Origin of the sequence: Streptomyces sp. NPDC096105 (genome assembly GCF_044763335.1) — a bacterium.
In the GTDB taxonomy this organism is placed as follows: Bacteria; Actinomycetota; Actinomycetes; order Streptomycetales; family Streptomycetaceae; genus Streptomyces.
This window is the reverse complement of sequence record NZ_JBIWGC010000004.1, coordinates 54402-109174: the sequence shown is the minus strand read 5'-3', so window position 1 is coordinate 109174 and position 54773 is coordinate 54402. Positions and strand designations below refer to the sequence as shown.

52 protein-coding genes, 1 tRNA gene and 4 pseudogenes (2 of these 57 cut by a window edge) are annotated in these 54773 nt (G+C 72.4%); 24 read left to right on the top strand and 33 right to left on the bottom strand.

Annotated elements, in window-relative coordinates:
• A protein-coding gene (locus ACIQ8B_RS08350; protein ID WP_403546199.1) for an aminoglycoside phosphotransferase family protein crosses the window boundary here: on the top strand, nucleotides 1-712 show its 3' portion. 176 nt of this gene lie to the left of the window's left edge; 712 of the gene's 888 nt are visible here — the last part of the coding sequence; its start codon lies beyond the left edge, outside the window; its stop codon occupies nucleotides 710-712.
• A 56-nt stretch (nucleotides 713-768) separates the two neighbouring features.
• On the opposite strand, the gene ACIQ8B_RS08345 is transcribed toward ACIQ8B_RS08350, so the two are convergent.
• Nucleotides 769-845, bottom strand: a tRNA-Thr gene (locus ACIQ8B_RS08345).
• Nucleotides 846-915: 70 nt separating this feature from the next.
• Nucleotides 916-1332: a DUF3224 domain-containing protein gene (locus ACIQ8B_RS08340; RefSeq protein ID WP_290001593.1), complete on the bottom strand. Its 417-nt coding sequence runs from the start codon at nucleotides 1330-1332 to the stop codon at nucleotides 916-918.
• Nucleotides 1333-1433: 101 nt separating this feature from the next.
• On the opposite strand from ACIQ8B_RS08340, the gene ACIQ8B_RS08335 reads away from it, so the two are divergent.
• The 3 genes from ACIQ8B_RS08335 to ACIQ8B_RS08325 all read left to right on the top strand — a co-directional run bounded on the left by ACIQ8B_RS08335 (nucleotide 1434) and on the right by ACIQ8B_RS08325 (nucleotide 4305).
• Nucleotides 1434-2438, top strand: coding sequence for a helix-turn-helix transcriptional regulator (locus ACIQ8B_RS08335; RefSeq protein WP_403546197.1), 1005 nt, complete (start codon nucleotides 1434-1436; stop codon nucleotides 2436-2438).
• 138 nt (nucleotides 2439-2576) lie between these two features.
• Nucleotides 2577-3665: an ABC transporter ATP-binding protein gene (locus tag ACIQ8B_RS08330; RefSeq protein ID WP_403546195.1), complete on the top strand. Its 1089-nt coding sequence runs from the start codon at nucleotides 2577-2579 to the stop codon at nucleotides 3663-3665.
• 184 nt (nucleotides 3666-3849) lie between these two features.
• On the top strand, nucleotides 3850-4305 hold the full coding sequence (locus ACIQ8B_RS08325; protein ID WP_403546193.1) for a hypothetical protein: 456 nt from the start codon (nucleotides 3850-3852) through the stop codon (nucleotides 4303-4305).
• Between the two features lie 195 nt (nucleotides 4306-4500).
• Here the strand turns inward: ACIQ8B_RS08325 and ACIQ8B_RS08320 are convergent, their stop codons facing one another.
• The gene (locus tag ACIQ8B_RS08320) at nucleotides 4501-4698 is read right to left on the bottom strand and encodes a hypothetical protein (protein ID WP_403546191.1); all 198 of its coding nucleotides are present in this window, start codon (nucleotides 4696-4698) and stop codon (nucleotides 4501-4503) included.
• A 97-nt stretch (nucleotides 4699-4795) separates the two neighbouring features.
• Here ACIQ8B_RS08320 and ACIQ8B_RS08315 point away from each other — a divergent pair, with 97 nt between their 5' ends.
• On the top strand, nucleotides 4796-5527 hold the full coding sequence (locus ACIQ8B_RS08315; protein ID WP_290001607.1) for a nucleotidyltransferase family protein: 732 nt from the start codon (nucleotides 4796-4798) through the stop codon (nucleotides 5525-5527).
• Between the two features lie 75 nt (nucleotides 5528-5602).
• Here the strand turns inward: ACIQ8B_RS08315 and ACIQ8B_RS08310 are convergent, their stop codons facing one another.
• The 6 genes from ACIQ8B_RS08310 to ACIQ8B_RS08285 form a co-directional block, all read right to left on the bottom strand.
• Nucleotides 5603-7270 carry a DoxX family membrane protein gene (locus ACIQ8B_RS08310; RefSeq protein ID WP_403546189.1) on the bottom strand — a complete coding sequence of 556 codons (1668 nt, stop codon included), beginning with the start codon at nucleotides 7268-7270 and terminating at the stop codon, nucleotides 5603-5605.
• Nucleotides 7271-7388: 118 nt separating this feature from the next.
• Nucleotides 7389-8327, bottom strand: coding sequence for a 23S rRNA (guanosine(2251)-2'-O)-methyltransferase RlmB (rlmB, locus tag ACIQ8B_RS08305; protein WP_403546187.1), 939 nt, complete (start codon nucleotides 8325-8327; stop codon nucleotides 7389-7391).
• Nucleotides 8328-8514: 187 nt separating this feature from the next.
• Nucleotides 8515-9915 carry a cysteine--tRNA ligase gene (gene cysS / locus ACIQ8B_RS08300; protein ID WP_290001615.1) on the bottom strand — a complete coding sequence of 467 codons (1401 nt, stop codon included), beginning with the start codon at nucleotides 9913-9915 and terminating at the stop codon, nucleotides 8515-8517.
• Between the two features lie 122 nt (nucleotides 9916-10037).
• The gene (gene ispF, locus ACIQ8B_RS08295; protein WP_106413628.1) at nucleotides 10038-10532 is read right to left on the bottom strand and encodes a 2-C-methyl-D-erythritol 2,4-cyclodiphosphate synthase; all 495 of its coding nucleotides are present in this window, start codon (nucleotides 10530-10532) and stop codon (nucleotides 10038-10040) included.
• Nucleotides 10522-11319 carry a 2-C-methyl-D-erythritol 4-phosphate cytidylyltransferase gene (ispD, locus tag ACIQ8B_RS08290; protein ID WP_403546184.1) on the bottom strand — a complete coding sequence of 266 codons (798 nt, stop codon included), beginning with the start codon at nucleotides 11317-11319 and terminating at the stop codon, nucleotides 10522-10524. The genes ispF and ispD overlap by 11 nt, the downstream gene beginning before the upstream one ends.
• Before the next feature lie 378 nt (nucleotides 11320-11697).
• Nucleotides 11698-12180: a CarD family transcriptional regulator gene (locus tag ACIQ8B_RS08285; RefSeq protein WP_003953493.1), complete on the bottom strand. Its 483-nt coding sequence runs from the start codon at nucleotides 12178-12180 to the stop codon at nucleotides 11698-11700.
• Nucleotides 12181-12878: 698 nt separating this feature from the next.
• Between ACIQ8B_RS08285 and ACIQ8B_RS08280 the strand changes: the two genes are divergently transcribed.
• Nucleotides 12879-13568 carry a DUF461 domain-containing protein gene (locus ACIQ8B_RS08280; RefSeq protein WP_290001623.1) on the top strand — a complete coding sequence of 230 codons (690 nt, stop codon included), beginning with the start codon at nucleotides 12879-12881 and terminating at the stop codon, nucleotides 13566-13568.
• Between the two features lie 76 nt (nucleotides 13569-13644).
• Here the strand turns inward: ACIQ8B_RS08280 and ACIQ8B_RS08275 are convergent, their stop codons facing one another.
• Together ACIQ8B_RS08275 and ACIQ8B_RS08270 are read right to left on the bottom strand one after the other, a co-directional pair.
• Nucleotides 13645-14325, bottom strand: coding sequence for a response regulator transcription factor (locus ACIQ8B_RS08275; protein WP_106413625.1), 681 nt, complete (start codon nucleotides 14323-14325; stop codon nucleotides 13645-13647).
• Nucleotides 14322-15611, bottom strand: coding sequence for a sensor histidine kinase (locus ACIQ8B_RS08270; protein WP_403546182.1), 1290 nt, complete (start codon nucleotides 15609-15611; stop codon nucleotides 14322-14324). Before ACIQ8B_RS08270 ends, ACIQ8B_RS08275 begins: the two co-directional genes overlap by 4 nt.
• Before the next feature lie 237 nt (nucleotides 15612-15848).
• Between ACIQ8B_RS08270 and phoU the strand changes: the two genes are divergently transcribed.
• Both phoU and ACIQ8B_RS08260 read left to right on the top strand, forming a co-directional pair.
• The gene (phoU, locus tag ACIQ8B_RS08265; RefSeq protein WP_290001626.1) at nucleotides 15849-16550 is read left to right on the top strand and encodes a phosphate signaling complex protein PhoU; all 702 of its coding nucleotides are present in this window, start codon (nucleotides 15849-15851) and stop codon (nucleotides 16548-16550) included.
• Between the two features lie 146 nt (nucleotides 16551-16696).
• Entirely contained in the window at nucleotides 16697-16852 is a 156-nt protein-coding gene (locus tag ACIQ8B_RS08260; RefSeq protein WP_198602524.1) for a hypothetical protein, read from the top strand.
• A 97-nt stretch (nucleotides 16853-16949) separates the two neighbouring features.
• Here the strand turns inward: ACIQ8B_RS08260 and ACIQ8B_RS08255 are convergent, their stop codons facing one another.
• Entirely contained in the window at nucleotides 16950-18332 is a 1383-nt protein-coding gene (locus ACIQ8B_RS08255) for an MDR family MFS transporter (RefSeq protein WP_403546179.1), read from the bottom strand.
• A 197-nt stretch (nucleotides 18333-18529) separates the two neighbouring features.
• On the opposite strand from ACIQ8B_RS08255, the gene ACIQ8B_RS08250 reads away from it, so the two are divergent.
• Nucleotides 18530-19291, top strand: a complete 762-nt coding sequence (locus ACIQ8B_RS08250) for a phosphoglyceromutase (RefSeq protein ID WP_290001631.1) — start codon at nucleotides 18530-18532, stop codon at nucleotides 19289-19291.
• A gap of 69 nt (nucleotides 19292-19360) precedes the next feature.
• Here ACIQ8B_RS08250 and ACIQ8B_RS08245 read toward each other — a convergent pair.
• Together ACIQ8B_RS08245 and ACIQ8B_RS08240 are read right to left on the bottom strand one after the other, a co-directional pair.
• A pseudogene (locus ACIQ8B_RS08245) lies at nucleotides 19361-19735 on the bottom strand (site-specific integrase); the annotation flags it as partial.
• Nucleotides 19736-19746: 11 nt separating this feature from the next.
• Nucleotides 19747-20322, bottom strand: coding sequence for a TerD family protein (locus ACIQ8B_RS08240; RefSeq protein ID WP_403546177.1), 576 nt, complete (start codon nucleotides 20320-20322; stop codon nucleotides 19747-19749).
• Between the two features lie 153 nt (nucleotides 20323-20475).
• Here ACIQ8B_RS08240 and ACIQ8B_RS08235 point away from each other — a divergent pair, with 153 nt between their 5' ends.
• Entirely contained in the window at nucleotides 20476-20907 is a 432-nt protein-coding gene (locus ACIQ8B_RS08235; RefSeq protein WP_403546175.1) for a sec-independent translocase, read from the top strand.
• A 66-nt stretch (nucleotides 20908-20973) separates the two neighbouring features.
• Entirely contained in the window at nucleotides 20974-21204 is a 231-nt protein-coding gene (locus ACIQ8B_RS08230) for a hypothetical protein (RefSeq protein ID WP_403546173.1), read from the top strand.
• A gap of 18 nt (nucleotides 21205-21222) precedes the next feature.
• Here ACIQ8B_RS08230 and tatA read toward each other — a convergent pair whose 3' ends face one another.
• Entirely contained in the window at nucleotides 21223-21507 is a 285-nt protein-coding gene (gene tatA, locus ACIQ8B_RS08225) for a Sec-independent protein translocase subunit TatA (protein ID WP_403546171.1), read from the bottom strand.
• A gap of 149 nt (nucleotides 21508-21656) precedes the next feature.
• Between tatA and ACIQ8B_RS08220 the strand changes: the two genes are divergently transcribed.
• Entirely contained in the window at nucleotides 21657-23225 is a 1569-nt protein-coding gene (locus tag ACIQ8B_RS08220; protein ID WP_403546169.1) for an LCP family protein, read from the top strand.
• Nucleotides 23226-23305: 80 nt separating this feature from the next.
• On the opposite strand, the gene mgtA is transcribed toward ACIQ8B_RS08220, so the two are convergent.
• Together mgtA and ACIQ8B_RS08210 are read right to left on the bottom strand one after the other, a co-directional pair.
• Nucleotides 23306-25951 (bottom strand): magnesium-translocating P-type ATPase, encoded by a 2646-nt coding sequence (mgtA, locus tag ACIQ8B_RS08215; RefSeq protein WP_403546389.1) that lies wholly within the window; start codon nucleotides 25949-25951, stop codon nucleotides 23306-23308.
• 31 nt (nucleotides 25952-25982) lie between these two features.
• The gene (locus tag ACIQ8B_RS08210; protein ID WP_403546167.1) at nucleotides 25983-26345 is read right to left on the bottom strand and encodes an ArsR/SmtB family transcription factor; all 363 of its coding nucleotides are present in this window, start codon (nucleotides 26343-26345) and stop codon (nucleotides 25983-25985) included.
• Between the two features lie 133 nt (nucleotides 26346-26478).
• Here ACIQ8B_RS08210 and ACIQ8B_RS08205 point away from each other — a divergent pair, with 133 nt between their 5' ends.
• Both ACIQ8B_RS08205 and ACIQ8B_RS08200 read left to right on the top strand, forming a co-directional pair.
• Nucleotides 26479-26730: a hypothetical protein gene (locus ACIQ8B_RS08205; RefSeq protein ID WP_403546165.1), complete on the top strand. Its 252-nt coding sequence runs from the start codon at nucleotides 26479-26481 to the stop codon at nucleotides 26728-26730.
• Nucleotides 26731-26873: 143 nt separating this feature from the next.
• Nucleotides 26874-27140 carry a GlsB/YeaQ/YmgE family stress response membrane protein gene (locus ACIQ8B_RS08200; protein ID WP_403546163.1) on the top strand — a complete coding sequence of 89 codons (267 nt, stop codon included), beginning with the start codon at nucleotides 26874-26876 and terminating at the stop codon, nucleotides 27138-27140.
• Between the two features lie 73 nt (nucleotides 27141-27213).
• Here ACIQ8B_RS08200 and ACIQ8B_RS08195 read toward each other — a convergent pair.
• Both ACIQ8B_RS08195 and ACIQ8B_RS08190 read right to left on the bottom strand, forming a co-directional pair.
• Nucleotides 27214-27384: pseudogene (locus ACIQ8B_RS08195) on the bottom strand (helix-turn-helix domain-containing protein); the annotation flags it as partial.
• A gap of 94 nt (nucleotides 27385-27478) precedes the next feature.
• Nucleotides 27479-28045: pseudogene (locus tag ACIQ8B_RS08190) on the bottom strand (tyrosine-type recombinase/integrase); the annotation flags it as partial.
• A gap of 116 nt (nucleotides 28046-28161) precedes the next feature.
• On the opposite strand from ACIQ8B_RS08190, the gene ACIQ8B_RS08185 reads away from it, so the two are divergent.
• From ACIQ8B_RS08185 to ACIQ8B_RS08175, 3 genes are all read left to right on the top strand, one after another.
• On the top strand, nucleotides 28162-28518 hold the full coding sequence (locus ACIQ8B_RS08185) for a hypothetical protein (RefSeq protein WP_403546161.1): 357 nt from the start codon (nucleotides 28162-28164) through the stop codon (nucleotides 28516-28518).
• Nucleotides 28519-28531: 13 nt separating this feature from the next.
• Entirely contained in the window at nucleotides 28532-31279 is a 2748-nt protein-coding gene (locus ACIQ8B_RS08180) for a caspase family protein (protein WP_403546159.1), read from the top strand.
• Between the two features lie 883 nt (nucleotides 31280-32162).
• Nucleotides 32163-32498, top strand: coding sequence for a GIY-YIG nuclease family protein (locus ACIQ8B_RS08175; protein WP_403546157.1), 336 nt, complete (start codon nucleotides 32163-32165; stop codon nucleotides 32496-32498).
• Nucleotides 32499-32862: 364 nt separating this feature from the next.
• Here ACIQ8B_RS08175 and ACIQ8B_RS08170 read toward each other — a convergent pair whose 3' ends face one another.
• Nucleotides 32863-33264, bottom strand: a complete 402-nt coding sequence (locus ACIQ8B_RS08170; protein WP_403546155.1) for a DUF6336 family protein — start codon at nucleotides 33262-33264, stop codon at nucleotides 32863-32865.
• A gap of 97 nt (nucleotides 33265-33361) precedes the next feature.
• On the opposite strand from ACIQ8B_RS08170, the pseudogene ACIQ8B_RS08165 reads away from it, so the two are divergent.
• Nucleotides 33362-33607: pseudogene (locus ACIQ8B_RS08165) on the top strand (UTRA domain-containing protein); the annotation flags it as partial.
• Between the two features lie 152 nt (nucleotides 33608-33759).
• Here the strand turns inward: ACIQ8B_RS08165 and ACIQ8B_RS08160 are convergent.
• The 5 genes from ACIQ8B_RS08160 to ACIQ8B_RS08140 form a co-directional block, all read right to left on the bottom strand.
• Entirely contained in the window at nucleotides 33760-35610 is a 1851-nt protein-coding gene (locus tag ACIQ8B_RS08160) for a YncE family protein (RefSeq protein WP_403546153.1), read from the bottom strand.
• A gap of 339 nt (nucleotides 35611-35949) precedes the next feature.
• Nucleotides 35950-36156, bottom strand: coding sequence for a hypothetical protein (locus ACIQ8B_RS08155; protein ID WP_403546151.1), 207 nt, complete (start codon nucleotides 36154-36156; stop codon nucleotides 35950-35952).
• A 295-nt stretch (nucleotides 36157-36451) separates the two neighbouring features.
• A complete protein-coding gene (gene gap, locus ACIQ8B_RS08150) occupies nucleotides 36452-37450 on the bottom strand; it encodes a type I glyceraldehyde-3-phosphate dehydrogenase (protein ID WP_106413616.1) in 999 nt (332 codons plus the stop codon).
• Between the two features lie 113 nt (nucleotides 37451-37563).
• Nucleotides 37564-38520, bottom strand: coding sequence for a GlxA family transcriptional regulator (locus ACIQ8B_RS08145; protein WP_106413615.1), 957 nt, complete (start codon nucleotides 38518-38520; stop codon nucleotides 37564-37566).
• 185 nt (nucleotides 38521-38705) lie between these two features.
• Nucleotides 38706-39128, bottom strand: a complete 423-nt coding sequence (locus ACIQ8B_RS08140) for a DUF2000 family protein (RefSeq protein ID WP_403546148.1) — start codon at nucleotides 39126-39128, stop codon at nucleotides 38706-38708.
• Nucleotides 39129-39177: 49 nt separating this feature from the next.
• On the opposite strand from ACIQ8B_RS08140, the gene ACIQ8B_RS08135 reads away from it, so the two are divergent.
• Nucleotides 39178-40014, top strand: a complete 837-nt coding sequence (locus tag ACIQ8B_RS08135; protein ID WP_403546146.1) for an AraC family transcriptional regulator — start codon at nucleotides 39178-39180, stop codon at nucleotides 40012-40014.
• 101 nt (nucleotides 40015-40115) lie between these two features.
• On the opposite strand, the gene ACIQ8B_RS08130 is transcribed toward ACIQ8B_RS08135, so the two are convergent.
• The 3 genes from ACIQ8B_RS08130 to mshA form a co-directional block, all read right to left on the bottom strand.
• On the bottom strand, nucleotides 40116-40925 hold the full coding sequence (locus tag ACIQ8B_RS08130; protein ID WP_403546144.1) for a hypothetical protein: 810 nt from the start codon (nucleotides 40923-40925) through the stop codon (nucleotides 40116-40118).
• Nucleotides 40926-41092: 167 nt separating this feature from the next.
• On the bottom strand, nucleotides 41093-41605 hold the full coding sequence (locus ACIQ8B_RS08125) for a YbjN domain-containing protein (RefSeq protein WP_403546142.1): 513 nt from the start codon (nucleotides 41603-41605) through the stop codon (nucleotides 41093-41095).
• Entirely contained in the window at nucleotides 41598-42935 is a 1338-nt protein-coding gene (mshA, locus tag ACIQ8B_RS08120) for a D-inositol-3-phosphate glycosyltransferase (RefSeq protein WP_403546140.1), read from the bottom strand. Before mshA ends, ACIQ8B_RS08125 begins: the two co-directional genes overlap by 8 nt.
• 221 nt (nucleotides 42936-43156) lie before the next feature.
• Between mshA and ACIQ8B_RS08115 the strand changes: the two genes are divergently transcribed.
• The 3 genes from ACIQ8B_RS08115 to ACIQ8B_RS08105 all read left to right on the top strand — a co-directional run bounded on the left by ACIQ8B_RS08115 (nucleotide 43157) and on the right by ACIQ8B_RS08105 (nucleotide 46954).
• On the top strand, nucleotides 43157-43978 hold the full coding sequence (locus ACIQ8B_RS08115) for a class I SAM-dependent methyltransferase (RefSeq protein ID WP_403546138.1): 822 nt from the start codon (nucleotides 43157-43159) through the stop codon (nucleotides 43976-43978).
• A gap of 203 nt (nucleotides 43979-44181) precedes the next feature.
• Nucleotides 44182-45273, top strand: a complete 1092-nt coding sequence (locus tag ACIQ8B_RS08110; protein WP_403546136.1) for an NlpC/P60 family protein — start codon at nucleotides 44182-44184, stop codon at nucleotides 45271-45273.
• Between the two features lie 343 nt (nucleotides 45274-45616).
• The gene (locus ACIQ8B_RS08105; protein ID WP_403546134.1) at nucleotides 45617-46954 is read left to right on the top strand and encodes a PP2C family protein-serine/threonine phosphatase; all 1338 of its coding nucleotides are present in this window, start codon (nucleotides 45617-45619) and stop codon (nucleotides 46952-46954) included.
• 45 nt (nucleotides 46955-46999) lie between these two features.
• On the opposite strand, the gene ACIQ8B_RS08100 is transcribed toward ACIQ8B_RS08105, so the two are convergent.
• The 3 genes from ACIQ8B_RS08100 to ACIQ8B_RS08090 form a co-directional block, all read right to left on the bottom strand.
• Entirely contained in the window at nucleotides 47000-47332 is a 333-nt protein-coding gene (locus tag ACIQ8B_RS08100) for a DUF2516 family protein (protein ID WP_290001865.1), read from the bottom strand.
• A 196-nt stretch (nucleotides 47333-47528) separates the two neighbouring features.
• Nucleotides 47529-48152, bottom strand: coding sequence for a hypothetical protein (locus tag ACIQ8B_RS08095; protein WP_403546132.1), 624 nt, complete (start codon nucleotides 48150-48152; stop codon nucleotides 47529-47531).
• A gap of 76 nt (nucleotides 48153-48228) precedes the next feature.
• Complete coding sequence (locus tag ACIQ8B_RS08090; protein ID WP_290001676.1) at nucleotides 48229-48720, bottom strand: helix-turn-helix domain-containing protein; 492 nt, start codon at nucleotides 48718-48720, stop codon at nucleotides 48229-48231.
• Between the two features lie 397 nt (nucleotides 48721-49117).
• Here ACIQ8B_RS08090 and ACIQ8B_RS08085 point away from each other — a divergent pair, with 397 nt between their 5' ends.
• Nucleotides 49118-49984, top strand: a complete 867-nt coding sequence (locus tag ACIQ8B_RS08085; RefSeq protein ID WP_403546129.1) for a GNAT family N-acetyltransferase — start codon at nucleotides 49118-49120, stop codon at nucleotides 49982-49984.
• Nucleotides 49985-50399: 415 nt separating this feature from the next.
• Nucleotides 50400-51023 carry a DinB family protein gene (locus ACIQ8B_RS08080; protein ID WP_403546127.1) on the top strand — a complete coding sequence of 208 codons (624 nt, stop codon included), beginning with the start codon at nucleotides 50400-50402 and terminating at the stop codon, nucleotides 51021-51023.
• Here the strand turns inward: ACIQ8B_RS08080 and ACIQ8B_RS08075 are convergent.
• Together ACIQ8B_RS08075 and ACIQ8B_RS08070 are read right to left on the bottom strand one after the other, a co-directional pair.
• A complete protein-coding gene (locus tag ACIQ8B_RS08075; RefSeq protein WP_290001682.1) occupies nucleotides 50945-52183 on the bottom strand; it encodes an aminotransferase class V-fold PLP-dependent enzyme in 1239 nt (412 codons plus the stop codon). The two genes, ACIQ8B_RS08080 and ACIQ8B_RS08075, sit on opposite strands and share 79 nt — an antisense overlap.
• A 638-nt stretch (nucleotides 52184-52821) precedes the next feature.
• Nucleotides 52822-54773: the 3' portion of a HelD family protein gene (locus ACIQ8B_RS08070; protein WP_403546125.1), read on the bottom strand. 88 nt of this gene lie beyond the right edge of the window; only the last 1952 of its 2040 coding nucleotides appear in the window; its start codon lies beyond the right edge, outside the window — the gene reads right to left on this strand; its stop codon occupies nucleotides 52822-52824.

Here is a 54773-nt window from a genome sequence, read left to right as displayed (position 1 = left end):
CGCCGACGGCACACCGGCGGTGCTCAAGCTCCAGATCCGCGACCACGAGAGCGAGGGCGAGCCGGCCGCCCTGCGCCTGTGGAACGGCGACGGGGCGGTCCGCCTGCTCGACCACGACGAGCCGACCGGCACGATGCTGCTGGAGCGCCTGGACTCCTCCCGGATGCTCGCCCACCGGCCGGACGTCCACGAGGGCGTCCTGGTGATCGCGCGGCTCCTGGCCCACCTCCACACCACCCCGGCCCCCGCGGGCATGCGCCGCCTCGGCGACATCGCCGCGTCCATGCTGGAGCGCACGCCCCGCACGCTGGAGCGTGTCGCCGACCCCGAGGCCCGCCGCCTGGTCGCCGACTGCGCCGCCGCCGTGCGCGAGGTCGCGGACGAGCCGGGCGACCGGCTGCTGCACTGGGACCTGCACGACGAGAACGTCCTCGCCGCCGACCGGGCGCCCTGGCTCGCCATCGACCCCAAGCCGCTGGCCGGCGACCCCGGCTTCGACCTGTGGCCCGCCCTGGCCAACAACTTCGACCCCGGCGACGTCCTGTGGCGCTTCGACGCGATGACCGAGGTACTGGGCCTGGACCGTGCGCGGGCGCGCGCGTGGACGTACGGCCGGGTGCTGCAGAACTGCCTCTGGGAGACCGAGGAAGGCCGCCCGCTGGACGACGCGGACCTGGAGATCGCCCGCCGCCTGCGCGGCCGTACGGCGTGAGGCGGCGTCTGCCATGAGGGACCCGGGCCGGAGAAGGCCCGGCCCGGGAACGTCGGTGGAGCCCCCTGTCGGATTCGAACCGACGACCTGCTGTTTACAAGACAGCTGCTCTGACCGTCTGAGCTAAGGAGGCACCGCGCGCGGCGCGCGCGAAGCGCGGTCCACTGTACACAGTGCCGGTTTCGCCGAGCCACGCACTTGTCTCAGGCGCGCGCCACCTCGTACGCGAAGGTGTACGGCACCTTCGTCTCGCCGTGCCGGTAGGTGAAGGCGCCCGTGCCGCGCAGCCCGGTCAGCCCGCCGGTGCCCGAGCCCTCGACCACCTCGAAGGCGCAGTGCACGGTGCCGTCGCCGTCGAAGCGGCCGCGCTCCTCCAACACGAAGGCGCCGGCGCGGCCGTCGAGCCGGCCGGTGACGAGCTCCAGTCCGGCGAAGGAGCCGGTGGCGGCGGTCCCGTAGGCGATCGTGTAGTCGCAGACGGTGGCCTCGGCCTCGATGCCGCCGAAGAAGGCGTTGACGACGGTGGCGTGCGCGAGCCGGGGGAAGGACCCCTCCGGTGAGACGGGGCTCTCCTTCCAGTCGGCGAAGGTGAAGTGGCCGGTGGTCTCGGTGACGGGCATGGCGGGCCCCTTTCAGGGTCGTCGGACGCTGCGCCCCCACCCTCCCGGCCGTACCTGACACCTCCTGTCAGGTACGGCGCCACGCCCCGACAATGGGCGGCATGCGTGCCGACCGGCTCCTCACCCTGCTCCTGCTGCTGCAGAACCGCGGCCGGATGACCGCGCCCGAACTCGCGGCCGAACTGGAGGTGTCGGTGCGCACCGTCTACCGGGACGTCGAGGCGCTCGGCGCCTCCGGGGTGCCGGTGCGCACCGAACGCGGACCGCACGGCGGCTTCCGGCTGGTGGAGGGGTACCGGACGCGGCTCACCGGGCTGACGGACGCGGAGGCCGGTTCGCTGGTCCTGGCGGGACTGCCGGGTCCGGCCGGGGAGTTGGGGCTCGGGGCCGTCCTGGCGAGCGCCCAGCTCAAGGTGGAGGCCGCCCTGCCGGACGGTCTGGCGGAGCAGGCGCGGCGGGTGCGCGAGCGGTTCCACCTGGACGCGCCGGCCTGGTTCCGGGACGCCGACCCGGTGCCGTACCTGGCGGTGGTCGCGCGGGCGGTGTGGGAGCGGCGGGTGCTGCGGACCCGCTACGCGCGCTGGCGTGGCGAGGTGCGGCGGGAGGTGCGGCCGCTGGGGCTCGTGCTGAAGGGCGGCATCTGGTACCTGATCGCCCTCGCGGACGACGCGGTGCGCACCTACCGCGTCTCGCGGTTCCAGGAGGTGGAGGAGACCGGCGAGGAGTTCGCCCGGCCCGCCGGGTTCGACCTGGCCGCGTACTGGACGGAGACCTCGCGGCGGCTGGAGGCGGCGCTGCGGCGGGGCACGGCACGGCTGCGGCTGTCCCCGCGCGGGCGGAAGCTGCTGCCGATGCAGTTCGGGGCGGCGGGCGCGCGGGCGCTGGCGGAGGCGGGAGCGCCGGACGCGGACGGCTGGGTGGAGGTGGAGCTGGCGGTGGAGTCGGAGGCGGTGGCCACCGGCGATCTGCTCCGCCTCGGCGTGGAGGCGGAGGTGCTCGGCCCTCCGGAACTGCGGCGGGCGGTCGCCGAGGCGGCGGCGGTTCTGGCGGAGCGGTACGCGCGGGATCGAGAGTTCTCGCGAAATTCACCGGCCGGAACCTGCTGACAAGCAGGTGAACGCCGGGTACCGTCCTGAGCCAGTTCACTCGTGTGGACCACACACCACAACGGAACACCCGTCGTGGCATCACCTTCCTACTCGGATCGTCCGGCACGTTCCTGCCGGTAGAAGGGGACCATTCACATGGCCACTGTCACGTTCGACAAGGCGACCCGGATCTACCCGGGTTCGACCAAGCCCGCCGTCGACGCCCTGGACATCGAGATCGCGGACGGCGAGTTCCTCGTTCTGGTCGGCCCGTCCGGTTGCGGCAAGTCCACCTCGCTCCGCATGCTCGCGGGCCTCGAGGACGTCAACGGCGGCGCCATCCGCATCGGCGACCGCGACGTCACGCACCTGCCGCCGAAGGACCGGGACATCGCCATGGTGTTCCAGAACTACGCGCTCTACCCGCACATGACGGTGGCCGACAACATGGGCTTCGCGCTCAAGATCGCCGGCGTCAACAAGGCGGAGATCCGCAAGAAGGTCGAGGAGGCCGCGAAGATCCTCGACCTCACCGAGTACCTGGACCGCAAGCCGAAGGCGCTCTCCGGCGGTCAGCGCCAGCGTGTGGCGATGGGCCGCGCCATCGTGCGTGAGCCGCAGGTGTTCCTCATGGACGAGCCGCTGTCCAACCTGGACGCCAAGCTCCGTGTGTCCACCCGTACGCAGATCGCGTCGCTGCAGCGCCGCCTGGGCATCACCACCGTCTACGTCACCCACGACCAGGTCGAGGCCCTCACCATGGGCGACCGCGTCGCGGTGCTCAAGGACGGTCTGCTCCAGCAGGTCGACACCCCGCGCAACATGTACGACAAGCCCGCGAACCTGTTCGTCGCCGGCTTCATCGGCTCCCCGGCCATGAACCTGATCGAGGTCCCGGTCACCGACGGCGGTGTGAAGTTCGGCAACTCGGTGGTGCCGGTGCAGCGTGACGCGCTCTCCGCGACCAGCGACAAGACCGTCACCGTGGGCGTCCGCCCCGAGCACTTCGACGTCGCCGGCGCCGACTCCGACCTGGGCGTGGCGGTCACCGTCAACGTCGTGGAGGAGCTGGGCTCCGACGCGTTCGTCTACGGCACCGCGCAGCTCGATGGCGAGGCGAAGGACCTCGTGGTCCGCGTCGGCGGCCGTGACGTCCCGGAGAAGGGCAGCACGCTCCACGTCGTGCCGCGCTCCGGTGAGACCCACGTGTTCTCCACCTCGACGGGTGCGCGCCTGTCCGACTGAACGAGTCGACGCCGAGGGGCCCCGCAGCGTGCTGCGGGGCCCCTCGGCGTTGTCGACAAATACCTCGGCAATCCCGGCAAATTGACCCAGCTCGTCAACACACGGCACGGAAGTCGTCGTTCCCCGTCCCCCGTAACGGTGACGGAATGTTTCACCGCGGCTACCGGACGCTACCCTCACACGCGTGACGCACTCCCTTCACCCTCAGACGCGACGCGGCCGGGGCCCCGCCCGCCGGATCGGCCGTTCCCTCGCCCTCGTCCTGCCCGTCGTCCTGGTGTTCTCCGGGACCCTCGCGGTCGCGCGGGTCAACTGGTCGGGGGCCCCGCAGAGTCCGGTGCTCACCGCCGCGGACACGTCCGCCGCCGGCGCCTCGTCGCGGGCCGCGTCCCGCGCGCCCCAGGACGTGCTGCGCGACCAACTGCTCATCGAACTGCAGAAGAAGGACCCGGGCGCCGCCCTGACCCAGCTTCAGCAGGCGGTCGACGACCGCCCCTCCCTGGCCAGGCACTGCGCCTCCATCGCCCGCTCCCTCGGCAAGGCCGCGGTCCGCGTCTACGGTCCCACCAAGGCCCAGTCCTACGCCCGCCCGGTCTGCGACACGTCCTTCGCGACAGGAGTGGTCGCCGCGAACGACTGACGCACCCGGGCAGGACGCGCGGCCCGGCCCGCCCCCGGGTCACCTGCCGCCCCGTCCCGCGACCCCGCCGGGCCGCCGCCCCACCCCGCACCGGCCGCCGACTCCCACCCCGCGGCCGGCCGCACCCCGCCCGCCCGGCCACGCGGGCGCGGCAGCGGCCCGACACGCGCGGAAGTCGCCCACGTCCGGGCGCCGTCACCGCACTCCCCCGCCGGACTGCTCCACCAGCGTCTTCGACGGCCCGGCCGCAGGCACCGAGCCCGCCGCCGCACCGGCGTGGCGGCGGGGCGGCGGGGCGTCCCACCCCAGCACGCACCGCACGTCCACGAGGGCGGGCTCCAGGGGGGCCCGCAGACAGTGCGGCCTTCCGTCCGCCGAGGCGCGGCGGCTCAACGCCCCGCCGGAGCTCCCCGGTACCTGGCCCGACGGCACCGCCCCGGCACCCGGTACCGCCCATGATCCGCGGCCCCCGGCCGCGTACAGTGCGGGCATGACCGATCCGCGTGCCGTGTCCCGCCCCACGCAAGCCGTTGTCCTGGCCGGCGGCCAGGGTTCCCGGCTCCGTCCGTACACCGACGACCGGCCCAAGCCGATGGTCGAGATCCCCGGCACGGGAACCCCGATCATCGGCCACCAGCTGACCTGGCTCGCCGAGGAGGGCGTCACCGACGTCGTCGTGTCCTGCGGCCACCTCGCCGAAGTGCTGCAGAAGTGGCTCGAGACCGCCGACCTGCCCGTCTCCGTCACCACCGTCGTCGAGACGGAACCCCTCGGCCGCGGTGGCGGACTGAAGTACGCCGCCGCCCGTCTGCCGCACCCGGACCGGGCCTGGTTCGCCACCAACGGCGACATCTGGACCCGCTTCTCGCTGCGCGACATGGCCGACTTCCACACCGAGCGGGACGCCGTCGCCACCGTCGCGCTGGCCCGCCCGCGCCTTCCGTGGGGCGCGGTCCGCACCGACGGGTTCGGCCTGATCACCGACTTCATCGAGGCCCCGCCGTCCACCTTCGAGATCAACGCGGGCGTCTACGTCTTCTCCCCCGAGTTCGCCGGTCTGCTCCCGGAGCGCGGGGACCACGAGCGCACCACGTTCCCCCACCTCGCGCGCGAGCGCCGGCTGGCCGGGTTCACGATCCCGCAGGGCTCCTACTGGCGCGCCATCGACACCGCCAAGGACCTCACCGAGGCCGCCAAGGAGCTTTCCTCGCAGAGCCGTTGAGCCGACGCGGCCACGAAGACGGGGTCCCGTACGCCACCGCGTACGGGACCCCGCTGTCGTACCGGCGGGCGTCCGCTACCCCAGCAGGCCGCCCACCAGGCCGGGCCGGTCCGAGGAGCCGCCGTCGTCACCGCCCGGGGCGTCGCCGCCGCTGCCGCCGGAGTTGTCACCGCCGCCCGAGGTCGGGCCCGCGGTGGTGCTCGGCGCCTCGCCCGCCGGCGTGGACTGCTGCGGCGGGGCCTGCCCGGTGGTGCCTTGGGTCTGGGTGGGCGCCCCGGTGGCGGCGCCCGCGCCCTGGGTGGCGCCGGGGGTGCCGCCGGTCCCGGCGGACGGGCTCGCCGAGCCGGAAGTGGCGTCCCGCGTGGGCGAGTCGGAGGCGGACGGCGTCCGCTTCTCCTCCGTGTCCTTCCGCTCACCGGAGTCCTCCGGCAGCGGCGAACCGGGCAGGTTGTTGCGCGGCGCCTCACCGGGGCCGGGCACGACCACCCGGTCCGCGTCCCGGACGGCACCGCCGAGCAGCGCGCCCACGAGCATGCTGGACCCGCACACCACGAACGTGACGAGCGCCCCGCGGCGCAGCACGTAGCGGCGCAGGTCCCAGATGTCCGCGCGCGGCCCGAGCCGCCGCCAGGCCCGGCCCGCGAGGCTGCCGTCGACGGAGTAGACGGGCGCGCCCGCGATGATCAGCGGCGACCAGGCGGCGAGGTAGATGATGTCGGGCGTCTCGTAGACGGGGACGCTCTTCCAGCTCACGGTGACCAGCAGCGCCGCCGACAGCATCGCCCCGATGCCGGCGGCCAGGCGCTGCCAGCAGCCGAGGACGGTGAGGACGCCGACGACGATCTGGGCGAAGGCGATGGCCAGGCCGGTGCCGACGGGGTGGGCGAGCGCGAACTGCCGCACCGGCTCGGCGACCTCCCACGGGTGCAGGCTGTGCAGCCACTTCACCATGGACCCGCGCGGCCCGCCGTCGAAGTACAGCGGGTCGCACAGCTTGCTCATCCCGGCGTAGACGGAGATCCCGCCGAGGAACACGCGCAGCGGCAGCAGCACGACGCCCAGGTTCATCCGGCGCCCGGGGTAGTACGCGTGCCGCGCCGGGTCGTCACCGTGCCGCCGGCCGTGCCGGCCGCCGCCCTCCGGCCGCTCCCCGGGCTCGAAGCCGGCCTCGTACTCCGGTCCGGCCTCGTCGAGGACCGCGTGGTCGTCCTCGTCGTAGGCGCTGCCGACCGTGCGCATCGGAGGCAGCAGCGGCCCGCCGGGGTGGCTGCGCCGGGCGCCGACGAACGGGCTCTCCAGCGGCTGGGTGTCGTCGTCGTGGCCGCCGTACCCGCCCGGCTGCGGGATGAGCCGGGTGTTCCCGGAGTCGGTGAGCGGCTCGTCGGCGTGGCGCAGCCCTCCGTGCCGTACGGCCTGGAGGAGACGGTGGGCGCCGGTGTCGTCGGGGGCGGACCTGCCGCTCCACACGACGGGACGGCGGCGCGGCGCGGCCGGTCCCGCGCCCACGGTGGTGACGACGGGGATCCGCGCGGTGTCCTCGGCGGCGCTCGGGTGCCGTGCGATCCGCGGCGACCGGACGCGCCACGCCGAGCCGCCCAGCTGCACGCGGAAGCTGGCGTGGTTGACGATGACCTGCGCCGGATCGCTCGGCACCTTCACCATGCTCAGCGCGGGAGCGTCGTCGAGTCCCGACGAGCGGGCCCCCGTGGGTGTGCGGGGTGGTGTTCTGGTGTCCACACTCATCTAACCGAGTGACAAGGCGTTAGGACACTGCCTTGACCGGCCAGATGTGTCCGGACCGCGTCAAGCCGGTCCGGACCGTCCGGAACCCTCCAAGCGGGTGACGAAGTCGCACACCCGTTCAGCTGCGGCGGCGTGCCGCCTCGTACAGCACGATGCCCGCCGCCACACCGGCGTTGAGCGACTCGGCGCCGCCCGGCATCGGGATCCGCACCCGCACGTCACAGGTCTCGCCGACCAGCCGGGACAGCCCCTTGCCCTCGCTGCCGACGACGATGACGACCGGCCCGTCCAGCGCCTCCAGGTCGCCCAGCTCGGCCTCCCCGTCGGCGGCCAGACCGACGACGACGACGCCCGCCTTCTTGTACGCCTCCAGCGCCCGCGTCAGGTTGGTGGCGCGGGCGACCGGCGTCCGCGCGGCCGTGCCCGCGGACGTCTTCCAGGCGCCGGCGGTCATCCCGGCCGCCCGCCGCTCGGGCACGACCACGCCGTGGCCGCCGAAGGCGGAGACGGAGCGGACGACCGCACCGAGGTTGCGCGGGTCGGTGACCCCGTCGAGGGCGACGATCAGCGGGTCCTGCCCCTCGTCGTGCGCGGCGGCGACCAGGTCCTCCGGGTGCGCGTACTCGTACGGCGGGACCTGGAGGACCAGGCCCTGGTGGTTGAGGCCGTTGGTCATGCGGTCCAGCTCGGGGCGGGGCGCCTCCATGAGGTTGATGCCGCCGCGCTCGGCCGCGAGCTGCAGCGCCTCACGCACCCGCTCGTCGTTGTCGATGAACTGCTGGACGTACAGCGTGGAGGCGGGGACGCCCTCGCGCAGCGCCTCGACCACCGGGTTGCGGCCGACGACCAGCTCGGAGGCGGAGCGGCCGCCGCGCCGCTGCGTGGTGCGGCCCTGGGCGCGGCGTGTCTTCGCCTGGGCGGCACGCTGCTTGGCGTGCCCCTTGCGCATCTCGGCGGGCGGGGTCGGGCCCTTGCCTTCCAGGCCCCGGCGCCGCTGGCCGCCGCTGCCGACCTGCGCGCCCTTCTTGCCGGACATGCGGCGGTTGTTCGCGGCCATGAGGTATCCGTCTCCGTGAAGTCGTGGGGGTGCGCCCACGTCGGTGGGTGCGCCCGTGTTCGTAGGTGTGCCTGTGCAGTGTGCCGCCCGGCGGCCCGGACGGCACACTCGATCTTGCGCGCGGCCGGAGCCGGGAGGCCCCGGGCCGGGTCCGCGGCCGGTCGGCGGCCGGGTCCGCGGCGGGTCCTCAGCGGGGGCCGAGGCTCCAGCGCGGGCCCTGCGGGCCGTCCTCGATGACCAGCCCGGACTGGTTGAGCTGGTCGCGGATGGCGTCCGCGGTGGGCCAGTCCTTGCGGGCCCGGGCGGCCTCGCGCTGGTCGAGGACCATGCGGACCAGGGTGTCGACGACGCCGTGCAGGTCGTCCCCGCGGTCGCCGTCACCGGCCCAGTGCGGGTCCAGCGGGTCGAGGCCGAGCACGCCGAGCATGGCGCGGACCTCGGCGAGGCGGGCGACCGCCTCCTCCTTGTCGTCGGCGGCCAGCGCGCTGTTGCCCTGCCGGACGGCGGTGTGCACGACGGCGAGCGCCTGCGGGACGCCGAGGTCGTCGTCCATCGCCTCGGCGAACGCGGGCGGCACCTCGGCGGCGGGCTCGACGACATCGCCGGCCTTCTCCACCACGCGCTGCACGAAGCCCTCGATCCGCGCGAACGCGGACTCGGCCTCACGCAGCGCCTCCTCGCTGTACTCGATCATCGACCGGTAGTGCGGGGTGCCCAGGTAGTAGCGGAGCACGATGGGCCGCCAGCGCTTGACCATCTCACTGACCAGCACCGAGTTGCCGAGCGACTTCGACATCTTCTCGCCGCTCATGGTGACCCAGGCGTTGTGCACCCAGTACCGGGCGAACTCGTCGCCGAAGGCCTTGGCCTGCGCGATCTCGTTCTCGTGGTGCGGGAAGACCAGGTCGAGGCCGCCGCCGTGGATGTCGAAGGCGGTGCCGAGGTACTTGTGCGCCATCGCCGAGCACTCCAGGTGCCAGCCCGGGCGCCCGCGGCCCCACGGCGTCTCCCAGCTCGGCTCGCCCGGCTTGGCCGCCTTCCACATCGCGAAGTCGCGCGGGTCCCGCTTGCCGGTCTCGCCCTCGCCCGACGGCTGGAGCAGGTTGTCCAGCTCCTGGTTGGACAGCCGCAGGTAGTCCGGGAACGAGGTGACGGCGAAGTACACGTTGCCGTCGGCCTCGTAGGCGTGCCCGCGCTCGATCAGGCCGCGCATCATCTCGACCATCTCGGTGATGTGGCCGGTGGCGCGCGGCTCGTAGGTCGGGGGCAGGCAGCCCAGCGCGCGGTAGCCGTCGCTGAAGGCGCGCTCGTTGTCGTAGCCGATGGCCCACCAGGGGCGGCCCTGCTCGGCGGACTTGGCGATGATCTTGTCGTCGATGTCCGTGACGTTCCGTACGAACGTCACGTCCAGGCCGCGGTACTCGAACCAGCGGCGCATGATGTCGAAGTTCAGCCCCGAGCGGATGTGCCCGATGTGGGGTGCCGCCTGCACGGTGGCACCGCACAGGTAGATCGAGACACAACCCGGCCGGAGCGGGGTGAAGTCACGGATCTGCCGGGCGCTGGTGTCGTACAGGCGAATAGTCACGGGTCCCAGGGTAGTGGGCGCGAGGGTGTGCGGTGCGCCTCCGGCGGTTTCGACGGCGCATGTCACGTGCGGGCCGGCGGGGGCTCGGCGCGCGGTTCCCCGCGCCCCTCAGGGGCGGACGCTCACCCCTCTCGTACGACCAGCGCCGTCGCCACTGCCATCAGGCCCTCGTCCCGGCCCGGGAAGCCCAGGCCGTCGGTCGTGGCGCCGGAGACCGAGACCGGGGCGCCCGCCGCCTCGGAGAGGATCTTCTGGGCCTCCTCCCGGCGCTTGCCGATCTTCGGGCGGGGGCCGACGACCTGGACGGCGATGTTGCCGATGCGGAAGCCCGCCTCCCGGACGATGCGCGCGGCCTCGGTGAGCAGGGTGACGCCGGAGGCGCCGGACCACTCCGGGCGGCCGGTCCCGAAGTGCCGGCCGAGGTCGCCGAGGCCGGCGGCGGAGAACAGGGCGTTGCAGGCGGCGTGCGCGACGACGTCCGCGTCGGAGTGCCCGGCGAGCCCGGGGCCCTCCCCCTCCCACTTGAGTCCGGCGCACCACAGGTCGCGGCCGTCCTCGAAGGCGTGGATGTCGGTGCCGATGCCGACCTGCGGCAGCGGGTACGCCTCAGAAGCCATCGTTGAGCCTCCTGCGCGCCAGGACCGCCTCGGCGAGGACCAGATCGAGGGGGCGGGTGACCTTGAAGGCCTCCTCGTGCCCGGGGACGGTGACCACGGTCAGGCCCAGCCGCTCGACCATGCTCGCGTCGTCGGTGACGTCGTCGGTCACGGTCTCGTGGGCACGGACCAGGGTGGCCCGGTCGAAGCCCTGCGGGGTCTGCACCGCCCGCAGCACGGACCGGTCGGGGGTGGCGACCACGGGCTCCGGCCCGCCGGGGGCGGCGGCCGGCTCGACCTGCTTGACGGTGTCGGCGAGCGGCAGTGCCGGCACCACGGCGGGGGCGCCGTCGCGTACGGCCTCGACGACCGCGTCGACGGTGTCCACCGGGACCAGCGGGCGGGCCGCGTCGTGCACCAGGACGATGTCGTAGCCCGGGGGCAGCGCGTCCAGGCCGAGCTTCACGGATTCCTGGCGGCTCTCGCCGCCGGGGACGACGAGGACGTCGGTGCTCCCCCGGCTGCCGCTGGGGGGACCCCCGTGCAGCGCGTGGGTGTCGAGCAGCGACCTGACCTCGCCGGCGCCGTCGGGCGGCGCGACGACGACGACCAGGGAGACGGCGCGGGAATCGGCCATGGCGCGCACCGCGTGGACGAGCATGGGCGTGCCGCCGAGCGCGCGGAGCGCCTTGGGGGCGCCGGGGCCGAGCCGCACACCCCGGCCCGCGGCCGGGATGACGGCCGCCGTCCGGACCGTCGGACGGCCGGGAGCGGGGGTCGGCGGGGGCGGGAGCGGATCGTCAGACATCGGTTCCTGTCAGGTTTGTGGGCTCGGCCCACGTGGGTATGGCCTGGGCGTGCCTCCGCTCCTGGAGCGGGGGAAGTGCCGGGCGTTCCGCCTCGACCAGCCCCTTCCGTGACTCTGGTCGAGCCGATCGCCCGGGCCCGGCGCGCCAGGGGCGGGGACGTGAGTGAGGACACATTCTGTGTCTCGGCGTATCGGCGTTTCTGCGTGTCGGCGCACGCGCAGCCTACGCAGGGTGTCCGGGTGCGAACATGCCGCAGCGCCCGGCGACGTCCTGGACGTCATCGGGCACCGCGGCATTTCGATGCGCTGAGCGCTCTGAGTGCTGCTCCGACGGCCGGCGTGGCGGCACGCGACGGGCGGAGCCACGACTCGGGGAACTCAGGAGGCGAGAACCTCGTCGAGCAGGGCCTCGGCCTTGTCCTCGTTGGTGTTCTCGGCGAGGGCGAGCTCGCTGACCAGGATCTGACGTGCCTTCGCGAGCATGCGCTTCTCACCGGCGGAGAGCCCGCGCTCCCGCTCCCGGCGCCACAGGTCACGCACGACTTCCGCGACCTTGATGACATCGCCCGAGGCGAGCTTCTCGAGATTTGCCTTGTACCGGCGGGACCAGTTCGTGGGCTCCTCGGCGTACGGCGCGCGCAGCACCTCGAAGACCCGGTCCAGCCCGTCCTGACCGACCACATCACGCACGCCGACGAACTCCGCATTGTCCGCTGGCACACGTACCGTCAGGTCACCCTGGGCGACCTTCAGCACCAAGTAGGTCTTGTCCACGCCTTTGATCTGGCGAGTTTCGATTGCCTCGATCAGCGCGGCCCCATGATGGGGATAGACCACGGTGTCGCCAACCTTGAACGTCATGTGACAGGTACCCCTTCCGTGGCTATCCAGGGTAACACGGATACGGCGTCTTCTGAATGGCGTTTTCGCAGGTCAGGGCCATTCTCGGGGCTTGACAACAGCAACAGGAACGTGCTTCGGGCGCCCGGCGGAAGCGGGTATTCGCAGGTCGGAGCGGTTCTCCGGGACGGGCGAAACGCGCACGTCACACCCTCCCGAAGCCTCCCACGAGGAGCCGAAGAGCCCCATATGTCCGGTTCCAGAAGTGCGACTTCCGCTACTCCGTTCGGTGAACCGAACCGCTTCCGGCCGAATCCGGAATTGATCACACGGTGTGAGGATCACCGGCCGGTGATCAATTACCGGGATCCCCTCATTCCTTCACCGAAATGCGCGCCCGCGCGAATGAAGGGGCGGTGCGGACAGGAGTGGCGGATGTTTACCAGGGAGTCACGTGTGGTCTCCCGTGGCTGCCGTGACCGGTGAGGTGAGAGGGCGCGCGAGGGGCCGGGCGTCCGGGAGGACCGGCGGGCCGGTCACCGGGTGATCGGGTGACATCCCCGGCACGGGCACGCCCCACGGGCCCGGCCCGGGTAGGCGTGGGGAGGGCCGGGTGCAGCCGTCTGCGGGCGGCTCGGTAATCTGAGGCCGCTGACAGACACTTAGGGCGGCTTTACCCGGTCGCCACCGCACGCTCGAGTCAAGGAGTTGCCGCCGCCGTGAGCAGCAGCCTTCGACGCGGCGCCCTCGCCGCCGCCGCCCTCGCTTTCTCGATCACCACGCTCTCCGCGTGCGGGGCCGGCAACAACGCCCAGTCCCTGCAGATCCAGCCGGACAACGCGTCCACGACGGTCGGCGACATCCAGGTGGAGAACGCCGTCGTCATCACCCAGCCCGACCTGGAGTCGACCGGCCCCGCCTCCATCGCCGCCACCCTCTTCAACTCGGGCGACAAGGACCAGACCCTGGAGTCGATCACCGTCCCCGGCACCGGCAAGACCGCCGAGCTCAGCCCCGCCGAGGGCGGCGACCTCGTCGTCCCGGCCGGCGGCAGCCTGATCCTCGGCGGCGAGGGCAACGCCTCCGCCATCCTGCCCAGCAGCCGCGAGGCCGTCCAGGACGGCAACGCCCAGAAGATCACCTTCACCCTCAGCGAGACCGGCGAGGTGAGCCTGCGGGCCCGCGTCCACCCGGCCGAGAACTTCTTCGAGAGCTGGGGCCCGAGCGGGGCCCCGGCCGCGGGCGCCTCCCCGTCGCCGTCGGCGGACGCCTCCGGCACGCCGGCCGACGAGGCCACGGGCGAGGGCGCGTCGGGCGAGGAGACCTCCGGCAGCGCGTCCGAGTCGGGCGCCCCCTCGGGCACCCCGTCCGACGCGGCCTCCGCGAGCCTGGACGCGGCCGACCACTGACCGGCCGTACACGCACCGCACGCCGAAGGGCGGGACCCCGGTGGGGTCCCGCCCTTCACGTCGATGAGGCCGCGGCCTACGGCTCGAACTTGTAGCCGAGCCCGCGCACGGTCACGAGGTAGCGGGGCGCCCCCGGGTCCGGCTCGATCTTGGCGCGCAGGCGCTTGACGTGGACGTCGAGGGTCTTGGTGTCGCCCACGTAGTCCGCGCCCCACACCCGGTCGATGAGCTGCATCCGGGTCAGCACCCGGCCGGCGTTGCGCAGCAGCATCTCCAGCAGGTCGAACTCCTTCAGCGGCAGGTCGACCTTGGTGCCGCCGACGGTCACCACGTGCCGGTCGACGTCCATCCGCACCGGGCCGGCCTCCAGGGCCGCCGGGACGGTCTCCTCGGGCTCGCCGCGCCGGCGCAGCACCGCGCGGATCCGGGCCACCAGCTCACGCGAGGAGAACGGCTTGGTGACGTAGTCGTCGGCGCCTATCTCCAGGCCGACCACCTTGTCGATCTCGCTGTCCTTGGCGGTCACCATGATCACGGGGACGTTGGAGCGGCCGCGCAGCTGACGGCACACCTCGGTGCCCGGCAGCCCGGGCAGCATCAGGTCGAGGAGGACGAGGTCGGCGCCGTTGCGCTCGAACTCGTCGAGTCCGTCGGGCCCGGTGGTCGCCACGGCGACCTCGAAGCCCTCTTTGCGGAGCATGTACGACAGGGCGTCGGAGAAGGACTCCTCGTCCTCGACGACGAGCACTCGGGTCACGGAAGGACCTCCGGGGAGGGAAGCGTTTCGTACGCGGATGGATCGGACGCGTGGGGGGTGGGGTGGGGCGTCCCTCCGGCCTCGCTGTCGAGGCCTTCGGGGTCGTCCCGCTCGGAGGGCCGGCGGCCGCCGCGGGCCGCTCGGGCCTCGGGCAGCCGCAGGGTGAAGGTGGAGCCCTGGCCCTCGGCGCTCCACACCGTGACCTCCCCGCCGTGCGAGGCGGCCACGTGCTTCACGATCGCGAGGCCCAGCCCCGTGCCGCCGGTGGCACGGGAGCGGGCGGGGTCGACGCGGTAGAAGCGCTCGAAGATGCGCTCCTTGTCCTTGTCGGAGATGCCGATGCCCTGGTCGGTCACGGCGATCTCGATCAGGTCCCCGCCGGGCTGCGCGACCGAACGGACCGCGATGCCCACGCGGGTGCGGGCGGGTGAGTAGTTGACCGCGTTCTCGACGAGGTTGCCGAGTGCGGCGGCGAGCTGTCCCCGGTTGCCCCAGACCCGCAGGTCGGCGGCGCCCGCGGCGGCCATGGTGATGTCCTTGGTGCCCGCCGCGTGCCGGCAGCGGTCGACGGCCTCGGCGACCAGTTCCTCGACCGGGACCGGCTCGGCGTCCTCCAGCGGGTCGTCGTTCTGCACCCGGGACAGGTCGATCAGCTCCTGCACCAGGCTGGTCAGCCGGGTCGCCTCGATCTGCATGCGCCCGGCGAACCGCTGCACGGCCTCGGGGTCGTCGGAGGCGTCCATCACGGCCTCGGACAGCAGGGACAGCGCGCCGACGGGGGTCTTCAGCTCATGGCTGACGTTGGCGACGAAGTCGCGCCGTACGGCCTCGATGCGGCGGGCCTCGGTGAGGTCCTCCACCAGCAGCAGCACCAGCCGGGAGCCGAGCGGCGCCACCCGCGCGGACACGGCGAGGGCATCGCCGCGTCCGGTCCCCCGGCGGGGCAGGTCCAGCTCCACCTGGCGTATCTCCCCGTCCCGCCGGGTGTCGCGGGCCATCTTCAGCATCGGCTCCACGGCGAGCTTGCCGCCGCGGACCAGGCCGAGGGCGTACGCGGCCGAGCTGGCCTTCACCACGCCGTCGTTCTCGTCGAGGACCACGGCGGACGAGCGCAGCACGGACAGCACCGTGTCGACGCCGGGCGGGAGCACCGGATCGGTGTGCAGCGAGGTGCGCGTGGGGCGCCGCTGTTCACGTTCGCTGACGCGGAACGCCAGCATGGCGATGACACCGGTGAGCAGTCCGGCGATCGCTGCCAGTGCGGCGACCGCCGCGTTCACGTCCATGCGTCCAGGTTAGGCATGGGGCGAGCACTGCCCACAGCGGTCGGCGGGCGACCTCGGACACTCGTCGCCCAGAGTTCACCTACAGGCCAAGGCCGGTTCACGCGAGGTGACGGAACCGGACGCGTGGCGGGCGGAACGTGGGAGCGTGAGGGGGACCCGGACCCCGGACCCCGGACGCCGGAGCCCGGGCAGCCCGGACCGGGACAGCCCGGACAGAGACGCACGAGAGGAATTGCGATGCGGGACGCGTACCACGAGGAACTGGATTCGATCGGCGACGGTCTGGTGGAGATGGCCCGGCTGGTCGGATCGGCGATCGGACGCGCCACGACCGCCATCCTCGACGCCGATCTGAAGCTCGCGGAGAGCGTGATCGAGGCCGACCAGAAGGTCGACGAGCTGCAGCACGACCTGGAGGCGCGGGCCATCGCCCTGCTGGCCCGGCAGCAGCCGGTGGCGACCGACCTGCGGATCGTCGTCACCTCGCTGCGGATGTCCGCGGACCTGGAGCGGTCCGGCGACCTGGCCCAGCACGTGGCGAAGCTGGCCCGGCTGCGGTACCCGGAGCGGGGGGTGCCGCGGGACCTGCACGCCACCATCCTGGAGATGGGCCAGCTCGCCCAGCGCCTGATGGCGAAGGCGGCCGAGGTGATCATCACCAAGGACGTCGACCTGGCGCTCCAGCTGGAGCAGGACGACGACGCGATGGACCTGCTGCACCGCACCCTCTTCCAGCACCTGATGGACGACCGCTGGAAGCACGGCATCGAGACGGCGGTCGACGTCACCCTGCTGGGCCGCTACTACGAGCGGTTCGCGGACCACGCGGTGTCGGTCGCCAAGCGGGTGGTGTACCTGGTCACCGGCGAGCACGCGGACGAGATCCAGGCGGAGCTGCAGCCGGGGATAGCACCGGCGCAGGGGGCGGAGGGGAGCTGAGGTCCGCGCGGTCCTCGCGGGCGTGCGGGCGGCGGACGGAGGCGCGGGTGAGCTTCCGCCGCCCCCGATGCGCCGTTGATGCGCCCGGCCGGCCGGGCGTGCAATGGGGAGCAGGTGTGCGCAGGCCCCAGCCCGAGGAGGGACCCATGGCCGAATCCCCCGGCACGACGCCCGACCCCACGCAGGAGCGCGAGACCGAGCAGCCCGCCGAGGTCAGGCGCCTCACCCTGATCGCCGCCTGCGGCTGCGGTTCGGGCTGCGGCTGCGGGTGCCAGTCGGGCAGCCCGTGCCAGTGCGGCTGACGTGACGGACGTACGGAGGCCCCGGCGCCGGTGACGCGGCGGCCGGGGCCTCCGGCGTGAGGGGGGCGGGAGGGGCCAGGGGGCGGTCAGGAGCCGGTCAGGAGGCGCTGCTCCCGGGGACGCGGGTGGTGGTGTCTTCGAGCTGTGACACCGGCTCGGGGGGCTGCTTCAGCAGTCCGGTGGACTGCTTCACTTGCTCGGGGGACTGCTTCACCGGCTCGATGGGCGGCTTCGCCGATCCGGTGGGCTGCTTCACCGGCTCGGTGTCGGTTTCCTCCGGCACCCGCCGCATCAGCAGCCCGTATCCGAGACCGGCCACCGTGCCGATGACGGCGCACGTCCCCCACAGCCAGGCGGCGCCCCACCGGTCGATGACGAAGCCGGACATCAGCGGGGCGACCAGGGCGGCGACCGCCCAGGACGAGGTGTACATGCCCTGGTAGCGCCCGCGCCCGTGCACCGGGGAGAGGCGTACGACGAGACCGGTCTGGGTGGGCGCGTTGACGATCTCGGCGAGCGTCCACACGCAGACGGTGAGGGCGAAGACCCCGACCGACCCGGCGAAGGCGGTGAGCCCGAAGCCGTACCCGGCCAGCAGCGAGGAGACGACGAGCAGCCGGCGCGGGTCGCGGTGCTCGATCAGCCGCGTGACGGGCAGCTGGAGGACGACGATCAGGACGCCGTTGACGGCGATGGCCATGCCGAAGTCCGCGGGCGTGAAGCCGGCCTCGCCCATGGCGACCGGGAGTCCCAGGTAGCCCTGCTGGAAGACGAGGGCGATGAGGAAGGACAGCCCGACGACGCTCATGAACCGGCCGTCGCGCAGCACGGTACCGAGGGAGACGGGCTCCTCCGCCGTCTCCCCCGGACCGGCGGCCTGCCGCTCCGGGCGGGACTCGGGCAGCTTGACGAAGACGAGCACGGCGCAGACGAGCGTCATCCCGGCCTCGATCAGGAAGCCGGCGAGGTAGCTGACCTCGGCGATGAACCCGGCGCCCACGGAGGAGATCGCGAAGCCGAGGTTGATGGCCCAGTAGTTGAGCGAGAAGGCCCGGATGCGGTCCTCCGGCCGCACGATGTCCGCCATCATCGCCTGCACGGCGGGCCGGGAGGCGCTGGACGCCATGCCGACGAGGAAGGCGACGGCCGCGATGGCGACGGGGTCGTGGACGAAGCCGAGCAGGGCGACGGACAGCGCCGTCGCGGTCTGGGCGACGAGGAGGGTGGGCCGCCGCCCGAGCCGGTCGGTCATGACACCGGCGCCGAGGGACGAGATCACCCCGCCGAGCCCGTGGAGCGCGACGACGAGACCGGCGTAGGAGGCGGAGTAGCCGCGGTCGAGGGTGAGGTAGAGCGCCATGAAGGTGGCGACGAAGGCGCCGAGCCGGTTGACCAGGGTGCTGGCCCACAGCCACCAGAAGGCGCGGGGAAGCCCCGAGACGGACTCGCGCAGGGCACGTCTGACTCCGGTGACTGACATGAGTGGCCCCCAAGGCGCCCGGGCCCGGCCCGGGACGACGTGTACGTGGCTGACGCCGACGTGTAAGTGTCTGTTGCGGCGAGCACACATTACGAAGGCGGGGCCCTCGGCGGCCACTCGATTAACAGATCCCGTCAACCGTCCGCCAGACGGGCAGGGCGCGCGGCCCGCGCGGGGCGTCGATTACGCTCGGGCACATGGCCGACGCACCGTACAAGCTGATCCTCCTCCGCCACGGCGAGAGCGAGTGGAACGAGAAGAACCTGTTCACCGGCTGGGTGGACGTCAACCTCACCCCGAAGGGCGAGAAGGAGGCGACGCGCGGCGGCGAGCTGCTCAAGGAAGCCGGCCTGCTGCCCGACGTGCTCCACACCTCCCTCCAGAAGCGCGCGATCCGCACGGCCCAGCTCGCGCTGGAGTCCGCCGACCGCCTGTGGATCCCGGTCAGCCGCAGCTGGCGCCTGAACGAGCGTCACTACGGCGCCCTCCAGGGCAAGGACAAGGCGCAGACGCTCGCGGAGTTCGGCGAGGAGCAGTTCATGCTGTGGCGCCGCTCCTACGACACCCCGCCGCCGCCGCTCGACCGTGACGCCGAGTACTCCCAGTTCTCGGACCCGCGCTACGCGACCCTCCCCCCGGAGCTGCGTCCGCAGACGGAGTGCCTCAAGGACGTCGTCGTCCGGATGCTGCCGTACTGGTTCGACTCGATCGTCCCGGACCTCCTCACCGGCCGCACGGTCCTGATCGCCGCCCACGGCAACAGCCTCCGCGCGCTGGTCAAGCACCTGGACGGCATCTCGGACGCCGACATCGCGGGCCTCAACATCCCGACGGGCATCCCGCTGTACTACGAACTCGACGCCGACTTCAAGCCGGTCACCCCGGGCGGCAAGTACCTCGACCCGGAGGCCGCGGCGGCGGCGATCGAGGCTGTGAAGAACCAGGGCAAGAAGAAGTAAGCGCCCACGAGTAAGCCCCCTGCCTGCGGTTTCTCCGCCGGGAGGGGGCTTTTCGCTACCTCTGGGCTGTCAGGTGCGGGACGGCTCCGGCCGGGCCGTGTCGAAGACGGCGGCGACCGCCTTGCCGGTGCGCTCCTGGCTGGACGGCGTCAGGTGCGCGTACACGCGGAGCGTCAGGCCCGGGTCCGAGTGGCCCAGGTACTCGGCGAGGGCCTTGATGTTCTCCCCCGCGTCCAGGAGCACCGAGGCGTAGAAGTGGTGCAGCGCGTGCATGCCGTTCTCACGGGACTCGGCGTACGGCCGGCCCCGCTCAGGCACGGGGATGACGCCCGCCGCAGCCAGCGCAGGCTTCCACGCCTCCTCGTTGAGAGACGTCCGCCGGACGTGCCCGCCGCGCGGCCCGGTGAAGACGATGGGGTGGCCGGGCAGGCGACGGGGGACTGAGGGCGGTGCGGTCAGACCTGGACGCCGAAGTCCTGAGCGATGCCGCGCAGACCGGAGGCGTACCCCTGACCGACCGCACGGAACTTCCACTCTCCGCCGTGCCGGTACAGCTCTCCGAAGACCATCGCCGTCTCCGACGAAGCGTCCTCGGACAGGTCGTAGCGCGCAATCTCCTGGCCACCCGCCTGGTTCACCACACGGATGAACGCGTTGCGCACCTGCCCGAAGCTCTGGCCACGCACCTCCGCCTCGTGGATGGAGACCGGGAACACGATCTTCGCGACCTCGGCCGGCACGGCGGTCAGGTCCACCTTGATCGACTCGTCGTCGCCCTCGCCTTCGCCGGTGAGGTTGTCGCCGGTGTGCTCCACCGAACCGTCCGGACTCCTCAGGTTGTTGTAGAAGACGAAGTGCTGGTCGGAGATGACCCTCCCGGACGCATCGCAGAGCAGAGCGGAGGCGTCCAGGTCGTAGTCCGCACCGGTGGTGGTGCGCACGTCCCAGCCCAGACCGACCACGACGGCGCTCAGGCCCGGCGCCTCCTTGCTCAGCGACACGTTGCCGCCCTTGACCAGGGTGATTCCCACGACTCGTCCTTTCGATGGTGGGCCTTCTGTACGGTCACTGTGTGACAACGCGGACCCTACCTCCATAGTTCCCACGCTTGCGCAACACATAAAGTATTGACGTGGCAGGCTCCGCACCGGGCGGGCCGGCCCGGTGACGGCGAGGAGTGTCAGATGTTCTCCGATGTGGGCCCGCTGGAGCTCCTCACACTGATGACCCTCGCCGTCCTGCTCTTCGGCCCGGACAAGCTGCCGGAGATCATCCAGAACGTGGCCGGATTCCTGCGCAAGGTGCGGGAGCTCTCCGAGAGCGCCGAGCAGGAGATCCGCTCCGAACTGGGGCCGGAGTTGAAGGATCTCGAGTTCGAGGACCTGCACCCGAAGACGTTCCTGCGCACGCACGCCCTCGACGGCGACAGCCTCGGTCTCGACGAGATCCGCAACGCCCTCGACCTGGGAGCGGAACTGACACAGGTCGCCGACGCCGTACGCGGAGCGGCCGACGGCGCCCCGCAGGACGCGGCCGCACCGGGGCGCGTGTCCCTGACGAAGGACACGGCGGCCGGAGCGCCTGCGCGCCCGGCCTTCGACCCCGATGCCACCTAGATGACCGAAGCGACCGCGACCTGCCTCAGGGTTTACCTTGATTGCGCAACCGATAAACTGTTTGTCGTGGAGACTTCCGATGTGACGGAATGGGAAACCGCGGTGCTCGACGGAGGGCCCGCGGACGGGCTGCGACTGAGGGTCTCCGACCGGCCGCGCGTGATCCAGGTGACGTACCCCTGCCAAGTGGAGGCCGCACCGCGCGGCGTGCACGCCGAGGGGGTGTACGTCTACCGCCGCGACCACGGAGTGGGCAGCCAGCCGTTGCGGTACGGCTTCGACGTCGCCAGCCCTTGACGGGCGCGACCGCGGAACTCAGTGGCCCGGGCGACTCTCGGCGTCCGGGCCGGCCGCGGCGGTCCCGCCGGGAGCGGCCCGGACGACGCGCGCCACGGGCTCGGGAGCGGTCGCACGCTCGGCCGGGGCCGCGGAGTGCTGTGCGGCGCTGTCCTCCTTCATGGCCCTGACCTCGCTCTTGAGGATGCGCATCGACGTGCCCAGCCCGCGGGCGGCCTCGGGCAGCTTCTTCGAGCCGAACAGCACGATGATCACGATCGCCACGATCAGCAGATGCCAGGGTTCCAGTGCGTTGCGGAGCATCCCGCCCACCCCTTCTCTCGTCGGCCAGCAGTGCCCACCGGACGGCGCACACCTTCTGGATTGATTGCTATATTGCGCAACTGTATAACCATGGGGTGGGGTCAGTCAGTCGTCCCCTCCGTATGAGTCGGACGGACGAGGGCACGCGGATGACCACCACCAGCGACCGGGCCATACCCTCCCGCCACCGGCACCGGCACCGGCACCGGGCCGAGCCGCCCCGCCGTGGCGGCACACGTGGCAGGCGCGCGGCGCAGCGCCGCAAACGCAGCCCGCTGCGGACAGTGATGCTCGTCGCGCTGGCGGTGGCGGTGCTCGGCACGGCCGGCCTGGGCCGGGTCTACCTGAAGCTGAACGGCACCATCGACACCTTCGACGGCGACGGCCTGTCCAGGAACCGCCCCGGGACCGGCTCGTCCAAGGGAAAGAACATCCTGGTCATCGGCTCGGACGCGCGCACCGACGGCAACGATGCGCTGGGCGGCGGGAGCAAGAACGACATCGGCCGCTCCGACACGGCGTTCCTGCTGCACGTCTACGCCGACCACAAGCACGCGATCGCGGTGTCCATCCCGCGCGACACCCTGGTCACCATCCCGCCGTGCAAACTGCCCGACGGCAGCTGGACCGAACCCCGGACCAACACCGCGTTCAACTCGGCCTTCTCGGTCGGGCAGACCGAGAAGGGCAACCCGGCCTGCACCCAGAACACGGTGGAGGCGCTCACCGGGCTGCGCGTCGACCACACGATCGTCGTGGACTTCAAGGGCTTCGCGGAGCTGACGGACGTGGTCGGCGGGGTGGAGGTGTGTGTCCCGCAGGACATCCACCAGGGGGACCTCAACCCCAACCGCCCCACCAAGGGCAGGCTGATCTTCAAGAAAGGCGAGCAGGCCGTCTCCGGTCAGAAGGCGCTGGACTACGTCCGTATCCGGCACGGCATCGGCGACGGCTCCGACATAGGGCGGATCAAACGCCAGCAGGCCTTCGTCTCCAGCCTCCTCAAGAAGATCAAGAGCGACGGCCTCACCCCGACCAAACTGCTGCCGCTCGCCACCGCCGCCACCGAGTCCATGACCGTCGACCCGGGGCTGGGTACGGCGAACAAGCTGATCTCCTTCGCCATGTCGCTGAAGGACATCGACCTGCACAACACCAAATTTGTGACCGTTCCCTGGCGCTACGAGGGTTCGCGCATCGCGATCGTCGAGCCGGACGCCTCCGACCTGTGGGCCTCGCTCAAGGCCGACCGCACCCTCGACGGCAAGGACGCCAGCGGGAGAAAGGGCACCCCCGCAGCGTCCGCGTCCGCCTCGCCGAGCCCCGGCGAGAGCATCTCCGGGGACGGTATCGACGTCACCGTGTACAACGGCACCACCATCAGCGGCCTGGCCTCGAAGGCCGCCGCCACGCTCACCGACCACGGCTTCACCGTCACCGGCACCGCCAACGCGCGCAGCCGGCAGCATCCCACCACGGTCATCCAGTACGGCACGGGCTTGCGGAGCCAGGCCGCGACGGTCGCCAGGCTCTTCCCGGGTTCCGAACTCGAGGCCATCGGCGGATCGAGGATCAACGTGGTCGTGGGCGCCGCCTCCGCCACAACCGGCTCCTCCGCGTCGGCGGCACCGACCGCCGCCCCCGGCTCGGTGGCGGACGATGCCCGATCAGCCGACGACGACCTGTGCTCCAACCTGTCGTACGGATCCGGTGGCTGACGGGAGACCCGGCGGCGCGCTCTCCTCCCCCGCGATGCCGGTGGCCGCTTCGCCCCCTTCGCCCCGTGCGAGCCGGCGCCTCACCATGTCGTCCCCCGCTCCGCACGCCGTCGCTCGTAGCGCGCCCTGCCCGCCAGGAGGACGGCGATGTAGAGCACGAGAACGGCCGTGAGCAGCAGGTAGTACACGGCCGGAAGCGCGGTCAGACCGAGCCACGGCCCGAGGGGGGAAGGCGGCAGCAGCAGGCCGATGGCGGCCAGCGCCGCCGCGGCCCAGGTGAGTGGGCCCGGCCTGTGGCCTTCGACCCGGTGGCGGCCGGCACGCAGCAGCAGCATCACCAGGGCCTGGGTGAGCAGGTTCTCGGTGAACCAGCCGGAGTGGAACACCGCCTCGTCGTCCCCGGTCCCCGGACCGTGCAGGGCGAACGCGAGGATGCCGAAGGTGGCGAGGTCGGCGGTGGCGTTGATGACGCCGAAGGCGGTGATGAAGCGCAGCAGGTCGCGCGGGCGCAGGGCGGTCGGCCGCCGCAGCACCGAGGGGTGCGGGCGGTCGTAGGCGAAGGCGAGCTGGGCCGCGTCGAAGCACAGGTTCTGTACCAGGACCTGTGCCGGGAGCATCGGCAGGAACGGCAGGAGCAGACCGGCCGACAGCATCGCGATGACATTGCCGAGGTTCGAGGACAGCGTGATGTGCAGGTAGGTGGCGATGTTGCCGCTGGCGTGCCGGCCTGCGCGGATGGCGTGGGCGATCGCGGTGAGGTCCTTCTCGGCGAGCACCACGTCGGCGCCCTCGCGGGCCACGTCGGCGGCGCCGCGCGGAGCGATGCCGACGTCGGCGGCGCGCAGCGCGGGCAGGTCGTTGACGCCGTCGCCGAGGAAGCCCACGGTGTGCCCGGCCGTCTGCAGCGCCCGGATGATCCGGGCCTTGTGCTCGGGGGTGCAGCGGGCGAACACGGTCGTACGGCGGGCCAGGTCGGCGAGGTCGGCGTCGGTGAGGCCGTCGATGCGGTCGGCGGTGAGCACACCGTCCTCGGCGACGGGGATGCCGAGGTCGCGGCAGGCACGGGCGGCGGTGCCCGGGTGGTCACCGGTGAGGATCTTGACAGTGACGCCCCGCTCGTTGAAAACGTTCAGCGCGTCGACGGCGGTGGGCGCGAGCGCGTCCCGCAGGGTGACCAGGCCGCGGAAGGTGAGGCCGCGTTCGTCGGCCGGGGTGTAGTCACGGGCGCGTGCCGGGCGTTCGGCGGTGGCGACCGCCAGGACGCGCAGTCCGCCGTCGGCCTGGTCGGCGGCGAGGACGCGGAGCCGTTCGCGGTCGTCCTCCGGCAAGGTGCAGCGTTGCAGGACGGCCTCGACGTCCCCTTTGACCACCAGGGTGTGCGTGCCGAGACGCCCGGGCGTGCGGACGACAGCGGTGGCGAGGCGGCGGCGGGGATCGAAGGGGATGGCCGCTGTCCCGTCGTACGCCATGAGCGTGTCCTCGTCGGCCGCGTCCAGGATCGCCTCGTCGAGGGCGTCGGGTGCCGGCAGGTCGGCGAGTTGCAGGTTCCACCAGGCGTTCACGGCGGCCCAGTGCAGGACCCCGGAGTCGTCCTGGCCGCCCGGACCGAGAGCGCGGTCGACGACCGGCCGGTCCTGGGTGAGCGTGCCGGTCTTGTCCAGGCACAGGACGTCGATGGCTCCGACGTCGTGCAGCGCCGGCAGCCGCTTGACGATCACCCTGTGCGTACGGGCCAGGAGCGAGGCCCCACGGGCCAGACAGGTGGTGACGATGACCGGCAGCATCTCCGGCGTCAGCCCTACCGCCACCGCGACCGCGAACGGCAGCGTCTCCAGGCCGCGCCCGCGCAGCGCCGCGTTGGCCATGAGGACCAGCGGCGGAGTGAGCAGCATGAACCGGATCAGGATCCAGGAGATGCCGTGCACGGAACGGTCGAAGGCGCTCGCCTCCGCCCGGCCGGAGACTCGGCCGTGGGCGGCGGCGAACCGGGTGTGCGCGCCGGTCGCGGTGACGACCGCGGTGGCGCTGCCGGAAGCGACGCTGCTGCCCTGGAAACACAGCTGCGGCTGGTCGAACACGCCGCCCCCGGCTCTGCGGGGGGTGTCGTCCGCGCACTTCGCGACGGGGGCCGACTCCCCCGTCAGCGCGGCCTGGTGCACGGTCAGGCCGCTCGCACGCAGCAGACGTACGTCCGCCGGAACCAGGTCGCCCGGCCCGAGCCGGACCACGTCACCGGGAACCAGCTCGGCCACGGGAACCTCGCGGACCGTCGGCGTCGCGGCCGTGCCCTCGTCGTCCACCCGACGCAGCACGGTGGCGGTGGTGGCGACCAGCTCGCGCAGTCCGGCCATGGACCGGTCGGCCCGGTGCTCGCCGGATGCGCGCAGCACGCAGCTCACCACGACCAGGAGGAGGATCACCGAAGCGGTCCCCCAGGCGAAGACGGCGGCCGACACCACCCCGAGGCACAGCAGGACCGCGGTGAAGGGGTCCCGCAGGCTGCGGACGAACAGCCGCGGCCACGAGGCCGCGCGCTGGGCCGGAACCGTGTTCGCGCCCGCCCTGGCCAGACGCTCCTCGGCCTGCGCTTCCGTCAGACCGCGCGGACCACTGTCGAGCCGACGCAGCACTTCCAGCACGGACGGCACCGCGAGTCCCGGACGATGCCCCACAGCGGCGGCACTTTGGCCGCTGCCCGGCGTCGGTACGGCCACGGGCCCGGACATCCCGGCGTGCCGTCCCGAAGCCGTGGCGGTCTCATCCACCGGTCCCACGCAGCCGGCGTACCGGTGCGGAGGCTTGATACGAGCGCGCGGTCAGCTGCCCGACCATCACGCGCACCACCGTCACGATGTCGGGGTCGTCGACGTAATAGACCTGTCGTCTGCCCTCACGGCGCGAGCGCACGAGCCCGGCGAGCTTCAGCTTCGCCAGATGCTGGCTGACCGCGGGCAGCGCACCGCCCACCCGGTCGGCGAGGTGCGTGACATCGCTCTCGCCCTGGGACAGCGCCCACATCAGGTGCAGCCGGGCCGAAGAGGCGAGCAGCCCGAACGCCGCGGCCGCCTCCGCCAGAACATCGGCGGACGGATCCTCGAAGCCACCGGCGTTCTCCAGCACAGTCTTCTCCGTCCCGCCCACATCACAACCGCCGCACACGCGTCCGTCCAGTGTAGGCGCGCGACCTCGGCGTATCTGCGCTGCCAGGAATCCGGCCGTCCTGCCGACGGCCGGCCACGAGGGGATCGGCCGGATGCCGGTCCTCGCGTTGGTTGTCGACGGCCGCTCCCGGCTCGTCGTCATCGAACGCCTCGTCCATCGGCGCACCGCCGACCAGGCCGGCCGCGCCTGCACCGACGAGCGCGCCGGTGCCGAAGCGGCGCCCGCCTCCCTGTTGCTGATGGTGGTCCGCGGACGACTGCCCGCACGCCTGGATCGGCCGGGGCACGCCTCACTGCGGGGACCACTTCCGGTTCCCGGATCGCGCAGTGTCATGAGCAGGTGACGAAACCTCGACGCATCAGGGGCAGCTGCCGACGGCCCACGCCCATGCCTCCAGAACTTTCCCCAGATTTGCGCAATCAGGCAACCTACAGCATCGGCACCAGGCGGGCTCCGCCAGGCCCGACTGGACCGGAGGACACCAACGTGGGCATCATCGGCTGGATCATTCCCGGCCTGCTCGCCGGAGCCATCACCAAGATCCTGCTGCCTGGCCGCGACCCGGGCGGCCTGATCGGCACGACACTCATCGGCATCGTCGGCGCGTTCGTCGGCGGCCGGCTCTCCGCCCGCTTCCTCGACCGTCCGGTGGAGAAACACTTCTTCGACCTTTGCACCTGGGGCGTGGCGATCGACGGCTCGCTGGTCCTGCTCATCGGCTACCGCCTGCTGTTCGGCAACTCGCGCGACTGACCGAGTACCGGCCCCTCGGCCACAGGCCAGCCGCTCTCCTAAAGCAGGTGTCGCAAGTTCGAATCCTGCCGAACGCGCCGCGTCCGTAGCGCCAGCGTTCCCCGGTCCGCCGGTTGATCCCGACGATCCGGCACGCTTCCGTGTTGCTCACGCCCTGCTGCATGAGCCGGAAGTATGCCTCCCGCTCACGAGTGAGCTTCCTGGGTCCCTGCGGCTGCCGGTCCTCACGGATCTCGAAGTCCATGCCACCCCTTGAGCTGGGGTGTTGCAACGACTCCTAGAACCCAAGGTCACGGCCCGGGGCCTTTGACATCCACTTCTGACATCAACGAGGGCGGTCACGCCCGACCGGGGTGCCTCTTCCTGAGCAGCCGGTCCATGTGGCTCATGGCCTCCCGCTGCGTGTCCTGCACGACGTGCGTGTACACGTCCATCGTGATGCTGATCTGGCTGTGCCCCAGAATCTCCATGGTGGCCCGCGGGGCGACGCCGGCCGCCGTCAGCAGCGTGGCGCAGCCGTGCCGCGCGTCGCGCAGCCGGACCACCCTCAGCCCTGCACCGGCCACGATGCGCATGAAGGACCGGTAGACGTTCCGCGGCTGATCGGCCGGCCGTTGTTGCACGTGACGAAGACATAACCGGTCTCCAACCAGGCGTCGCACGTGCGCGCGAACGCCTCGCACTGCCGCAGCCGGTGCCAGCGCAGCGGCACGATACACAACGCAGGCATCGGCACCACGTGGCTATGGCGGCTCCACCAGCGACGCCACGTTTCGCGTAAACAGTTCCTCGCGCACGGTCGCCGTGAGTGCCGTGCGCAGCACCCGGTGCATCTCTTTCGCGGTCGCGCCCGTGTGGGCGTTCTGCACTCGGGTGATGAAGCGGCGCAGGTCCGCCACTCTCAGCCGTACCTCGACTTTGCAGGCGGAGGCGAGTACGCCAAAGCCTCAGCCCATCGGGAACCAGCGCGTCGGCGCCGACGTCTGTGGACCATGAACTCTGAGGCGAAAGAGGATGGATCATGCAGGTTCAGGTCAGTGTTGAAGGCGTGAATGACATTGAGAAGGAAGCCGAGTTGAGGTCGCTGCACAGTTGGCTTCAATCGGACCGGCACACGAGGCGCCTCACGGCCCCGCAGCTAGGGGCGGTAGACCCACCCGTACCAGGAGCGCAGGGGTCGGTGATCGACGTCCTCTCACTTGTGCTCGGTTCAGCTTTCAACGCCGCTTCATTGGCTCTGAGCCTCATCAGCTGGCGCGCCACGCGGCCGCAACAACCCATCCTGACGGTTCGTCGGCCCGACGGAACAACCGTCGAGATCAATACCGGCTCGCCAGAGGAGGCACGCGCCCTCCTCGAACGGCTCGGGCTCGAATAGGCGCGGCCGAGCCGTGGACCACCTCCCCTGCCCGGATCGTTCACAGGTCGTCCTCATCGGTGCCAGCAGATACTTCCACTTAGACGACCTGCCCGCCGTACAAGCCAACGTGCCCGCACTGCGAGCGCTGCTGTGCGGGCCCGACGCACCGTTCAGCACGGAGAGCTGCGTCGCTCTGGTCGACCCGGCCACTACCGTCGAGGTATCGAAGGCGGTGCAGAAGGCCGCGCGCGAGGCGACCGACACGCTGCTCATCTACTACGCGGGACACGGTCTACTCGACGACAAGGGTGACCTGCACCTGGCCGTCCCGCAAAGCGACAATGCTTCCGTCTACGACACGGCCGTCCCCTACGACTGGATCAGGCGCCCCATCGAGTCGACCGGGGCGGCCCGCCGCATCGTCATCCTGGACTGCTGCTACGGCGCACGAGCGTTCGGCGTCCAGTCCGAGTCGGTCATCGACCTCGCGGAGGTGGACGGCACTTATGTCATGGCCGCGGCGAGAGAAACGGCCGTGGCTCTCTCCCCGCCCGGGGAGACCTTCACGGCCTTCACCGCCGAACTCATCGAGACCTTGAGCAAGGGTGTGCCAGGTGCGGGCGAGCTGCTCGACCTCAACGTCATCTTCCGCAATGTACGGGGACGCCTGAAGGCCCGGAGCCGACCCACGCCGCTGGACCTGGACCGCAACGGCCTGGGCGCCACCCCCTTTATCCGCAACAGCGCCTATGTGCCTACCGAGCCTCCGACCGATGCCCAACACGACATGCTGCATGTCTTGGAGTCGACGCCACGCACTGCGACAATCGCCCAGCTAGTGGCGTCGGTGAGCCTCCTGAGCGAGAAACGCGCGGCCACCGCTGGCGACCTCGTCCGTATAGCTCTCCAGGTACGAGCGGTCGCTGAGCTCGCCCCGTTTCTGGCTGCTCTCTTCGAGGCCGGCCTTCGTGCTCCAGTCGAGGCCGCGCTGCCGACCCTGTTCCTGACCCGGCCCGTGGAGGAAACCGCGCATCTAGTGGACCTGCTGCACGCGATATCCGCGGACGAGTGTGTCGTCAGCCTGTTGCAGCTTTCCGTGCGGTTGCAGCCAACACAGCAGGCTGTCCAGTTCGCCGAGGCTCTGTGCCGGGCGGACCTCGCTGAACACGCGCGGGTGCTCCTCACAGGTTTCGCACTGACAAGGGACGTGGCAGAGACTGTCCAGCTGATGCAGGAGCTGGCCCATGGCGAGCTGACCGAGCTGCTCATCGAGGTCACGCGATCCGTCTCCGAGCGCCGCGCAGCCTCCGACGTCACGGCGTTGTTCCTGCCGCTGTACGTGGACAACATGCGGGACACTGCGGCCCTCCTTTCCCAGATCGTCGCGGAGAGTCGCAGCGCCATCGACGCCGCCGAGATGATCTCCGTCCTCGTGCGGGAAGGGTACGAACACGAAGCACGGCAGATATTCGCGGTCGCTATGAGCCAACGCGGCCCCGAATACCTGGCAGAGCTGGTCGCGGCCTTGCAGTCGAACCAGCTGGCTGACGCCGCTGCCACTGCCCGGTTCCTGGCAGTACAGCGCTGGTCCATAGAGGAGGTCTCTCAGTTCATCGCGCATCTGCTGGCGGTCGGCCAGCACCAGCACGCGCTGGAGGCAGCCGTGGAAACAGCGCGGGAGCGGACGGTCGAGGAGTTCGCCTCCATCACCTCGCACCTCACCGAACTGATCGCCGACCAGACAATGGGAGAGCTGCTGGATGAGGCGGCCCGAGCGTGTTCGTCCAGTCAGGCCGCCTATCTGGTGACCAAGCTAGACGCCGCGGGGCAGGACGGACCGGCGGACCGTATCTTCTGGCTAAGTCTCCACCGCCCCGTAGGCCACGCCGCCGGAATGCTCCGCCACCTGGACCACGCGGGATCACGGTTCCTCAGCGACGCCGAGCTATCCGATCTTTTGCAGACCCGCCCGCCCAGTGACCTTGCCCGGCTCGCCGTGGCGTTGGAGCGCTCCCTTCCACACAAGTCGGAACTGCTGCTCAGCATTACCGGACGCCCCGTCCACCAGGTAGTCACAATGGTGGACAGCCTGGAGAAGGCAGAAGCCAACACCCTGTCCAACAGGGTGCTCAGGGCGGTCGTCACCGAGTGGAGCATGACAACGCAGGCACAGCTCATCATCGGGCTGGAGGAGCGTTCACAGATCGGTTGCGCCCGGTACCTGGAGCAAAGGGCTTCCCACCATAAGGACTTCGCCGCCGTTCTGCGCACCGCACGGAAGCAGACCAAGCCCGCAGAGCCCTGGTGGCCGTGGTGGCCACGGCAGCGCTTCACCTACCAGCCCTCAACGCACACGCACGTGATGTATGTCGTCAAACGCGATGAAACCGTCTCTGACATTGCGAAACGCTATGGCGTGCGTCAGGCGGGCATCCTCGACGAGAACGACCTCCGGGCCCCGTACACCATCCGTGAGGGGCAGGCTCTGAGCATCCCCCTCCAATCCGACCGCAGGCACTTCATGGTCCCGCCGTTCCCGCGGCGCCTTGCGCCCGGCCGCGTCCATGCGGACGTCGAAGAGTTGCAGAGACTCTTGAAGCGAGCCGGATACCTCGACCAGCTTGTTGTCGAGAGCAATCACTACGGCCCCAAGACCTGCCAGGCGGTAGCCAGACTAAACCGGGAGCACCTCCTGGGCCGGCCCCCCACCCCCAACGACGATCCACGCATTACGCACAAGGGCTGGGATATCGTGCACCGCCTCGCCAGAGGTGGATGAAAGAAGGAGCCTCCCGTCCTCCCCTGGCTCGGCACTTCGGCTGAGCCTCGGCCTGATGACGATTCCGTCAATCCCGTCGCGGCCTCGGCGATCCCCACGCCAAGACCCGGTCGGCCCCCCCTCCCTGCACCGATTGCACAGGCGGCCGAGGGCCTGTGGATGGCGGGTGCCGCGAGGAACGGATTCAGCACACATGAGGCCGGGAAGCCCTGTGAACACTTGAGAACCAGGGAGAGGAATATTCCCAGGCCAGACGCTGCGTAGTCGACGTTTTCGCAGGTCACAGACCCGCCCGGAGAAAACTCCTCAAGCGGGTGTCGCAGGTTCGAATCTGCCGGGGGCACGGGCTCGAAGGGGTCTCACCCACCAGCTCTGGCGGGTGAGACCCCTTCGGCTACACCGTGCTGGTCTGGTCCTCACCTGTCCCAGGGAACATCAGTCTTGCACCGAAGCTGATCGCTCCCAGGGTTCCCAATGCAGGACCGTGACGTATCCACCGTATGCCGCCTTCCCAGTCCCCGGGGGGACCGAATACCACCCATGACGCAACGGCGATGCCGACCGCCATGGTCACGATGCCGGCTGTACGACTTAACCCAGGGCGCATGCCCTCATGGTCCACGATGTTCATCAGGCCCCTCAAGGACAGCCGTACCGGTAGCGTGGCTGAGGACACCGGGAGCGCAGCGAAACATACGCGCGCCTGATCGGTCGGCGCACCCGCCGTCGTGACTGACTGTCGCCGGCTGAGGTTCGTGCCACAACCGTGCCAGATGCAGGGGTCAATCACGGTCAACACCGGTACCCCGCGGTCGAGTACCCGTCCGCTGCCTCGACCGGCGAAGTCGCAGCTCAGGCGTCAGATCACCCAGCCGCTCTCCTAATGCGGTGCTCCGAGAGCGCCGACGCCTCCATCAGTTACGGCCGCTACGCTCGGACTCGTGAGCGATGCTGCCCGAGTGCTAGCTCACCACCGAGTCCACGTCGTACCTGTTGTGCCGGCTCTGGCCAATCCACCCTGAGCCAGTGGATGGCGGACAACGCGCGAGTCTGCTGGATCGAGCGGAGCGAACCTTGGGACCTGGAGTCGCAGCTCATCTGTCAGCTCGACCTGCCACTGAACCTCGACCAGAACCGTCACAGCGCGTTCCACACCCGCCTGAAGGAGCTACGGGCCCAAGCACGCCAGCGAGCGCGGGAGCTGCCGATCAGCTCGTAGTCCTGGCCGACGGGTCGTTGTCCGGGCCGTCCCTGGACCGTCCGAGGCTGCTCGGCAGCGACCAATGACGACCGACGACGGCCACCAGGCGCACGGACCCGCCGCCCCTGACCAGCAAGAACCCAGCTCGCCAAGATCCCCGGCAAGACCCAGGGACAAGAAGTGAGCGAACGCGAGCAAGCCCCCTGCCTGCGGTTATCCGCGAGCAGGGGGCTTGTTGCCGCCTTCGGGGCGTCTCTGGGCCGTCAGGGTACGGATCCGGTGCCCGGTTGCCGCTGTGCGAGTACTGCGACGGCCCTGGCGGGACGGAGTGGGGCAGCCCCCGACGCGCCTCCTGGGCGGGTTCTGCCGGTGAGGGCAAGTTCTAGCTGTGCAACCAGCTGTCGTAAGGCGCGGCGTCCACGAGGTGGTACAGCCCGAAAGCGGCAGCCCCCAGGGCGAAGAGACACAGCCCGGAGCGCAGGAACACCGGGCCCACGACGGTGACCGAGTCGGCCTGACTCGTGAGGGTGCGCCAGTCCCGCATCCGTCGGATGTCCCCCGCACTGAGCCACCAGAAACCGGCACCGAACACGAGGAAGATCGCACCGAAGAAGCCCAGAACACTGACGCCGGCCAGGAATTCCCGTCGGGCACTGTGGCCACTGGTGCTCAAAGTCGCCATCACGAGCGGCACCACACCCAACAGGCCGAAGGCAACCCCCCGCCGCGCGACGCCGCCCGGCCGCAGTCGCGGCAGCATCACGCCGTCTTGGTCCACAGCCATGGCCAGCACCCTGGTCCGCCCGGCCCGAGCAGCCGCAACGGCCCTCGGGCCACCCGTGGGGGATCGCTTTGCTCACCAGTTCCGGGAGCATCAGCCCAGGCTCGCAGAACTCGGACACGAGCCGGTGCGCTTCCGGGAAGAGGTCCGTCCACGCATGCCGTCGAAGGACGAGGCGGAACAGCTGAGCACGGCCACCGGCACACCGGTCATCCTCATCTGCCGCACCGCCCTCACGCACGAAGGCCGCCCGGTCGAGATCAACGAGATGACACTGGACGCCGCCTCGTACGTCCTGGAGTACGACTTCGACGCGAGCCCGGCGAGCACCCGGGCCGGCGGCTGAGTCACCTCACGCGGTCCTGCCGCCGTCAGGGGCGCTGGCGGGATGCGTCACTTCGACCGGGCGGGTCGACTCGCGGTCTTCGCATGACGACGCCTCCCGTCCCCGCGTACGGCGCGGGGGTGGGAGGCGTCGTCGTCGCCGTGCGGCGCGGGTCACTTCGTGAACGTGAAGTACTTCCAGGCGCCGTGGGTCGTCGAGTTGACGGAGTCGCCCGAGGAGCCGTTGACGTACGACGAGCGGATGCGGGCGCGGATGCCCGACTCGCCCGGGGCCTCCAGGCGTACGACCGACTTGCCCTTGCTGTTCAGGGCGAAGTACTCGGCGGCCGTGTCGTGCCAGGCGCCCGCGTACCGGACCTGGAGCTGGACGCGCTGCGCGCGGCCCTTGTAGTAGCTCATGGTCGTGGTGAACACGGGGTCGGTGTTCTTGCGGAAGTAGTGGTACTTGGTGGAGCCGATCTTGCCCGTCCTGTAGTGCTTGGAGACGGCGGTGGAGACGTTCACCCTGGCGTACCCCGTGGACTTCACGGTCTTCGAGGCGTAGCGGGCGTCGCCGGCGAAGACCGCGCTGACGGTGGTGTCACGGCCCATGGTGACGGTCGCCGACAGGTTGCCCTTGGAGTTGACCTTGCCGGTCCTCAGCAGCTTCCTCGGCTTGTCGGCGCCGAAGGGGTCCGCGTAGATCGAGACGGTGCGGTTCTTGTACGTCGTGCCGAGGTGCGCCGTGAAGGTGACCTTCTTGCCGTACGCGTACACCTTGCCGTTGTTGTTCAGGGTCAGCGAGGCCGCCTTGCGCGAGACCACCACGGCGTCCGAGCCGGAGGCGGGGGCGTGCGTGGCGTCGCCCGCCCAGGTGACCTTGTAGGTGACCTTGCCGCCGGCCGGCGGGGTGTCCGCGAAGGAGAAGCTGCCGTCCGCCTTCGTCCTGACGGACGCCAGTGCCTTGCCCTTCGGCGACTCGACGTCCGTGCGCGTCACCTTCAGGACGGTCCCGGCCGGCGGGAGCGTCTTCGAGGTCAGCTTGCCGGTGACGGTGAGCTTCTTGGCCCGCTCCGACTTCGCCGGGGCCGACACCTTGAGGGCGGGCAGCTCCTTGGTGGGGTCGGTCAGGGCACGCAGGGTGTGGGTGCCGTAGGTGTTCACCGAGACGGCGAAGACCCGGCTCGCGTCCGGCGCCCAGGCCAGCGCCCCGTCCACGAGGGTGTCGGCGCCACTGCTGTTGCCGGTGTTGGGGAAGTCGTACTCCCGCACCGGCACCGGGTCACCGGGGCGGTGGATGTGGACGTCGGGGTCGTACCAGGAGAAGCTGCCGCCCGCGATGCTGCCGTCGGGCGCGATGCGCACGGCGTTCGGGTAGGCCTCGATGGGATAGCCCGGCTGCTCGGTGAGGTCGGCGGTCGAGTAGGCGCCGAGGCTGTAACCGTGGCCCTGGCCCCACGAGGTGAGGACCTGCTCGCCGTCCGGCGTCAGGTCCAGCTGCTTCACGCCGCTGCCCATGTACGCCGTGGCGCGCAGGGCGGCTCCGTCGGCGGAGACGTCGTAGACGGCGACGTAGCTGCCGCCACCGGCCACCAGGGTGCCCGGGACGGCGGGGTCGGACGCCAGGATGGCATGGGCGCCGTAGAAGCCGGCGTCGCCCCGCTGGCCGAGGTGCACGACGGGCTCGGGACCGGAGAGGTCCAGCGAGCCGAAGTCCGCGCCGTGGGCGAACCAGACGCGGCCGTCCACCACCTCCAGGTCGCCGGGGGCCGCGCCCACCGGGTAACTCGCCGTCTGCGTGTAGGTGCTGGTGTCGACCGAGACGATCCGGTCGCCCTTCGTCACGGCGGCGTACACCTGGCCGCCGTCGTCGGAGACGGCCAGGCCGGACACTCCGGACAGGCCCGTGAGCGTCGCCCTCACGGTGCCGTTGTAGTCGGTGACGACGATCTTTCCGCCGGTCGGGTCGGAGACGTAGACCCGCTGGTGGGTCCCGTCGACGACGATGTCGCCGACCGAACTCACCGGAAGGACCTTCGCGGAATCGGCCGCCGCCGGTGTTGCCGCGCCCCCCACCAGAGCCGCGGAACTGAGGACGACCGCGAGTGCCGTCGCGGTCGCGATGCTGCGCCTGCGCACAGTGATGTGCCCCCAAGGAAGAAGTCCGGTACGCGCCGGACGTGAAGAGGAAAGAGGCCGCGCGTCCCCCCTCACCCGAACGGGTGTTGGACGCTGCCAGGAACGCAGCGTATGGCATGCGACTGACAATCGGGGAACGGAATACCCCGTGGATCGCGCACGGGCTCGGGCGTGCCGGCCGGGGGCGGCGGCGCGGCCACGGCGTCCGTTCGCACCGGACGCCGCTCAGGTGCTGTTCCGCCGGGCGCGGAGGTGGCGGGTGCCGAGGGCGGTCAGGGCGGCGAGGGTGACGAGGCCCGTGGTCAGGTTCACCACGAGGGGGGCCTGGGCGACGGACGTGACGACGTTGGCCACACCGCTGACGGCCACGAGGGCCCAGAGGGTCGTGCGGGTGGCGGAGTTGTCGGACGCCTTGGGGTGGGTGGTCGTCATGGCGGCTGCTCCCAGGAGGAGTTGGCGGGTGAAATCCGTACCCCCAACGCTAGGGATCCGGGCCCTTCCCGTCGCGCCGGTGGGCCCCCGAGCCGGCGGTACAGCAGGCTGTACCCCTCGTCCCCGATCAGAGCGGCCCCAGCCGCGCGCGCTCCATGAGGTCGATCACGTAGTGGACCAGTTCGACCGGCACCGTGGTGGCTGCCGCAGGCCGTGGGCCCGGATTTCCGAAGCGGAACAGGCGTGCCTCCTGCTCACGAACACCCGTGAGCAGGAGGCACGTAGCAGGGGAAGCTCAGCCCCGCGCCAGCAGCTCCAGCGTGTCGATCACCCGGTTCGAGAAGCCCCACTCGTTGTCGTACCAGGCGACCACCTTGATGTGGCGGCCGTCGACGCGGGTGAGGGCCGAGTCGAAGACGGACGACGCCGGGTTGCCGGTGATGTCCGAGGAGACCAGCGGGTCCTCCGAGTACTCCAGGACCCCGGCCAGCGGGCCCTCGGCCGCCGTGCGGTACGCGGCCAGCACCTCGTCGCGCGTCACGTCGCGGGAGACCGTCGTGTTGAGCTCGACGATGGAGCCCACCGGGACCGGCACGCGGATCGAGTCGCCCGACAGCTTGCCGTCGAGGTTCGGCAGCACCAGGCCGATCGCCTTCGCGGCGCCCGTCGTGGTCGGCACGATGTTCACGCCGGCGGCACGGGCGCGGCGCGGGTCACGGTGGGGGCCGTCCTGGAGGTTCTGCTCCTGCGTGTAGGCGTGCACGGTCGTCATGAACCCGTGCTCGATGCCGGCCAGGTCGTCGAGGACGGCGGCCAGCGGCGCGAGCGCGTTGGTGGTGCAGGACGCGTTGGAGACGATCGTGTGCAGCTCCGGGTCGTACGCGTCGGTGTTCACGCCGTACGCCAGCGTCACGTCCGCGCCGTCCGAGGGCGCGCTGACCAGGACCTTCCGTGCGCCCGCGTCGAGGTGGGCGCGGGCGGCCCCGGCCGAGGTGAAGCGGCCGGTGGCCTCCAGCACGATGTCGACGCCCAGGTCGGCCCACGGCAGCCGCGCCGGCTCGCGCTCGGCCAGCACCTTGATCCGGCGGCCGTCGACGACGAGGGTGTCGCCGTCGACGCTCACCGGGCGCCCGAGGCGTCCCGCGGTGCTGTCGAAGGCGAGCAGCCGGGCGAGGGCGGCCGGCTCGGTCAGGTCGTTGACGGCGACGACCTCCAGGCCGGTGTCGCGCTCCAGCAGGGCGCGCAGCACATTGCGTCCGATGCGGCCGAATCCGTTGATGGCGATGCGAGTCATGAGTGGTGTCCCTTCCTCTCGTCATCCAGGCTCGCGCGCCCGCCACGCCGCTGACAGTGGCGGGATCGCCATGGTTCACAAGGATCTTGCCAGCGGCCCTCACACCCTGCTGATCACTCGCCGCGCGTGAACGTGCGCCGGTACTCGCTCGGCGTCGTGCCGAGGATCCGCTGGAAGTGCAGCCGCAGATTCGCGCCGGTGCCGAGCCCGGTGTCCGCGGCGATCTGCTCGACGCTGCGCTGCGAGCGTTCCAGCAGCTCACGGGCCAGGTCGACGCGGGCGCGCATCACCCACTGCATCGGCGTGTACCCGGTCTCCTCGACGAACCGCCGGGAGAAGGTGCGGGGCGAGACCCCCGCCTGCCGCGCCAGCACCTCCAGCGTGAGCGGCTCGCCCAGCCGGTGCAGCGCCCACTCCCGCGTCGCGGCGAACCGCTCGCCCAGCGGCTCGGGCACGCTGCGCGGCACGTACTGCGCCTGGCCCCCGCTGCGGTACGGGGCCGCGACCAGCCGCCGGGCCGCGTGGTTGGACGCGGCCACCCCGAGGTCGCCGCGCAGGATGTGCAGGCACAGGTCGATCCCGGAGGCGGCGCCCGCCGAGGTGAGCACGCTGCCCTCGTCGACGAACAGCACGTTCTCGTCGACCCTGACGCGCGGGTACCGGGCCATGAGGGCGCGCGTGTAGTGCCAGTGCGTGGTGGCGCGCCGCCCGTCCAGCAGCCCCGTGGCGGCCAGCGCGAACGCGCCCGTCGAGATCGCGGCGAGCCGCGCGCCCCGCTCGTGCGCGGCGATCAGCGCGTCGACGACGGCCGGCGGCGGGTCCTCACGGTCGGGGAAGCGGTACCCGGGCACGAAGACGATGTCGGCCCACTCCAGCGCGTCGAGCCCGTGCGAGACGGCGTACGCGAGACCGTCGCCGCCGGTCACCAGGCCGGGCGCCGCCCCGCACACCCGCACCTCGTACGGCATGCTCGCGCGGGTCGTGAAGACCTGCGCGGGGATCCCGACGTCGAGCGGCTTCGCGCCCTCGAGCACCAGGACGGCGACGCGATGCGGACGGGGTGCGGGCACGGAGGAAGCGTACGCGGACGCGCCGGGTCCGGTCCCCGCCCGGCCGCCGCCGCCCCGTCCCGCCCACCCGTGCGCAGGGCGGGCGGGACGGGGCGGTGGGCCCGGAGTGCGCGGGCGGCTGCCGGAGCCGGCCGCCGTCGGCCGTCGGTCGTCGTGCGGTGTGCGGTGTGCCTCGCGCCCCGTCCTCACGGATGCATCCGCGCCCCCTTCAGCGCCTTGTCCACCGCGTTGCGCGGGCCGTGGACGGCGAGGCCGACCAGGTCGAGGTCGCTCGTGCGGACCGCGCGGACGGCCGCGCGGTTGGCCTCATCGTGGCCGGTCGCGAAGAGGTCCGAGGTGAAGACCGCGCGAGGCAGGGCGCGGCTCAGAGCCCGCTCGTGAGCCGCTTTCAGGACCTCCTTGGCGCCCTGGAGGACCAGCACCGGCTGGCGGAACATCGGCAGGTAGGGCACGCCGTCCGCGTCCTCGTACGGCTGCCCGATCAGCTCGGGGACCTGTGTGCCCAGGCCGCTGACCAGGAACGCGGTGACGTTGAGGCGCTGCCAGGGCTCCAGGTCCTCGCGCAGCAGGACGGCGATCTTCGTGTCGAAACGGGTGCTCGTGCTCATGCCGTGAGACTGCCGCCCGGGGCCGTCCCCGGTCTTGTACGTTGTTTGCATGCCCGCCCCGGCAGCCCCGCCCCCGGAACCAGCGCCGGCAGCGCCGTCGGCGAGCGTCTCCGCCTGGCGGCCCTCCGTCCCTGGTGTCGTCGAGGTGTTCCACGCCCGGTTCACCGGGTACGCCTATCCGATGCACGTCCACGACGCCTGGACGCTGCTGATCGTCGACTCCGGCGCCGTGCGGTACGACCTGGACCGGCACGAGCACGGCACCCCGGACGACACCGTGACCCTGCTGCCACCGCACGTCCCGCACAACGGCGAGCCGGCCACGGCCGAGGGCTTCCGCAAGCGGGTGCTGTACCTGGACTCCAGCCGGCTGGGCGACGACCTCATCGGGGCCGCCGTGGACCGCCCCGACCTGCGTGATCCCCTGCTGCGCAGGCGCGTCGGCCAGGTGCACTCCGCGCTGGTGCGGCCCGGGGACGAACTGGAGGCGGAGAGCAGGCTGACGCTGGTCGGGGAGCGGCTGCGCGCGCATCTGCGGTCACGGGAGACGGCCGCGCCCCGCCCGGGCCCCGTACTCGCCCGGCGGCTGCGGGAGTTGCTCGACGAGCGGGTGGCCGACGGGCTGACGCTGGCGGAGGCGGGTGCCGAGCTGTCCGCCCATCCCGCCCACCTGGTACGGGCGTTCAGCACCGCGTACGGCATCCCGCCGCACCAGTACCTGATGTCCAGGCGGGTCGGGCGGGCGCGGCGGCTGCTGCTGGACGGGTGGCCGCCGAGCGACGTCGCGGCCGCCGCCGGGTTCTACGACCAGGCCCATCTCACCCGGCACTTCCGCCGGCTGGTGGGGGTCACGCCGGGGCGGTACCGGAGCGGTGAACGCCCCTGAGGAACCAGGCCGGGGGCCTGGACACGCGGACCACCGGTGACGGACCGCCCCGCCGTCCGGAGCCGGCCGTGAGGTCCGGCCGGACGGCGGGGCGGTCGCGGTCACTTCACGTCGACGTAGTCAGCCGCCGACGTCGCGCCGCCCGTCGTGGCCGTCTGGCCGAACGTCCAGCGCCAGGAGCCGTCCGCGGTCGCCTTCACCGTGGTCCTCAAGGACCCGCTGGAGTTCGCCCGCACCGTCTTGACCGTCGTGTAGGCGGTGGCGCCCGCCTTGCGGAACTGGAGCCTGGCCGACACGTTGCCGTAGCCGGAGTAGGTGCGCTTCGCCCAGTCGGCGCGCGTCAGCTTGCCCGTGACGGTGAGCGTCCTGTTCTTGGCCACCGGCTCCGGGGAGGCGTTGACCGTGGCCCGGGCGGCCCGCTTGACCTGGAGGGTGCCCGAGTTGTTCAGGTACCCCCAGCTCATGGTCCCGCCCTTCTTGTGCAGGAAGGTGACGAACGCCAGCTTCCACGTCGTGGCGTCCTTGGCCGAGTCGAGGCTCTCGCGGGGCCGGATGCGCAGCTCGCCCTCGCAGTTCGCGGCACGCGGGCCGTCCTCGTAGCAGCGGATCATGTCGTGCTGGATGAGCTGGCCGCCCAGGCCCTCGAAGGCCTTGGCCGCCGTGGTCCCGTGGTACATGAACGGGTTGGCCGTCGCGGTGCTGATGGTGTACCCGGCGGGCCAGGTCACCCGGTAGCTGATCGTCGGGTACTTCGTCTCGGTCGTGCCCACGACCATGGGCCTGCCGTTGTTCACGACCACCTTCGACACTCTGATGCCGGTGTCGGCGGCCTGGGCGGGCTGAGCGGTCAGCGCCCCGAGGGCGATCGTTCCGCCGAGCACCGCCGCCAGGGCGGATCTGCCTGTGCGCATGCACGTCCTCTTATGCATGGGACCCCTGTGTCCAGGGCCCGGATCGCGGCAGGCTAACAGCCCGTCCTCGCGCGCCCGTTCGGACCCCCACCGGGGTACGGCCGCCGGGCTCACCGGTCCGGCGGGCGAGGTGCGTGCCCGTGGCGGAGGGCGCGGCCCTGGGGTGGTCAGCCGGCCGAGGGCCGCTGCAGCAGGTGGGTGAAGGCGTCCAGGTTGCGGGTGGACTCGCCGCGTGACACGCGCCAGGCGTACTCCTTGCGGATCGCGGAGGCGAAGCCCAGCTCCAGCAGGGTGTTGAAGCTGCCGTCGGCGGCCTCCAGGACCTGCCCGAGCAGCCGGTCGAGCTCCTTCGGGGTGACCGCGGGCAGCGGCAGGCGGCCGGTGACGTAGATGTCGCCGAGCGGGTCGACGGCGTAACTCACGCCGAACAGCTTGAGGTTGCGCTCCAGCAGCCAGCGGTGGACGCCGGCCTCGTTCTCGTCGGGGTGGCGGATGACGAAGGCGTTGAGGGAGAGGGTGTGCCGGCCGACGATCAGGGAGACCGTCGTGGACAGTTTCCGGGTGCCGGGCAGGGTCACCACGTAGGTCCCGGGGGCCGGGCTCTCCCACTCCAGCTCGGCGTCCTTCAGCACGTCCTCGACGACCTGTGCCGCCCGCCGCTCCGCTTCCGTGTCAGCCATGGTGGGAGCGTACGTGACGGCGGTGGGCCTGGGCCGCGGCCGTGTACACGTCGGCGGTGGCGGCGGCCGCGGTGTCCCAGCCGAACGACTGGGCGTGCCGGGCGGCGGCCTCGCCCATCCGGGCGGCGAGCTCCGGCCGGTCGGCGAGGTCCCGCAGCACGTGCGCGTAGGCGGCCGGGTCGTGGCCCTGGATCAGGAAGCCGGTCTCCCCGTCGCGCACGGCGACCGGGAGGCCGCCGACCGCGGCGGCGAGCACGGGGGTGCCGGAGGCCTGCGCCTCTATGGCGACCAGCCCGAACGACTCGCTGTACGACGGCATGACCAGCACGGACGCGGCGCGGAACCAGTCCGCGAGCTCCTCCTGCCCGACCGGCGGGTGGAAGTGGACCACGTCGGCGATGCCGAGCCGGGCGGCGAGCTTCTGCAGCCCCTCCGGCTTGGCGAGGCCGCTGCCGCTGGGGCCGCCGACCACGGGCACGCAGACGCGGGAGCGCAGCTCGGGACGGTCGGCGAGCAGCACGGCCACCGCGCGCAGCAGCACGTCGGGGGCCTTGAGGGGCTGGATACGGCCGGCGAAGAGCGGGATCAGCGCGTCCTGGGGCAGGCCCAGGCGGGCGCGGGCGGCGGCGCGGCCGTCGGCGGGGCGGAAGCGGCCGAGGTTCACACCGGGGTGGACGACGGCGACCTTGCCGGGGTCGGCGGCGTAGTGGCGGACGAGTTCGCCGGCCTCCTCGGCGGTGTTGGCGATCAGCCGGTCGGCGGCGGAGACGATCTGGGTCTCGCCGATCACGCGGGCGGCGGGCTCGGGCGTGTCGCCGTCGGCGAGGTTGGCGTTCTTGACCTTGGCCATGGTGTGCATGGCGTGCACCAGGGGGACGCCCCAGCGCTGGGCGGCCAGCCAGCCGACGTGGCCGGAGAGCCAGTAGTGCGAGTGGACCAGGTCGTAGTGGCCGGGGCGGTGTCCGGCCCAGGCCTGCATCACGCCGTGGGTGAAGGCGCAGAGCTGGGCGGGCAGGTCCTCCTTGGCCAGGCCCTCGTAGGGGCCCGCGTCGACGTGCCGGACGAGGACGCCGGGGGCGAGCTCGACGACGGGCGGGAGGGCGGCCGTGGTGGCCCGGGTGAAGATCTCCACCTCGATGTTGATCGCGGCGAGGCGCTGGGCCAGCTCCACGATGTAGACGTTCATGCCGCCCGCGTCGCCGGTGCCCGGCTGGTGCAGCGGCGAGGTGTGCACGGAGAGCATCGCCACGCGGCGGGGCCTGCGGTGCAGCCGCAGCCGCGACGGGGTGGCGGGGGAGCGCCGCCCGAGCCTCGCGATGTAGTGGCTCACGTGGCGTTCCTCCTCGCTGCGAGCACGGCTGAGTGAGGGGCGTACGGCCCTCGGGGGCGTCAACGTCGGAACGCCTCGTTCCCATTTCCGGGGGACGCCGTCGACGGCGGTCTTTACCGAATCATTGCCTTGCCCGGCTCAACCGTTCGACCGGGCGGAGCGTGGCCGTGGCGGCGCACGCGCCGCGGTCCCGGGGCGGGCACCCCCGTACCCTCGTCCCCATGACACCGCGTCCCGCCTCCGCCCCCGTGGGCACGGTGACGCGCGGCACCACCAACCCGAACCGGCTGCGCCGCATGGACCGCTGGATCGCGGCCGCGCACGGCGCCGAGCTGCGCCGCGCCGCCGACCCGCTCGCCGTCGACCTCGGCTACGGCGCCGCGCCCTGGACCGCGCTCGAACTGCTGCACCGGCTGCGCACCACGGCGCCCCGCACCCGGGTGGCGGGCGTGGAGATCGACCCGGCCCGGGTCGCCTCGGCGCGGCCGTACGAGCGGGAGGGGCTGGTGTTCCTGCGCGGGGGCTTCGAGATCCCGGTGCCGGGCAGTCCGGTCCTGGTCCGCGCGGCGAACGTGCTGCGCCAGTACGACGAGGGGGAGGTCGCCGGCGTATGGCGGCGGCTGTGCGCGCGGCTCGCGCCGGCCGACCCGGCGGCCGGCACGCGCGGCGGGCTGCTGGTCGAGGGGACCTGCGACGAGATCGGACGCCGGCACGTGTGGGTCGCGCTCGGCCCCGAGGGCCCGCGCACGGTCACCTTCGCGACCCGGCTCGGCTCCCTGGACCACCCCTCCGACCTGGCGGAACGCCTGCCCAAGGCGCTCATCCACCGCAACGTCCCCGGCGAGCCGGTGCACACCTTCCTCCGCGACTTCGACCGCGCCTGGGCGGCCGCCGCGCCCTACGCCTCCTACGGCGCGCGCCAGCGCTGGATCCGCGCCGTGCGGGACCTCACGGCCGACTGGCCGGTGACGGACGGTCCGGCGCGGTGGCGGCAGGGGGAGGTCACCGTGCGGTGGGGGGCGTTGGCGCCGCGAGGGTGGTGAAGCCGCCGCGACGCCGGGCTCCCGCACCCCGCCGGCCGGGAACGATGTCCCCCGGCCGTTCGTCACACCGGCGGGACGACGGTCGTCCAGGGGCCGGCGGGACGGAGGGGGCGTCGTCCACACCCCCTGTCGTTTCGCGCTCCGGCATGGCAGCATCCCGGCAGGGACAAGTTACTGACGATTAACCAGGCGGGGGTGCACGCATGGGGGCAGGCAGGCGCAGAGTGCTGACGGCGGCCGTGACCGTGGTCTGCGCGGTCACCGTACTGGCCGCGCCCGGTGCGGCGTTCGCGGCCCCCGCTCCCCCGCCGGACCCGGGCGCGACCGCGAGCGTCACCGTGGTCACCGGCGACCAGGAGCTCGAGGCCGTCCGCAAGAAACTCGAAAGCCTCTACCGCGCGGCCGCCAAGGCCACCGACGAGTACAACGCGGCCGAGGAGAAGGCCCGGCAGCAGACCGCGCAGGTCGCCCGGCTGGCGAAGCGGATCGCCGAGGGCCGGGAGAAGCTGGCCGGCCTCAAGGACCGCGCGGGCGCCGCGGCCGCCGCGCAGTACCGCAGCGGCGGGCTGCCGCCCGAGGCGCACCTGATGCTGAGCGACGACCCGCAGGATTTCCTGGACGGCGCCGACCGGGTCCGTCAGGGCCAGCACGCGGCCAAGGGCCTGATCGGGGAGATGACCCGCACGCAGGAGGACTTGGAGCAGTACGCGCAGGACGCGCGGGAGCAGATGCGGAAGCTGGAGGCGGGCCGCAAGGCCAAGGCCGCGGCGCAGCAGCGGATCGAGAAGCGGATCGAGGCGGCCGAGAAGCTGGAGGCCGAGCTCGAGCAGGAGGAGAAGGAGCGGCTGGCCCTGCTGGAGCGGCAGGCCGCCGCCCGCGCCCAGGCCACCTGGCTGAGCTCCGGCGTCCTCGACGACGTCACCTCGAAGGCGACCGCGCAGGGCCGCGAGGCCGTGGCGTACGCCACGGCGCAGATCGGCAAGCCGTACCAGTGGGGCGCGGAGGGGCCGAACACGTTCGACTGCTCCGGACTCACCTCGCGGGCCTGGCTGGCCGCGGGGAAGGCCATCCCGCGCACGTCGCAGATGCAGTGGCAGCAGCTGAAGCGCGTCGACGTCAAGGACATGCGGCCCGGCGACCTCATCATCTACTGGGCCGACGCCAGTCACGTCGGGATGTACGTGGGCGACGGGACGATGGTCCACGCGCCCCGCCCCGGACGGACGGTGACCCTCGCCGGGGCCGGTTCGATGCCGATCCTGGGCGTCGTACGGCCCGACCCCGCCGTGGAGTGACGCCCGGGCCGTGGAGTCGCCGCGCCGTCGGGCCCCAACGGCCCGGTGACACGGGCCACGTGACCCACCGCACGTGGATCTCGTGGCCGACGCCCCGTGGACGTGACGTTCGTCATCCCCACAGCGCCTCCGGCCTGTCCAACTGCGGCAGCAAACGCGGCATATGACAGCGGCCGTTGGCCGGGCGGCGTGGCTCGCACCATTCCGCTGCGGCGCGGTCACCCGCTATCGTCCCCGTTCGAAGGGGCATCCCCTGTCCGCTCACGCCAGACGCACGCGGGGGGCAGGGCCGAGATCCGTCGCCCCCGCCATGCCCTCGGGGGGAGGGAAGGAACCCGGAACCATGCCCGCACCCGTACCGCGGCAGAGAGCGACCCCGGCCGCGGAAGGCGGTCAGGGGGCGGCCGCCGCACCGGACGAGTCCGCACAGGAGTCGCCCGGGAACCGGACGACGGCCCCCGCGGCCACCCCGTCCGACGCCGCACCGGCGAAGACCCAGACCGCCACACCCGCCCAGCTCACCCTGCTGCTCATCGAGAACGACCCGGGCGGCACGCCGATCGTGCCCGACCTGCTCGACCAGGCCGGGCGGCCGATGCGCGTCCGCACCGCCCGCAACCTCACCGAGGCCGAGCGGCTGCTGACCGACGACGTCCACTGCATCCTGCTGGACCTGGCGCTGCCCGCGCCCGGCCGGACGGACGACGGCGACGAGCTGGCCGTGCTCCGGCACGTCCTGGAGCTGGCGCCCCGGCACGCCGTCCTCGCCCTCACCGGCGCGGACGACACCGAGCGCGGCGCCGAGGCCGTACGGGTCGGCGCGCAGGACTACCTGGTCCGCGACGAGCTGGACGGCCGGCTGCTGAGCCGCGCCATCCGCTACGCGGTGGAGCGCAAGCGGTCCGACTCCGCGGAGCGGCGGCTCGCCGAGGGCCGGCTGCGCGCCCAGGAGAACCGCCGGCTGGAGCGCGGCCTGCTGCCGACACCGCTGCTGGACGGCTCCCCGCTGCGGTTCGCCGCCCGCTACCGGCCCGGCCGCTCCCGCGCCCTGCTCGGCGGCGACTTCTACGACGTGGTCCGCACGCCCGACGGGACCGTGCACGCCATGATCGGCGACGTCTGCGGGCACGGCCCGGACGAGGCGGCGCTCGGCGTGGAGCTGCGCATCGCCTGGCGGGCGCTGACCCTGGCCGGGCTGTGCGGGGACCAGCTGCTGAGCACGCTGCAGCAGGTGCTGGAGCACGAGCGCCCGGACGACGAGATCTTCGCGACGCTGTGCACGGTGGACATCGCCCCCGACGGCCGCCGGGCGGGCCTGTGCCTGGCCGGCCACCCGTCGCCGCTGCTGGCCGCCCCGGGCATGCCCGCACGGCTGCTGCCGTACGACGACAACGGTCCGGCGCTCGGGCTGCTGCCGCGCGCCCGCTGGCCGCGGACGCAGGTGGAGCTGGGCGCCGAGTGGAGCCTGATGCTCTACACCGACGGTCTGATCGAGGGCCGGGTCGGCGACACCGGGGAGCGGCTCGGCCAGGACGGCATGGTGGAGATGATCCGCCGCCGGATCGCCGAGGGCCTGAGCGGCGAGGCACTGCTGCGCACCGCCGTCAACGAGGTCCGGGACCTCAACGGCGGCGAGCTGACGGACGACGTGGCGGTGCTGCTGCTGGACCGGGCGCGCTGAGCGCCCTCCGGGTCTTCCCGGCCCCGGGCGGCGGGGGTCTCCTGCTCAGCGTCCGCCGTTGTACGGGCCGTAGGGGCCGTCGCTGCTGGAGCCCTTGCGGCTCCGGCCGCCGCCGGACAGACCGCGCAGCGCCGGGCGCACGTCGACCATGTACACGATCGTCGCGATCAGGCCGATGATCGGCAGGAACGACAGGATGTTGAAGATCAGGTTCACCACGAAGGCGAGACCCAGGATGATCAGCCAGAACGGCTTGGTCTTCTTGTCCGCCGCGCGGTAGGCGTCCTCACGGCGCGTGGCGGCGTCGATCAGCGCGAAGCCGCTGAACAGGATCAAAGCCATGCTCAGCAGCCACAAGAAATTAGCGAAGCCCTGCATCAGCACTACGTCCACCACCCGTGATCGGCTCGTCCACCGCGCCGTCGTCCTTGTCGCGCCGCCGGTGGGCGCCACGTCGTCTTCCCGCCGTCACCGTACCCGCATCCGCCGGCCGGATACCCGGTGAACGGGCCGGGCACCGCACACGTGCCCGGCCCGTGCCGTTCCGTCCCGCTTCAGCGGGGTCCCGCGCCGCTCACTTCGCGGGCGGGGTCGTCTTCTTCGCCGTGGCCTTGCGGACCTCCGGGGCCTTCTTCGCGGCGGGCTTCCTCGCCGCCGGCTCCGTGGCCGCGGCGGGCTCGCCCCGCTCCGCCCCGGCCGGCTTCTCCCCGGTCCCGGCCGGGGCGGGCGCGGGCTTCGGATCGGCCGACGGCTCGACGGCCACGGCGATGTCCTCGATGCCCTCGGCGGCCTCGCCGCGCCAGGTCTTCACGGCCTGCTCGCCCTGCTCGGCGAGCTTCTCGTAGGCCTCGCGGGCCTTGACCGCGTACTCGGCGGCGACGCCCACACTGCGCAGCGCGAGGTCCTGGGCGGTCTCGCCGAGCTTCTTCAGGTCGGTGTCGATCGACCCGAACAGCTCGTTGGCCTTGGTCTGCAGGGTCTCCTGCGTCTCCCGGACCCGGACGGTCACCCGCTCCTGAACGGCCTTGGGGTCGGTGTTGCGCACGGCCTCGATGCGGGCCGGGGCCTCGGTGCGCAGCTGCTCCACCAGGGCCGGCACCTTCTTGGCCTGCTGCAGCGCCAGGTCGGCGGTGCCGGCGGCGAAGTAGAGCGGCTTGGGGTCGCTGAGGGTCTTGCGCAGGTCGTCGGTGATGGCCATGGTGAAGGTCCTCCCGGATGTCGTTTCGGCTGAGGGTCTGTGTGGTCCGCGGCGGACGGCCGGTGCCCTGGCCGGCTCAGCCGGCCGTCCGCCGCGGACCGCTGTCGTCGTCGCCGGCCTCGCGGCCGGGGCGTTCGGCGGGTCTGCCGCCCTTGCCGGCGGAGGCCTCCGTACCCGGCTCGGGCCCGGCGGGATCCGCCTCACCGTCTTCGCCGCCCCCGAATCCGTTCTCCTTGCGGAAGGATTCGTAGATCTGGAGGAGCACCTGCTTCTGGCGCTCGTTCAGCGTGGGATCGGCGAGGATCACGGCGCGCGTCTCGACCTCGTCCCGGTCGCGCTCGGCGTCGAGGATCCCGGCGCGGACGTACAGCGTCTCGGCGGAGATGCGCAGCGCCTTGGCGACCTGCTGGAGCACCTCCGCGCTGGGCTTGCGCAGCCCGCGCTCGATCTGGCTCAGGTACGGATTGGACACCCCGGCGGCGTCGGCGAGCTGCCGCAGCGACAGCTGCGCGTTGCGCCGCTGCTCGCGCAGATACTCACCGAGACCGCCGACGTTCAGGGATGCCATGTCTCCCACCATGACGCACCGCGCTAACAATTGCAAGCAACCTGCTTGCAAGAGTGCGCTCGCGCGCGGCGCGGCCCGCTGTTGACCTTCACCTCGGGGGAGCGCCCAGCATCGGTGGGGCCGGGCGACGGGCCCGGCACGAGGAGGGACGTACATGGAGCTGCTGACCATCGGGGCGTTCGCGAAGGCGTCCTCCGGGTGCTCACCGGCGCCCCCGGGCCCGAGGTGGCGGTCCGCGGACTCGTCGCCCTCGCCGACGAGTCGGGCGGTCCCGACAACGTGAGCTGCGTCGTCGCGGACGTGGTGGAACAGGCGTAGGCACCGCCGTCGTCCGCCGTGTTCGCGGGGCCGGTGCGGGCCCCCGCCCGCACCGGCCCCGCGTCCGGCACGATGAGGCATGCTTCCGGACCACTGGCACCTCACCACCGACGTCGAGGACTTCCTCACCCGAGCCGGGGACTTCCTCCGCTCGCGACCCGCCCTGCACACCACACCGCTGACGGACATCGAGAAGCTGCGCCTCCCCGGCGCGGGCGCCTCCGTCCTCGGCCGGCTGGAGACGGAGGGCACGGTCCGCGCGGTCTGCTACCTCACCCCGCGCGGCCGTCTCGGCCTCACCCCGCTGACCGCCGACGGCACCGGCGCCCTCGCCGCCCGCCTGGCCGCCCTCGGCCACTCCCCCGCCCAGGTCATCGCCGACCAGGACACGGCCGCCGCCTTCGCCGCGGCCTGGCAGCGGCACACCGGCGCGGAGCCGGCCCCGTTCTGGCGCACGCACCTCTACCGTCTCGGCACGCTCACCCCGCCCCGGCCGCATCCGGAGGGCCGGGCCCATGTCGCGGGGGCGGCGGACCGCGACCTCGTGGTGCGCTGGTGCCGGGACTTCTGCGTCGAGGTCGGGGAGCAGCCGTCCATCGACCTGATCGACGCCGGCGCCTGGACCGCGTCCCGGTTCGGCGACCGGCACTTCACGTTCTGGAAGACCCCGGACGGCACCCCCGTCTCCATGACGGCCGTCACCTCGGTGGTCGGCGGCATGGTCCGCGTCGACCCCGTCTACACCCCGGCCCGCTTCCGGGGCCACGGCTACGCGGGCGCCGTGACGACCGAGGTGAGCCGAGCCGCGCTGCACGCCGGCGCGACGGACGTCGTCCTCTACGCGGACCCGGACAACCCCACGAGCAACGCCCTGTACCGGCGCCTCGGTTACGTCCGCCTCGCCGACTGCGCCGGATACCGGTTCTCCGGAGGGGGCCCGGCGTGAGGCGAGCGGGAGACCCGGTGGCCCCCGCGGCCGTCCGGCGGCCGGACTTCCCGGGTGACGTCGCTGCACGACAACGAGATCGCCGTGGACGAGAGCCTCGTCCGGACGCTGCTGCGGGCGCAGTGCCCGCGATGGGCCGGCCTGCCCTTGCGGCCCGCGGGCGCGGGCACGGACAACACCCTGGCCCTCGACACCCCGACCTGGCTCCGCGCCCGCGCCCGGGCCATCGCGGTCGCCGTCGCCGGCATCCCGTACCACTGGCACACGTTCCCGGCCTTCGCCCTGGAGTGCCGCAGCCGCCTGGAGGCGATCCTCGGGGACGCGGCGCCGCGCCGAGCGGGCCTTGCCGTGCCCGCACGAACCCGTCAGGCGGATGCGGACGCCCCCGGCCGGCACACTCGGCACACTGAACCCCATGACGCTCACCGACGCCGCCAAGGCCGATCTGCACCGCTACCTCCAGGAGGCCCGTGACGCGCTGCTCTGGAAGCTGGAAGGGCTGTCCGAGTACGACGTCCGGCGGCCGTTGACGCCGACCGGGACCAATCTGCTCGGGCTGGTGAAGCATGCCGCCGGAGTCGAACTCGGTTACCTCGGGGACACGTTCGGGCGGCCGTCCGGGGAGCCGCTGCCGTGGCTCGCGGAGGGCGCGGAGGCCAACGGGGACATGTGGGCCACGCCCGACGAGACGCGTGCCGACATCGCCGGCCTGTACCGGCGGGCCTGGGCGCATGCCGACGCGACCATCGGGGCGCTCCCGCTGGACACGGTGGGCACGGTGCCGTGGTGGCCCGAGGACCGGAACGAGCTGACCCTGCACCACGCCGTGGTCCGCGTCGTCGCCGACACCAGCCGGCACGCGGGCCACGCCGACATCCTGCGCGAGCGGCTGGACGGCGCGACGGGCGAGCGGCCGGGCGCCACCGGCCTTCCCTCGGCGGACCCGGCCTGGTGGGCGGCCTACCGCGACCGGCTGGAGCGGGCGGCGCGCGCCCACGCGCCGAGCACGGGCACGCAGCGCTCGGCGAAGTACTCGTAGTCCTCGCCGGTGTTGTAGACGTGCGCGGACAGCCGTACGTAGCCGGTGCCGCCGAAGGCGGTGAACGCGGCCTCGACGCCCAGTTCCGCGGCCACCCGGTCGCGCAGGGCGTCCGCGGCGACCCGGCTGTCGGCCAGCCCGTCCGGCAGCCGCACCAGCCGCATGCCGGGCACCGGCATCCCGACGTCCACGCGGGCGTCCTCGCCGGTCAGTTCGGTGACGGCGGCGGCCACGACCCGCTCGCCGTACCCGGCCAGCTCGTCCATGTAGCGGCGGGCTCCGTCCCAGCCCCAGGTGCTGCCGACGAAGTCCAGCGCGGTCTGCGCGGCGAGGTGACCGGTGGCGTCGAGGGTGCCCTGCTGGTCGAACCGGTCCGGGTACGGACCGGGCGCGCCCCAGGAGTCGATCAGCGGGTGCAGGCCGTCCCGCAGCGGGCCGCGGGCGACCAGGGCGGCGGTACCGCGCGGGGCGCAGGCCCACTTGTGGAGGTTGCCCGTCCAGAAGTCGCAGGTCAGCCCGGCGAGGGGCGCGGCGAGCAGGCCGGGCGCGTGGGCGCCGTCGACGAGCAGCGGGACACCGCGCCGGGCCGCCTCCGCGCCGATCCGCTCCACGGGGAGCCGGCGGGCGGTCGCGGAGGTGATCTGGTCGACGACCAGGAGACCGGTGGCGTCACCGACCTCCGCCATGACCGCCTCGTACGCCTGCTCCTCGCCCGCGTCCAGCGGCACCCGGGCGGTGCGCACCCGGCCGCCCCAGCGGCGGGCGAGGCGTTCGGCGCCCATGGTGACGGCGCCGTAGCCGTGGTCGGTGACGACGATCTCGCCGCCGGCCCGCCGCTCGAGGTTCGCGTGGACGACGCTCGCCCCGGCGCTGGCGTTGGGCACCAGGGCGAGGTCGCCCGCGTCGGCGCCGAGGAACGCGGCGAGTCCGGCGCGGGCCGCCGCGATCCGCCCCGGCAGCTCGGGGAACCACACCACCGGCGCCCGCTCCATCTCCGCCCGCAGCGCGTTCTGCCGCTGCTGGGCGACGAGCGGGACGGCGCCGAAGGAGCCGTGGTTGAGGTGGCGCAGGGCGGGATCCAGCGTCCACGCTCCCACCGCCGGCCGGCCGTCGGCCAGCAGCAGGGGGCGGGGCGCGGTGCTGACGTCGGTCTCGCTCACATGACTCCCATCCGCGAGGGACATCGGACCCTCGGGAGACCCGGAGGGCAGGACATCTGATGACCAGGGATGCTGGCATGGCGTTTTCGGTCACAACAAGGTGTGTGAGCGACTGGAGATCAGATGACCCTGAGCTGTTTCCCCGAGTACATCTGATCTCCCGGCCGCTGCAGTCCGCTCGGGCGGGGGCCGGCGGACACGGTCCGTCCGGGGAGGCACTGGATGCCGGCAGTCGACGAGGCTTTCCACGGCCTGCTCCACAAGGCGGTCCGGCGCCGGGGGCCGGGCTCCGCCCGGGGCGGACCTCTGCGAAGAACCCGGCGGCTCGCGGGTCTCGTTGCGCGAGGCGGTGCGGGCGCCGGCGGCGCTGGGAGCGGTCGAGCCGCGCCACGGACCGGGCACGTACGTCCCGCGGCTCCGCCCCCGGGGCCTGATCGGCAGCCTGCCCTTGACGTCGCAACTCCCGTTCCCGCCGGCCCTTCCGGATGCCTGCGGGATCCGGCGTGTTCCGGAGGCCACGGGGCGGTGAAGGCGGCGGCCCGGGCGCCGCGGAGGCGCATGTCGTGCAGACGGAGCGGTGGCTGCGGGTGTCGACGCCGCCGGTGGAGGACGAAGAGGGCCGAGCGGCCGGGGCCGTGTCAGAACGGCAGGGGCCGCGCCCGCACCACCTCCAGGCGGGACACCGCCCGGGTCAGCACCACGTACAGCCGGTGCAGTCCGCGCTCCTCGGCCTCGGCGATCGCGGCCGGCTCCACCGCCACCACGTGGTCGTACTCCAGGCCCTTGACGACGCTCGCCGGTACCACGCTGACGCGCTCCTCCGGTGTCTCCGGCCCCGCGGCCTCGACCTCCGCCTCCGCCCATGCCCGCCGCAGCAGGGGCACGTCGGCGTCCGCCGCCACGACGCCGACGGATCCCTCCCGCTCCAGGGCCTCCCGTACGGCGGCCACGACCGCGTTCGGCACCTCCGCGGGGTCCGCGACGACCCGGTCGCGCACCTCGCCGTCCGGGCGCAGGGAGCGGGCCGCCGGAACGTTCACGTCCAACCGCCGCAGCAGCCGGTTGGTCAGCTCCACCACCGCCCGCGGCACCCGGAAACCGGTGGTGAGCGGCGTGACGGCCGCACCGGGACGGCCCAGGTGGCCCAGTTGCTCGGGCCAGGAGCGCGCCGCCCAGGGAGTCGTGCCCTGCGCCAGGTCGCCCAGCACGGTGAGCGACCCGAAGGCGGCCCGGCGGGCGATGGCCCGGCACTCCATCGGGGACAGGTCCTGCGCCTCGTCGACCACGACGTGTCCGTATCCCTCGGGGTGTTCGATCAGTCCGGCCGCCTCGTCGAGCAGCAGCAGATCGGCGGCCGACCAGACTGCCGACCGCCACGACCGCGGCGGGCGCGCCCACAGCAGGGCGCACTGCTCCTCCGCGTCCAGAATCCCGTCGGCCGCACGCCCCAACGGGTCGGCGTCCGACAGCAGTTCCGCCACCACCTGCTCCGGCCGCACGTCCGGCCAGACGGCGTCCACGTACGCCGACACCGGCCGCGCCCGCCCGAGCCGGCGCACCCAGGCGGCGCCGCGCGGACCGCTGCGCCGCTCGGCCTGCTCCCGTACCGCCCGCACGATGCGGGCCCGCACCCGCTCCCGCCCCACGGCGTACGGCGGGGCCTCGTCCAGCACGCCGGCGACGATCCGCGCCAGCGCGTCCCCGTCGACCCGCCACCGGTAGGAGCCGTCGGACACGGCCAGCGAGTCCTCATGGCCGGTGCGCACCCGCGCGTACAGCGCTCGGCGCAGCACCTCCGCCATGCGAGTGCCGTGCTTGACGAGGGCGGTCCGCTCGTCGTCCTCACCGGTCGCCGGGTGCCGGGCGATCTCCTCGGCGAGGGTCGACTGCCGTACGCCGGTCTCGCCGAGGGAGGGCAGGACCTCGGCGATGTAGGTGAGGAAGGTCCGGTTCGGTCCGAGGACGAGGAGTCCGTCACGCCGCATGCGCCGCGGGTGCGTGTAGAGCAGGTAGGCCGCCCGGTGCAGGCCGACGGCGGTCTTGCCGGTGCCGGGGGCGCCCTGCACGCACACCGTGCGGCCCGGGTCGCCGCGTACGAGGTCGTCCTGCTCGGGCTGGATGGTGGCGGCGATGTCCCGCATCGGGCCGACGCGCGGCCGCTCGATCTCCCGGGCGACGATTCCGCTGACCCGGTCCTCGCCCCGCTCCAGGTGCTCGTCCTCCAGGCCGGTCAGGTCGCCGGAGTCGCCCTTGCTGCCGGGCGCCCAGCCGAACCGCCGGCGCACGACCACGCCCTGCGGGTCGCGGGCGGACGCCTGGTAGAAGGTGCGGGACACCGGCGCCCGCCAGTCGACGACGAGGGGCGGGGAGGCTGGGTGTCCGGTGATCCGCAGCCGCCCGATGTGGTAGCTCTGCCCGGCGTGGTCGGGCTCGCCCCGGCCGAAGTCCAGGCGTCCGAAGAACAGCGGGCCGGGCGGCAGTTCGCGGAGCTCCTTGGCCCGGCTGCGCAGACGGTGCCCGAGGACCTCGGCGTCGGCGCCGGACGCGGAGACGTCCTCGCCGGTGGTCACCTGCTCGTCGGCGCCCCCGG

Bases quoted from the DNA above. Each gene is read 5' to 3' on its own strand.
- ACIQ8B_RS08340 (WP_290001593.1), bottom strand. From the start codon at position 1,332: ATGCCCGTCACCGAGACCACCGGCCACTTCACCTTCGCCGACTGGAAG.
- ACIQ8B_RS08335 (WP_403546197.1), top strand. From the start codon at position 1,434: ATGCGTGCCGACCGGCTCCTCACCCTGCTCCTGCTGCTGCAGAACCGC.
- ACIQ8B_RS08330 (WP_403546195.1), top strand. From the start codon at position 2,577: ATGGCCACTGTCACGTTCGACAAGGCGACCCGGATCTACCCGGGTTCG.
- ACIQ8B_RS08315 (WP_290001607.1), top strand. From the start codon at position 4,796: ATGACCGATCCGCGTGCCGTGTCCCGCCCCACGCAAGCCGTTGTCCTG.
- ACIQ8B_RS08310 (WP_403546189.1), bottom strand. From the start codon at position 7,270: ATGAGTGTGGACACCAGAACACCACCCCGCACACCCACGGGGGCCCGC.
- rlmB (WP_403546187.1), bottom strand. From the start codon at position 8,327: ATGGCCGCGAACAACCGCCGCATGTCCGGCAAGAAGGGCGCGCAGGTC.
- ispF (WP_106413628.1), bottom strand. From the start codon at position 10,532: ATGGCTTCTGAGGCGTACCCGCTGCCGCAGGTCGGCATCGGCACCGAC.
- ispD (WP_403546184.1), bottom strand. From the start codon at position 11,319: ATGTCTGACGATCCGCTCCCGCCCCCGCCGACCCCCGCTCCCGGCCGT.
- ACIQ8B_RS08285 (WP_003953493.1), bottom strand. From the start codon at position 12,180: ATGACGTTCAAGGTTGGCGACACCGTGGTCTATCCCCATCATGGGGCC.
- ACIQ8B_RS08270 (WP_403546182.1), bottom strand. From the start codon at position 15,611: ATGGACGTGAACGCGGCGGTCGCCGCACTGGCAGCGATCGCCGGACTG.
- phoU (WP_290001626.1), top strand. From the start codon at position 15,849: ATGCGGGACGCGTACCACGAGGAACTGGATTCGATCGGCGACGGTCTG.
- ACIQ8B_RS08260 (WP_198602524.1), top strand. From the start codon at position 16,697: ATGGCCGAATCCCCCGGCACGACGCCCGACCCCACGCAGGAGCGCGAG.
- ACIQ8B_RS08255 (WP_403546179.1), bottom strand. From the start codon at position 18,332: ATGTCAGTCACCGGAGTCAGACGTGCCCTGCGCGAGTCCGTCTCGGGG.
- ACIQ8B_RS08250 (WP_290001631.1), top strand. From the start codon at position 18,530: ATGGCCGACGCACCGTACAAGCTGATCCTCCTCCGCCACGGCGAGAGC.
- ACIQ8B_RS08235 (WP_403546175.1), top strand. From the start codon at position 20,476: ATGTTCTCCGATGTGGGCCCGCTGGAGCTCCTCACACTGATGACCCTC.
- tatA (WP_403546171.1), bottom strand. From the start codon at position 21,507: ATGCTCCGCAACGCACTGGAACCCTGGCATCTGCTGATCGTGGCGATC.
- ACIQ8B_RS08220 (WP_403546169.1), top strand. From the start codon at position 21,657: ATGACCACCACCAGCGACCGGGCCATACCCTCCCGCCACCGGCACCGG.
- mgtA (WP_403546389.1), bottom strand. From the start codon at position 25,951: ATGTCCGGGCCCGTGGCCGTACCGACGCCGGGCAGCGGCCAAAGTGCC.
- ACIQ8B_RS08205 (WP_403546165.1), top strand. From the start codon at position 26,479: ATGCCGGTCCTCGCGTTGGTTGTCGACGGCCGCTCCCGGCTCGTCGTC.
- ACIQ8B_RS08185 (WP_403546161.1), top strand. From the start codon at position 28,162: ATGCAGGTTCAGGTCAGTGTTGAAGGCGTGAATGACATTGAGAAGGAA.
- ACIQ8B_RS08175 (WP_403546157.1), top strand. From the start codon at position 32,163: ATGCGGTGCTCCGAGAGCGCCGACGCCTCCATCAGTTACGGCCGCTAC.
- ACIQ8B_RS08170 (WP_403546155.1), bottom strand. From the start codon at position 33,264: ATGGCTGTGGACCAAGACGGCGTGATGCTGCCGCGACTGCGGCCGGGC.
- ACIQ8B_RS08155 (WP_403546151.1), bottom strand. From the start codon at position 36,156: ATGACGACCACCCACCCCAAGGCGTCCGACAACTCCGCCACCCGCACG.
- gap (WP_106413616.1), bottom strand. From the start codon at position 37,450: ATGACTCGCATCGCCATCAACGGATTCGGCCGCATCGGACGCAATGTG.
- ACIQ8B_RS08140 (WP_403546148.1), bottom strand. From the start codon at position 39,128: ATGAGCACGAGCACCCGTTTCGACACGAAGATCGCCGTCCTGCTGCGC.
- ACIQ8B_RS08135 (WP_403546146.1), top strand. From the start codon at position 39,178: ATGCCCGCCCCGGCAGCCCCGCCCCCGGAACCAGCGCCGGCAGCGCCG.
- ACIQ8B_RS08130 (WP_403546144.1), bottom strand. From the start codon at position 40,925: ATGCGCACAGGCAGATCCGCCCTGGCGGCGGTGCTCGGCGGAACGATC.
- ACIQ8B_RS08125 (WP_403546142.1), bottom strand. From the start codon at position 41,605: ATGGCTGACACGGAAGCGGAGCGGCGGGCGGCACAGGTCGTCGAGGAC.
- ACIQ8B_RS08115 (WP_403546138.1), top strand. From the start codon at position 43,157: ATGACACCGCGTCCCGCCTCCGCCCCCGTGGGCACGGTGACGCGCGGC.
- ACIQ8B_RS08110 (WP_403546136.1), top strand. From the start codon at position 44,182: ATGGGGGCAGGCAGGCGCAGAGTGCTGACGGCGGCCGTGACCGTGGTC.
- ACIQ8B_RS08105 (WP_403546134.1), top strand. From the start codon at position 45,617: ATGCCCGCACCCGTACCGCGGCAGAGAGCGACCCCGGCCGCGGAAGGC.
- ACIQ8B_RS08100 (WP_290001865.1), bottom strand. From the start codon at position 47,332: ATGCAGGGCTTCGCTAATTTCTTGTGGCTGCTGAGCATGGCTTTGATC.
- ACIQ8B_RS08095 (WP_403546132.1), bottom strand. From the start codon at position 48,152: ATGGCCATCACCGACGACCTGCGCAAGACCCTCAGCGACCCCAAGCCG.
- ACIQ8B_RS08090 (WP_290001676.1), bottom strand. From the start codon at position 48,720: ATGGCATCCCTGAACGTCGGCGGTCTCGGTGAGTATCTGCGCGAGCAG.
- ACIQ8B_RS08085 (WP_403546129.1), top strand. From the start codon at position 49,118: ATGCTTCCGGACCACTGGCACCTCACCACCGACGTCGAGGACTTCCTC.
- ACIQ8B_RS08080 (WP_403546127.1), top strand. From the start codon at position 50,400: ATGACGCTCACCGACGCCGCCAAGGCCGATCTGCACCGCTACCTCCAG.